At 55.0% G+C, this 45,277-nt stretch carries 45 protein-coding genes and 1 pseudogene (1 of these 46 running past the window's edge); 20 read left to right on the plus strand and 26 right to left on the minus strand.

All coding sequences use genetic code 11. The annotated features are described in order from the left end of the window. Positions 1-836: the 5' portion of a DMT family transporter gene (locus tag UF64_RS15600; protein ID WP_044829512.1), read on the minus strand. It extends 64 nt beyond the left edge of the window; the window shows 836 of its 900 coding nt (coding positions 1-836); the start codon lies at positions 834-836; the stop codon falls past the left edge of the window. Positions 837-992: 156 nt separating this feature from the next. Beyond that, complete coding sequence (locus UF64_RS15605) at positions 993-1,679, minus strand: hypothetical protein (RefSeq protein ID WP_044829513.1); 687 nt, start codon at positions 1,677-1,679, stop codon at positions 993-995. 81 nt (positions 1,680-1,760) lie between these two features. On the opposite strand from UF64_RS15605, the gene UF64_RS15610 reads away from it, so the two are divergent. Further along, positions 1,761-2,042 carry a hypothetical protein gene (locus tag UF64_RS15610; protein ID WP_044829514.1) on the plus strand — a complete coding sequence of 94 codons (282 nt, stop codon included), beginning with the start codon at positions 1,761-1,763 and terminating at the stop codon, positions 2,040-2,042. Between the two features lie 6 nt (positions 2,043-2,048). On the opposite strand, the gene UF64_RS15615 is transcribed toward UF64_RS15610, so the two are convergent. From UF64_RS15615 to UF64_RS15630, 3 genes are all read right to left on the minus strand, one after another. Continuing rightward, a complete protein-coding gene (locus tag UF64_RS15615) occupies positions 2,049-2,768 on the minus strand; it encodes a hypothetical protein (RefSeq protein ID WP_044829515.1) in 720 nt (239 codons plus the stop codon). A 200-nt stretch (positions 2,769-2,968) separates the two neighbouring features. Then, a complete protein-coding gene (locus UF64_RS15620; protein WP_161794630.1) occupies positions 2,969-3,631 on the minus strand; it encodes an ABC transporter substrate-binding protein in 663 nt (220 codons plus the stop codon). Between the two features lie 255 nt (positions 3,632-3,886). Next, positions 3,887-4,591, minus strand: a complete 705-nt coding sequence (locus tag UF64_RS15630; protein ID WP_044829518.1) for a hypothetical protein — start codon at positions 4,589-4,591, stop codon at positions 3,887-3,889. 320 nt (positions 4,592-4,911) lie between these two features. Between UF64_RS15630 and UF64_RS15635 the strand changes: the two genes are divergently transcribed. Both UF64_RS15635 and UF64_RS15640 read left to right on the plus strand, forming a co-directional pair. After that, complete coding sequence (locus UF64_RS15635) at positions 4,912-5,811, plus strand: DMT family transporter (RefSeq protein WP_044829519.1); 900 nt, start codon at positions 4,912-4,914, stop codon at positions 5,809-5,811. Positions 5,812-5,910: 99 nt separating this feature from the next. After that, a complete protein-coding gene (locus UF64_RS15640; protein WP_044829520.1) occupies positions 5,911-6,948 on the plus strand; it encodes a sodium:calcium antiporter in 1,038 nt (345 codons plus the stop codon). 16 nt (positions 6,949-6,964) lie between these two features. On the opposite strand, the gene UF64_RS15645 is transcribed toward UF64_RS15640, so the two are convergent. The 8 genes from UF64_RS15645 to flgB form a co-directional block, all read right to left on the minus strand. Beyond that, the gene (locus UF64_RS15645; protein WP_044829521.1) at positions 6,965-9,571 is read right to left on the minus strand and encodes a PAS domain-containing sensor histidine kinase; all 2,607 of its coding nucleotides are present in this window, start codon (positions 9,569-9,571) and stop codon (positions 6,965-6,967) included. Positions 9,572-9,797: 226 nt separating this feature from the next. Next, positions 9,798-11,801 carry a methyl-accepting chemotaxis protein gene (locus UF64_RS15650; RefSeq protein WP_161794631.1) on the minus strand — a complete coding sequence of 668 codons (2,004 nt, stop codon included), beginning with the start codon at positions 11,799-11,801 and terminating at the stop codon, positions 9,798-9,800. Positions 11,802-12,014: 213 nt separating this feature from the next. Then, positions 12,015-13,085, minus strand: coding sequence for a flagellar biosynthesis protein FlhB (gene flhB, locus UF64_RS15655; RefSeq protein WP_044829522.1), 1,071 nt, complete (start codon positions 13,083-13,085; stop codon positions 12,015-12,017). A 50-nt stretch (positions 13,086-13,135) separates the two neighbouring features. Further along, positions 13,136-13,900: a flagellar biosynthetic protein FliR gene (fliR, locus tag UF64_RS15660; RefSeq protein WP_044829523.1), complete on the minus strand. Its 765-nt coding sequence runs from the start codon at positions 13,898-13,900 to the stop codon at positions 13,136-13,138. Between the two features lie 65 nt (positions 13,901-13,965). Beyond that, complete coding sequence (gene fliQ, locus UF64_RS15665; protein WP_008890379.1) at positions 13,966-14,235, minus strand: flagellar biosynthesis protein FliQ; 270 nt, start codon at positions 14,233-14,235, stop codon at positions 13,966-13,968. Between the two features lie 183 nt (positions 14,236-14,418). Continuing rightward, a complete protein-coding gene (fliE, locus tag UF64_RS15670) occupies positions 14,419-14,742 on the minus strand; it encodes a flagellar hook-basal body complex protein FliE (protein WP_044829524.1) in 324 nt (107 codons plus the stop codon). A 45-nt stretch (positions 14,743-14,787) separates the two neighbouring features. Next, entirely contained in the window at positions 14,788-15,195 is a 408-nt protein-coding gene (flgC, locus tag UF64_RS15675; protein ID WP_044829525.1) for a flagellar basal body rod protein FlgC, read from the minus strand. 23 nt (positions 15,196-15,218) lie between these two features. After that, positions 15,219-15,617 (minus strand): flagellar basal body rod protein FlgB, encoded by a 399-nt coding sequence (gene flgB / locus UF64_RS15680; protein WP_044829526.1) that lies wholly within the window; start codon positions 15,615-15,617, stop codon positions 15,219-15,221. Positions 15,618-15,899: 282 nt separating this feature from the next. On the opposite strand from flgB, the gene csrA reads away from it, so the two are divergent. The 5 genes from csrA to fliP all read left to right on the plus strand — a co-directional run bounded on the left by csrA (position 15,900) and on the right by fliP (position 18,515). Next, complete coding sequence (csrA, locus tag UF64_RS15685) at positions 15,900-16,166, plus strand: carbon storage regulator CsrA (protein WP_044829527.1); 267 nt, start codon at positions 15,900-15,902, stop codon at positions 16,164-16,166. Positions 16,167-16,395: 229 nt separating this feature from the next. Then, the gene (locus UF64_RS15690; RefSeq protein ID WP_044829528.1) at positions 16,396-16,812 is read left to right on the plus strand and encodes an EscU/YscU/HrcU family type III secretion system export apparatus switch protein; all 417 of its coding nucleotides are present in this window, start codon (positions 16,396-16,398) and stop codon (positions 16,810-16,812) included. Continuing rightward, positions 16,809-17,144, plus strand: a complete 336-nt coding sequence (locus UF64_RS15695) for a hypothetical protein (protein WP_044829529.1) — start codon at positions 16,809-16,811, stop codon at positions 17,142-17,144. The genes UF64_RS15690 and UF64_RS15695 overlap by 4 nt, the downstream gene beginning before the upstream one ends. Positions 17,145-17,313: 169 nt before the next feature. Next, entirely contained in the window at positions 17,314-17,700 is a 387-nt protein-coding gene (locus UF64_RS15700) for a flagellar biosynthetic protein FliO (RefSeq protein WP_044829530.1), read from the plus strand. After that, positions 17,697-18,515 (plus strand): flagellar type III secretion system pore protein FliP, encoded by an 819-nt coding sequence (gene fliP, locus UF64_RS15705; protein ID WP_200892687.1) that lies wholly within the window; start codon positions 17,697-17,699, stop codon positions 18,513-18,515. Before UF64_RS15700 ends, fliP begins: the two co-directional genes overlap by 4 nt. 318 nt (positions 18,516-18,833) lie before the next feature. Here the strand turns inward: fliP and UF64_RS15710 are convergent, their stop codons facing one another. From UF64_RS15710 to UF64_RS15760, 11 genes are all read right to left on the minus strand, one after another. Continuing rightward, positions 18,834-20,102, minus strand: coding sequence for an FAD-binding oxidoreductase (locus tag UF64_RS15710; RefSeq protein ID WP_044829531.1), 1,269 nt, complete (start codon positions 20,100-20,102; stop codon positions 18,834-18,836). 241 nt (positions 20,103-20,343) lie between these two features. Then, positions 20,344-21,663, minus strand: a complete 1,320-nt coding sequence (locus UF64_RS15715; protein ID WP_044829532.1) for an SEL1-like repeat protein — start codon at positions 21,661-21,663, stop codon at positions 20,344-20,346. Between the two features lie 99 nt (positions 21,664-21,762). Further along, positions 21,763-25,257: a tetratricopeptide repeat protein gene (locus UF64_RS15720; RefSeq protein ID WP_044829533.1), complete on the minus strand. Its 3,495-nt coding sequence runs from the start codon at positions 25,255-25,257 to the stop codon at positions 21,763-21,765. A gap of 2 nt (positions 25,258-25,259) precedes the next feature. Beyond that, positions 25,260-25,985, minus strand: a complete 726-nt coding sequence (locus tag UF64_RS15725; RefSeq protein WP_044829534.1) for a flagellar motor protein MotB — start codon at positions 25,983-25,985, stop codon at positions 25,260-25,262. Next, positions 25,982-26,788 carry a hypothetical protein gene (locus UF64_RS15730; protein ID WP_235285099.1) on the minus strand — a complete coding sequence of 269 codons (807 nt, stop codon included), beginning with the start codon at positions 26,786-26,788 and terminating at the stop codon, positions 25,982-25,984. Before UF64_RS15730 ends, UF64_RS15725 begins: the two co-directional genes overlap by 4 nt. A gap of 68 nt (positions 26,789-26,856) precedes the next feature. Further along, positions 26,857-27,462 (minus strand): protein phosphatase CheZ, encoded by a 606-nt coding sequence (locus UF64_RS15735; protein ID WP_235285100.1) that lies wholly within the window; start codon positions 27,460-27,462, stop codon positions 26,857-26,859. A 71-nt stretch (positions 27,463-27,533) separates the two neighbouring features. Next, positions 27,534-27,920, minus strand: a complete 387-nt coding sequence (locus UF64_RS15740) for a response regulator (protein ID WP_008890394.1) — start codon at positions 27,918-27,920, stop codon at positions 27,534-27,536. A 220-nt stretch (positions 27,921-28,140) separates the two neighbouring features. Continuing rightward, on the minus strand, positions 28,141-28,869 hold the full coding sequence (locus UF64_RS15745; RefSeq protein ID WP_044829536.1) for a MotE family protein: 729 nt from the start codon (positions 28,867-28,869) through the stop codon (positions 28,141-28,143). 152 nt (positions 28,870-29,021) lie between these two features. Then, positions 29,022-29,720 carry a DUF6468 domain-containing protein gene (locus UF64_RS15750; RefSeq protein ID WP_044829537.1) on the minus strand — a complete coding sequence of 233 codons (699 nt, stop codon included), beginning with the start codon at positions 29,718-29,720 and terminating at the stop codon, positions 29,022-29,024. Next, a complete protein-coding gene (gene fliM / locus UF64_RS15755; RefSeq protein WP_044829538.1) occupies positions 29,720-30,871 on the minus strand; it encodes a flagellar motor switch protein FliM in 1,152 nt (383 codons plus the stop codon). The genes UF64_RS15750 and fliM overlap by 1 nt, the downstream gene beginning before the upstream one ends. A gap of 42 nt (positions 30,872-30,913) precedes the next feature. Then, complete coding sequence (locus UF64_RS15760) at positions 30,914-31,453, minus strand: flagellar basal body-associated FliL family protein (RefSeq protein WP_052657665.1); 540 nt, start codon at positions 31,451-31,453, stop codon at positions 30,914-30,916. A 496-nt stretch (positions 31,454-31,949) separates the two neighbouring features. Between UF64_RS15760 and flgF the strand changes: the two genes are divergently transcribed. The 4 genes from flgF (at position 31,950) to flgH (ending at position 35,555) form a co-directional block, all read left to right on the plus strand. Next, positions 31,950-32,708, plus strand: coding sequence for a flagellar basal-body rod protein FlgF (gene flgF, locus UF64_RS15765; protein ID WP_044829539.1), 759 nt, complete (start codon positions 31,950-31,952; stop codon positions 32,706-32,708). Positions 32,709-32,774: 66 nt separating this feature from the next. Continuing rightward, the gene (gene flgG / locus UF64_RS15770; protein ID WP_044829540.1) at positions 32,775-33,560 is read left to right on the plus strand and encodes a flagellar basal-body rod protein FlgG; all 786 of its coding nucleotides are present in this window, start codon (positions 32,775-32,777) and stop codon (positions 33,558-33,560) included. A gap of 108 nt (positions 33,561-33,668) precedes the next feature. Further along, positions 33,669-34,676: a flagellar basal body P-ring formation chaperone FlgA gene (gene flgA, locus UF64_RS15775; RefSeq protein WP_235285101.1), complete on the plus strand. Its 1,008-nt coding sequence runs from the start codon at positions 33,669-33,671 to the stop codon at positions 34,674-34,676. Positions 34,677-34,781: 105 nt separating this feature from the next. Beyond that, positions 34,782-35,555, plus strand: a complete 774-nt coding sequence (gene flgH, locus UF64_RS15780; protein WP_044829541.1) for a flagellar basal body L-ring protein FlgH — start codon at positions 34,782-34,784, stop codon at positions 35,553-35,555. Positions 35,556-35,804: 249 nt separating this feature from the next. Here the strand turns inward: flgH and dksA are convergent, their stop codons facing one another. Next, positions 35,805-36,221 (minus strand): RNA polymerase-binding protein DksA, encoded by a 417-nt coding sequence (gene dksA / locus UF64_RS15785; protein WP_008890403.1) that lies wholly within the window; start codon positions 36,219-36,221, stop codon positions 35,805-35,807. Positions 36,222-36,371: 150 nt separating this feature from the next. Next, the gene (locus UF64_RS15790) at positions 36,372-36,815 is read right to left on the minus strand and encodes a flagellar assembly protein FliX (RefSeq protein WP_044829542.1); all 444 of its coding nucleotides are present in this window, start codon (positions 36,813-36,815) and stop codon (positions 36,372-36,374) included. A gap of 369 nt (positions 36,816-37,184) precedes the next feature. Between UF64_RS15790 and UF64_RS15795 the strand changes: the two genes are divergently transcribed. The 8 genes and pseudogenes from UF64_RS15795 to UF64_RS21095 all read left to right on the plus strand — a co-directional run. Next, a complete protein-coding gene (locus UF64_RS15795; RefSeq protein WP_044829543.1) occupies positions 37,185-38,327 on the plus strand; it encodes a flagellar basal body P-ring protein FlgI in 1,143 nt (380 codons plus the stop codon). Positions 38,328-38,329: 2 nt separating this feature from the next. Next, positions 38,330-38,674 (plus strand): rod-binding protein, encoded by a 345-nt coding sequence (locus tag UF64_RS15800; protein ID WP_235285102.1) that lies wholly within the window; start codon positions 38,330-38,332, stop codon positions 38,672-38,674. A 2-nt stretch (positions 38,675-38,676) separates the two neighbouring features. Further along, positions 38,677-39,138: a hypothetical protein gene (locus UF64_RS15805; protein ID WP_152630717.1), complete on the plus strand. Its 462-nt coding sequence runs from the start codon at positions 38,677-38,679 to the stop codon at positions 39,136-39,138. Between the two features lie 17 nt (positions 39,139-39,155). Further along, the gene (gene flgK / locus UF64_RS15810) at positions 39,156-41,567 is read left to right on the plus strand and encodes a flagellar hook-associated protein FlgK (RefSeq protein WP_044829545.1); all 2,412 of its coding nucleotides are present in this window, start codon (positions 39,156-39,158) and stop codon (positions 41,565-41,567) included. A gap of 28 nt (positions 41,568-41,595) precedes the next feature. Next, on the plus strand, positions 41,596-42,825 hold the full coding sequence (locus UF64_RS15815) for a flagellin (RefSeq protein ID WP_082049822.1): 1,230 nt from the start codon (positions 41,596-41,598) through the stop codon (positions 42,823-42,825). Between the two features lie 99 nt (positions 42,826-42,924). Then, positions 42,925-43,395: a flagellar assembly protein FliW gene (gene fliW / locus UF64_RS15820; protein ID WP_044829547.1), complete on the plus strand. Its 471-nt coding sequence runs from the start codon at positions 42,925-42,927 to the stop codon at positions 43,393-43,395. A 110-nt stretch (positions 43,396-43,505) separates the two neighbouring features. Then, positions 43,506-44,849, plus strand: coding sequence for a flagellin (locus UF64_RS15825; RefSeq protein WP_044829548.1), 1,344 nt, complete (start codon positions 43,506-43,508; stop codon positions 44,847-44,849). Between the two features lie 253 nt (positions 44,850-45,102). Further along, positions 45,103-45,277 (plus strand): annotated as a pseudogene (locus tag UF64_RS21095) (flagellin); the annotation flags it as partial.

Genomic DNA, 45,277 nt, shown 5'->3' on the forward strand with positions numbered 1-45,277 from the left:
CCAACGGAACGGCGCAGGATCAGTCCTTCATAGACAATCAGCAAAACCGGCGGCAGTGCCATCAGGGTCGAGGCGATCCCGACATTGGCATTTTGAACTGCGAGCATCGACAACCACACCCCAACAGCCGGTCCAATGAACGCCCCAAGCAACAGCCGCTTGCCAACATCCGGCGCGATACAGGCCGTGACCGTGCGGCGAACACGGCCCAGGATGACGGCAAGCCCCCACATGGCAATCACCGCGACCAGGGTTCTGATCCAGCTTGCCGAAAGTGCCGAATATCCATCAATCAGGGCGTATTTGGCGGTAATCAGATTGGCGACCTGCCCAATCGCACCGCCCAGCCCGAACAAAATACCCCGGAGATAATCCCGCCCGACAAGCCCGACCGGCCGCCCCTTTTTGCCAAGAATGACAATCAGGATGCCACCAACACCACAGGCTATACCGGCAATTTCAATCGGACGGAGGGTTTCATCAAACAGAAGCCAAGCCAGGAGCGTCCCCATGATCGGAACGGTCGACATCAATAACATCGACAGTCGCGCACCAATGGTGACAAAGGCCTGAAACAGCATGGCATCGCCAATCACCAGCCCCAGCACGGACGACAGCGATAGCCAGCCAAGTTGTTCCCATGTCACAGCATTCGGCCAAGGTTGACCTTCAAGGATCCAGTGCAGAACAGTCAGACAAAAGATCGAGCAGGCCAAACGTCCGCGATTGACCGTCTGCGCCCCTGCCTTGCCGCCGACATTGGAAAAGATCATGCTTGAGGTCGCCCAACAGAGCGCAGCAGTGAAGGCAGCGGCCTCGCCAAACAGGGGAATCATGGGGCGCGTTTCCGAAAATGTTTGTTTACCCGGCCTAGTGACCGGTTGAGCTAGCGGGTCATGGTGGGGCGACCCTGCCTGTCATAAGCAGCAAATTTTCGGTGGTTTGCAATTGCTTTTATTGCATGACGACCCCGGCAATCGGGCGATTTCGGATCAGGATTTGCTTTCCGGGTTGGTCATATCAAGTGCCGCACGAAAGATATCCGTGCCGCGATTGAACTGCGGCAACAGCGCCTCGTACTCCTTGCGAAGCCAGCTATAGCTGGTGCGGGTTTCAAGCTCGATCGCGCGGTAGCCTTCCGGCACACCTTCGGTCTGATTAAGCGAGAAATCATCGATCAGCAGACCATCAAGACGCCCATGGCGCAGCATGCGCAACATCATGCCAGCCCCGCCAGGTACGGTGATGATATCGGCAAGGCCCACCAGTTCCTGCTTGCCGCGATCATCGCCAAGCCAGACACCAATATCCTTGTCCTTGAGATCAGTGAGCGCATGAACGGTGGCGTCTGCGGTGATCAGAAGGCTTTTGGGGCGACCGACAACCACACCACCGGCAACCAGCGGCACGCCGGCCGATTGTTGAATGGTTTCACCGCTGGCAAACACACCATCAATCTCACCACGTTTTAGGGAAACCGCCGTACGCTTATTGGGCAACCAAACCGGCTGGACACACAATCCGGCCTCGGCCATTGCCGCGCGATAGCGTTCGGCAGATTGATCACGATCGGCCATTTCAGGCAAAGCAATCTTGAGACAGACTTCTTCGTCTGCCTTTGCCGAAGGCAGCAGTTCAAAGGACAGGAAAAGTGCTGTCAGTAAAATGACAGCAAACATACACGACCGAATGATCGCATTTGGCTTGCGAAGCGCCATAGTCTCACCCCCAAGGCAACCTTGGTCCCGACGTTGCGAGACATGTTGCAAACCTACCTGATTGCCCGCCGTCATTTTTATGCGGTCGGGTCATTTTCATTGGTATTTGGTTTCGGCTTTTGCCGTTATGGAAAAAACTATAAGCGCAATCAGAGCGTCTTGCCAAGCGCCCGCAAGCCGATTTACCTGCGCAAAAGTATAGGTTGCCGCGCAACATTATTTCGCGCCGGAAGCGGCAAGTTTTTGATATTCAATCACCGCTTGCAAGCCCGCATTGTAGCAATCGCCACCAAAAGCGGATCAACGGTTTCGCCTAAAGTTTGATGTCGCTCAGGACGCCTGACCGTACACGGCCAGGATTTTCTCAAGATACCGGGCGGTTCCAACATCAAACTTCTCGATCTCGCTGGCATACTCTGCGCGCAGCCAGCTATAGACAGCAAGCTTGGTCACCGGGATTTGCACGAAGCCATCGGGCACACCGCCCTGAACACCGAGCGAAAAGGCGTTCAGCAGCATGCCATCCAGACGGCCTTTCACCAGCATTTCGCGCATCATTGCCGGACCACCCGGCACACGCACCACATGGTCATAAGTACCAAGCAGCTTTTCCGACCACGACGCGCCGAGCCAGACGCCGATATCTTCACTGGTTAGCTCCGCAACGCTGCGTGCGCCACCCTTTTTGACGACCAGAATGCCATCCGGATTGCACACCAGGATATTGCCACGAATGACGGGTGTTCCGACGCTGCTTTCAAATTCCTCAAGCATGGCAAATACACCATCAACCTGATGATGACGCATGGCCATGAAAGCGCGTGCATTGGGCATCGGCATGGGATCAACGCACAATCCGGCATCGCGCATCACCGCACGATAGACATCCGGACCGAGCGGACCACTCGCAGACTCTGGCAAGGCAATGCGAAGACAGGTCTGCTTTGCCTCGACACTTGGCAACAGGGCAAAGGAAAGAACAAGGGCAACGATGGAAATCGTTGCCAGAACACAGGTTCGAACGAACCTGTGCAATTGAAAGCGCACCATTTTCAGGCTCCCACGGCACCAACGAATTGTTGAATGACCGTATCCCGGGAAAGTCGGCTTGCGATTGGGCCGCAAGTCCTTTTGTTCGGATCTTTATGACCCGTTGCTTGAGACGTTATCGCCAAGCACATCAATTGGCTAGAGCCAATTGCCCGCTTTGCGTGAGTCCAGAGGATTTTTGCGCCGAAAAATGGAACAGGTCAGCGATTAACCAAAGCCATATAGGCACTGGTTCCTTGATCAAATTTTGGCCGCAGGTCGGCAAACTCTACCTTAAGCCAGCTATGCACATCGAAATGATCGACCTGAATGGCCTTATAACCATCTGCTACACCACCGGTTAGGCCAAGTGAATAGGCATCGGCCAACATGGCATCAATCCGCCCTTCGGCAAGCATTTCTTGTAACATGGCCGTGCCACGCGGCACTTTAACAATATTGGTGTAACCTTCAACAATTCCGACGCACCATGTCGCTCCAAGCGGCACACCCAGAACCTCGGTACTGAGGTCAGAAATACTTTCGATTGGACCGTCCCGCACCACCAAATAACCAGCAATGGAACCAAGCAGAACTTCACCAGAGACCATGGCAACCTTTGCCATGTCCGGCAGATCGTTCTTGGCAGCAAAAACACCATCGATCCGACCTGAACGCAGGGCGGCAATCGCACGAATTTGCGGCAAGGCCATCGCATGGACACACAACCCGGCATCCTTCATGACCTGCTGATAAAGGTCGAGTTTTTGCTGATCGCTGTAGATTTCCGGCATGGCAATGCGAAGGCATTTTTCATCTGCACTGGCGGATGGCAACAGCCGGAAAGACAGCAACAGGGCGACAAAACAAATCGTCGCAAACACACAGGTTCTGGCAAACCTGTACCTTGAAAAGCGCGCCATACACACCCCCACGGTATTTGGCATATTTTTATTCTTTGCCACCGAGACCAGGCAATTTTCCCGCGTCGCGAAAGCATTATTGGGGCCTTTTGACCCGTTGGGCGAAACGATACGTCGGAACACGCAGATTGACCAGCGCGAAATGCCCGCGCTCTCAAACATCGCCGGATGTGTGTAGTTTAATGAATACTAGCGGCAAGGAAGACCGGATGGGGACTAATAACCCGCCTGGCTCAGATAGGATTTCGTGCCCTCATCAAATTGCGGCACCAGATCAGCAAATTCGGCACGCAACCAGCTTCGGATCAACAACTGATCAACCGGGATCGCCTTGTAACCGTTAGGTACGCCACCTGCCAGATTGGCAAGCGAGTAGGCATCAATCAGCATCGTCTTGATCCGCCCTTCAAGCAGCATGCTGTGCATTGTTTCCACCGCCTGCGGGATCGTCATCAGATCAGGATAGCGGGCCATAAGTTTTTGCGGCCAGACAGCGCCAAGCGGCAGGCCAAGAACCTCACCCGTCAGATCATCCATGCCAGTAATCGGACCTTCGGGCACAATCAACATGGCCGGCAAGGTCATCAACACAACATTGCCCGGCACCACCGGCACGCCGACAATAGCGGGGAAGTCTTCGCGTGCGGCAAGGATACCGTCGGCCTCCCCCTTGCTGATGGCATCAAAGGCACGGATTTGCGGTACCGAGATCGTGTGAACACAAAGCCCGGCATCCTTCATGACAGCCCGATACGTCGCGGCCGTTTGTTCATTTGTGTGCAGTTCGGGAAGGGCAATACGCAGGCATCTTTCCTCTGCAATCGCCGTGGACACCCCAACCACTGCCAACATCACAGCAATCAAGGATAGCGCGGCGAAACCAAGAGTCTTACGGATCGCAAAGCTCGGGATTGAACCCATGCAAACGCCCATGGCGCTTCCTTCTGATGATGTGACGAACGACCATTGAATAAAGTGTGTGCAACGCTGTCAGAATGCAAGATGCCAAGCCTCTGATAACGCTTTAAAAGCCCAGTTTGCATTTCACATAACTTCCGATGTTAATCTATCGGCAAGACTACGTATTTCGGGCTTGACGGCACCCCGTTTGGCGCGCACCATCCGCGTGCTGACGTTCCGGAAAACGGAAACATCGCGCCACCAAACCACCACCGTCATTTTAACCGCGCCGCCCTGCATCCTGTATGGATGCACCACGCCCCATATTCCGGACGCCCTTTATGAAACCAGGGGATATTGCCCGCTACCTGTTCCTCGCCATCGTGTGGGGACTGTCGTTACTTGTTGTTGTCAAAATTGTCGAGGCCTTTGGCTGGGTCGGTGCGGTCACGTTTCGCGCCCTGATTGCTGCCGGATCGCTTTATCTTCTGGCCCGCCTGTTTCGCCGCAAGCTTGATTTCGCCGCTGGCTGGCGCCCGTTCGCCATTGTTGGCGCCACAACAGTCGCCGGGCAATTGATCGGGCTCTCCTATGCCGCACCCCGTATCGGCACCGCGATGGCGGCGATCTTTGTTGCGGCCATTCCACTGTTTTCCATGATCATCAGCCAGCTCTGGGGGCTTGAGCGCGCCACGCGACAGGGGTTTGCCGGTCTGATACTGGGTATCGGCGGCATTGTCTTGCTGGTGGGCTTCCCTGCCGTACCTGTGACATTCGAATTTGCACTGGGTTGCGTGGCATCGATCCTTGCCGCCCTTTGCGCAGCCTTTGGCAGCAACTATGCCAGCCGTCACCTGCGCAACAGCGGCAATTGGGAAACCACCATTGGGGCATTTCTTTTTGGCGGGCTGATGACATCGCCGCTGATCTTTGCCGTGCCGCTTGAACGCACACCGGTTGCGATGGATTACCTGTATCTGATCATTGCGGCGGTTCTGATGAGCGTCTGCACCTATATCGCCTATTTCCGACTGGTGGCCTCTATCGGACCTACCCGTGCGATCAGTGTCGAATTTCTGGTCACAGTGATCGCCGTCTTTATCGGTGCAACCGTGTTGGGCGAAAAGCTTTCTGCCATGCAATTTGTCGGTGGGATCACCATCATGGTTGGCTGTGCGCTGGTTTTGAACCTTGTGCCAGCATGGATGCGCCCGCGGCCGAGTGTTCCTGAAATCCCGTAAACCGCGCGCATCCCAACCCCCAAGGAACAAGCTGGCCTGAGGGAAGTTACACATTGTAGTCTTCGACAAGTCGTCTTCTCTGATCCGGGAAAGCAGTGCATGCCCTTTGACTTTGGCCAACAATCGCTGAGCGTTATTGTGGTGACCTTTGTGGTCTGCACATTGATCATTTGTTTTGCCGGAACCCGACTTGCCGGGGTTGCCGTCAAACTGGCCGAGCGTACCGGCATGGGACAGATCATCGCCGGGGCCCTTTTTGTTGGCATGTCGACCAGCCTGCCGGGCAGTGTGCTTTCGGTGACGACCGCCTGGCAGGGGCACACCGATCTTGCGATTGGCAATGCGCTTGGCGGGATTGCCGCCCAGACGACGTTTTTGGCCATTGCCGATCTGTTTTATCGCAAGGGCAATCTTGAGCATGCAGCAGCCAGTGCGACGGGCCTTGCCCAAACCACCCTACTTCTTAGCATGCTTTCGGTGCCGCTTCTGGCCTATGCCGGGCCGGAATGGATGATTTTCCATATTCATCCGGCGTCGATCCTGCTGTTTATCATTTATGCCTTTGGCCTGAATCTTCTGTCGGAAATACGCGACGAGCCGATGTGGTTGCCCAAGGAAACCGATATCACCGAGGAAGACGCCAAACATGAAGAAGCCGACACCAACCCGGAAAGCAGTGCGCGCCTGTGGACCGAATTTCTTGCCTTTGCGCTTCTGACTGCCATTGCCGGTCACGTTATTGGGCAGGCAGGTCTTGCCATCGTTGCCGTTACCGGGATCAGCGAAACCGCCGTGGGTACCTTCCTGACCGCGATATCCACATCCTTTCCGGAATTTGTATCAGCCATAGCAGCGGTGCGCATGGGGGCAGTCAATCTGGCGGTCGGGGACATCATTGGCGGCAATGCCTTTGACGTACTGTTTCTGGCCGCATCGGATTTCGCCTATCGCGACGGATCGATCTATGCCGCCTTCATCGATCAGCACATCTTTACCATAGCACTGGTCATCCTGATGAGCGGGGTATTGCTGCTTGGCATGCTGAACCGCGAACGCCGCGGCATTGGCAATATCGGCTGGGAAAGTGTCGCGATGCTTGGCCTTTATGGGGCATCGGTGTTCTATCTGGCGGGCTGATCTTAGGTGATAAAACCTAGAGGACTTCCTTGACCTTGGTCGCGAGGTCCTTAAGCGAGAACGGCTTGGGCAGGAAGTGCACGCCGTTTTCTTCATCAAGTTCGTCGCGATAGGTATCTTCGGCGTAGCCCGAGATGAAGATGACTTTGAGCTCCGGCTTTTTCTCGCGCAGCATGCGGACAAGGGTCGGGCCATCAATGCCCGGCATCACAACGTCCGAGATCACCAGATCAATTGTCTTGTCGGTGTTATTCAGCACCTCAAGCGCATTGTCGCCGTTATTGGCCTCAAGCACATCATAGCCCTTGCTGCGCAATGCGCGCGCACCGAATGTCCGCACGGCATCTTCGTCCTCGACCAGCAGGATCGCACCGGTGCCGGTCAGATCGCGTGACGGGGTTTCTTCGATCACGGCCTGGGTTTCGGCAAGCTCTTCTTCGGATGCCTCGTAGCGCGGCAGATAGATGGTAAAGGTCGTGCCCTTGCCTTCTTCGCTGTTGACCGCGATGAAACCACCGGTCTGCTTGACGATGCCATAAACCGTTGAAAGGCCAAGGCCCGTTCCCTCGCCGCGTTGCTTGGTCGAGAAGAAGGGTTCGAAAATTCGGGTCAGGTTTTCCTTGGGAATGCCAATACCGGTATCGGTCACCTTGATGCCGATATAGTCGCCCGGCGGGATGACTTCGGTGCCGGTGGCGGTCGGCTCATCAATGATCTCGGTGCTGGTCTGAACCGTAAGGGTTCCGCCCTCGCCCGCCATGGCATCACGTGCGTTGACGACAAGGTTAATGATCACCTGATCAAGCTGGCCCGGATCAACCTTGACCAGACCGATATCGCGACCATGACTGACTTTAAGGTCAATCTTCTCGCCGATCAGGCGGCGTAGAAGGTTGGACATTTCTGCCAATGCGTCGGTGATATTGATGATCTTGGGCTGCAAGGTTTGACGACGTGAGAACGCCAAAAGCTGGCGGACAAGATTGGCCGCACGGTTGGCATTCTGTTTGATCTGCATGATGTCGGCAAAGCTCGGATCACCCGGCCCATGGCGCGACAACAGAAGATCACAGAAACCGATCATCGCGGTCAGAAGGTTGTTGAAGTCATGTGCCACCCCACCGGCAAGCTGACCAACAGCCTGCATTTTCTGGGACTGGGCAAACTGTTCCTCAAGGTTCTTCTGTTCGGTCGTATCAAGGAAGTTCAGAAGCAACGCACCGGCTTCACCCGAACGACCCGCGACACGTTGCAGATAAATCTGGGCCGCTACACCGCGTGCACCGGCAAGGCGGGCTTCGATCTGCCCCCCCTTGCCCATGCCCATCACGGCCTTGGACAGATAACGCGCCACTTCGTCGCGATCTTCGGGCAGGATCAATTCAAGGATCGAACGACCAACGACCTTGTCATGGGTCTGACCGGCCGTAACGATGAAGGCGCGGTTGGCATCCGTCACCGTGCCCGACATATCAGCCAGAACAATCGAAAGCGGGCTTTCATCAAAGAACCAGCGCACCCGACGTTCGGTTTCCGCCAGTGCATGTTCCCATTCATGGGCTGGCATCGGATCGGGGAAGATCACGGCCTGACTGCGCACAGGACCGGTGCCCGGCGCATTGATCGAATGGGTCACAAAGCAGCGAATGGGTTCGCCACCGACAACCTTGAATTTGACCTCGCCATTGATGCCGTCACCGACAATCAGATCGGCGAGCTCGACCGTGCCATTGTTGAAATCTTCGGGCTCCCCGCCAAGCCAGCTTGCCAGACGACGGTTGAGGTAAAGAATGCGGCCTTCTTCATCCAATCCGCACACGCCGACCGGCAGACGTTCGATCATCTGATCGGCATGCTCGAACCCGCTATGAGCTTCCGTCACCGGGAGGTTGGCAACCATTTCGCTGGTCTGCGGACCGGCAAGTGCAAAACGTTCCTCAGCCTGCCCGGCAGGCAGCAACAATGAAGAACCGCTATCAGCCATGACAGCGCTATCAACGCCATCAACAGTCCAGAGCATCTTGCCCGCACGGGCATCTGCAGCCGTTACCGAGATGCGCAGGCATGCGGCGCTCGCAGGCTTATCTGCCTCCGGCGCCGTTTCGCCGTTTTCACCTTCGGCCGCTTTTTCCGAACCTTCGTCACCGGACGCGGCAGCGTCGGCTTCAAACTTTTCAGAGCGCGACAGATCGACAAACATCTGCCCGCCTTCGCCGCGCATCGCACGGGTGCGCAATTCAGCAAGCTCTTCACTGCCAATGCCGAGGAAGGACAGGCGCGCTTCCAGCGCAGACAGCATGTCCGATCCAGCTTCGATACCAAGTTTGGATGAAAAGGCGGGGTTGGCATAGATCGTCCGGCCATAAGCATCAATCAGCGCAACCCCAATATCGGAATTGGCGAAACCGGAAATCAGCGGGCCAAGGCCATCATGCCCGCCATTACGAAGCTTTGCCGAAAGCGTAAGGGATGCAACGGCGACCACGGCCACACCAGTGACCATGGCCCCGATGATCCACATCAGGCGCGCATCAAGCCCTGCCTTTGCCAACACGTCCATCAGGACGAAGACAAACGCAACGAATGCGACACTTACAGCAAGGATGAGCCCCCGAAACAGCACGCGACCGCCTTTAACGACAATAACTTAACAAAATAGTCTATACTTTTAGCTGCTTATCGCCTGACTGGCTACCGGCAAGTTTATCGTCCTTCATGCCGCCCGGCAATCGCGGCAAAACAGCTCGCAATTCCCGCCAGATACGCGAAAGGCAGGAACCGGAATTGGCCCTGCCTTTCACAACGTAAATCCCGGCGCATTTATCGGGCACCAGTCAATTGAAGCCGGCTTAACGGCTAAGACGTTTGACCTGTGCTTCGTCAAGCTTGGTGCCATCGAACTCGACACTGATGCCTTCTTCGCTGACATTGCGGACAATTGCGCGCACAGGGCTATTGATGCCGGGTAGTTCAAGCTCGATCTTGGTTCCCGAAGCAATGCTGTCATTGCACACAAGCATCGCACCGCGTTCCGAGATGTTTTCAAGACGCGCTTTTGACGCCTTGCCACCGAACCGGATTGCAACTTCCTGCGAAGACGGATGACGTTTTGAGCTACGACGATCAACATCAGCGGTCGAAGTCCTGACAACTTCAACCAGCACATTGCGCAAATCACGGACTGCAACAGCAACCTGTTCGGAAAGCGTACCGACTTCAGAAGCCAGGCGACCGGTTCCAGACGCCTCTTCGGACACCTCGTTAATCCGGCTGGAAACTTCACGGGATGCAGCTGCCGTTTCGTTCACATTACGCGCGATTTCAGAGGTCGCGGCACTCTGTTCTTCGACAGCTGCGGCAATCGCGGTCGAGACTTCATCCATCTCGTGGATTTTCTCGGCAATGGTTGCCACCGCGGTCACAGCAGAATCCGTCACCGCCTGAATTTCAGCAATCTGGCGGGTGATTTCATCGGTCGAACGGCTGGTCTGGGTCGCGAGGTTTTTGACTTCCTGCGCCACAACCGCAAAGCCCTTACCAGCGTCACCAGCACGGGCGGCCTCGATGGTTGCGTTAAGGGCAAGCAGGTTGGTCTGCTCGGCAATGCCGGAAATCAGTTCTACCACTTCCCCGATACCACGTACGCTATCGGCCAGTTGCGAAACCGTCGTTTCCGTCGAACGGCTGGCCTCAACGGCATCTTCGCTGACGCGGTTGGCACGCGTGATCTGATTATTGATTTCACCAAGTGAAGAATTCAGCTCTTCACCTGCACCAGCAACCGCCTCAACCGTTGCCAATGCCTGCTCGGAAGCCGCAGCCACGGTCTGGGAGTTACCCTGAACAAGGTCAGCAGAGCTCGACATCCGCTGGGCGGCTTCGGCGAGTTCGCCAGTCTGACCCGAAATGGTATCAACAACGCGACGGGTTTCACTTTCAACCCGCTCCGCCATTTCGCGCAGCGATTTACGCCGCTGTTCTTCGGATTCCAGTCGGTCAGCTTCCTGCTGTTCGCGCATTTTCAGGTTATTCAAGCCTGTCTCGCGGAAGACATGCATGACACGCACCAGATCGCCGACTTCGTCATTGCGCTTGGTTTCGGTTAGTTTGACGTCATATTTGCCATCGGCCAATTGCGCCAGTGTCGTGACGCTTTCGGCAACCGGTGCAGAGATGCGACGATGCATGACCCATGCAATCAAGGCGCAAACAATGATCGACGCAATCGTCACCGCGGTGGTCAGCATGAAGACCGACTCAACATTGGCCTCAAGCCCCTTGAGCTTGTCGACCAACGCATGCTCAATCGACAAGCTATAGGTGTCGGTAAGCTCAACAGCCACTTCAAGTGCCGCGGCAAGATTGGCGGCGGCATCATCGAAACCACCCATCATCTTGTTGCCGACTTCCGGACCACCGTCGATATAACCCTGCGCCATCTTCTTGCCCGCGGCATAGTAAGCCGGGAATGCAGCCTCAACCTTTTCAAGCGAGGCGAGCAGTTCAGTCTGACCAAGCTTTTCTGCCAAGGCCTTTGCCGTTGCCAGGTTCTCTGCCAGCCCCTGTGCGGCGGCTTCTGCCTCGTCAAAACCGTCATTCAGACCATCAAGACCACGGGTCGCGGAAATATCGGTCAACCATTGCTGGACCTGAATAACGTTATAACGTGCGCCCTCAATCGCCTTGATCAAGCTCGGAACGTCTATACTAACGACGACACCGATTTCTGCGGCCTCGTGAGTCGCCTGGCGGCTTTGGCTATTTACGACACCTATACCAACAGCGACAGCGATCAGCATGACGACGATGATCGCGTTTGAGAGGGCTATCTGCCCGGAAATCCTCAAGTTCATCAAGGTATTCCTGTTTGAAATGGCAGACATTTTTGCCATCTGGTTGAGCCTAAGTTGCCATACGTATAGCTTCCGAAACACGTAATGGGAACCTTTAATTCACTCTTACTACCAAAGCGGCAGTTGTTTATTGATCCAGATCGTTGCAATCAAAAATTATTAAAAGGTTTCAATGGGGAGTTTTGCAGGATTTTATTCGGCTAGATAAGCCGATTATCCAAGCTTTTTGCCGCGCTGACGGAATACGAAGGAGATGATCTCGGCAACGGCTTTGTAATGTTCCGGCGGGATTTCCTGATCAATCTCGACGGTTGCAAAAAGCGCACGGGCTACCGGCGGGTTTTCCATGATCGTGATGTCGTGTTCTTCGGCGACCTCACGAATTTTAAGCGCGACATTATCCTGCCCCTTGGCGATGCACATCGGTGCACCCATGGTATCGATGTCATATTGCAGGGCGACGGCAAAGTGCGTCGGGTTGGTGATAACCACGTCGGCCTTAGGCACGTTTGACATCATGCGCTGCTGGGCGCGCTCCATCCTGATCTGGCGGACCTTCGCCTTGATCTCGGGGCTACCTTCGGTCTGCTTGTATTCGTCCTTGATCTCCTGCTTGGACATCTTCATCTGCTGATTGAACTCGTACTTCTGATAGGCAAAGTCGAGCCCGGCAATCACGGCAGTCAAAGAAATCGTCGCGATCAGCAGGATAATGATCATGTCGTAAAGACGTTCAAGCGTCAGGCCGAGCGATTGCTGTGGGTACAGCTCCACGTCAACCAGTTCCGGAACAATCACCAGCCCCAGCACCACACCCACAAGAACAATCTTGCTGACGTTTTTGACAAACTCGACCAGACTTTTCATCGAAAAGAGGTTCTTGAGCCCCTTTAGCGGATTGAGTTTTTCAGGCTTGGGCTCAATGCGTTCGGCGGCAACGACGACACCGTTCTGAATGACGTGACCGGCAGCAGCAAAAAACATCAAAAGGACGAACGGGATCCCCAACACCCACAGCATGCCAAGGATAACGTCTTCAAACAGGCCGGGAATGCCTGCTTGTGTGACGTCAAACATGTGGGGGTGCTCAAGAAAACCGACAGCAAGATCGCGCACACCCGCCGCCATGGTCGGGCCAAGCATGATCATGACAAGACCACCGCCGAACAGGAGCATGAAGTTTCCGACTTCCTTGGAAACCGCGACCTGACCTTTTTTTCGCGCGTCCTCAAGCTTTTTACTTGTGGGGTCTTCTGTCTTTTGGCTGTCGTCTTCTTCTGCCATTGGCAAACCCATGCTGGGCAATTGGGGGCCAAATGCACCCCGTCACTGCCTTACGGATTGAGAAACGCCTCAAGCCCGTTCTCGAAATATGCAAGATAAACCATCATCATGGATGGCAGGGCCAAGGTCAACAAAAGCAATGCAATCGCGATCTGTATCGGCATCGCGACAAAGAACACCGGCAATTGCGGCATCAGCTTATTTAGAAGGCCAAGCGCAATCTGCAAGCAGATCGCCACCACCAGAAACGGTGCGGACATCTGGGCGGCTATGATGAAGCTGTTATTAAGTGCATTGGCGAAAAACTCGCTCATATCGCCAACCGGCAAAACACCGCCCGGCGGGAACAGGGTATAGCTTTCAAACACCGCCTGGATCATCAAATGATCCATCCCGGTCGCGAACAACAAAACAAGCGCGACCTGCATAAGAAAATTGCCCGTCACCGCACTTTGCGCACCCGACAAAGGGTCGGCGGTAAAGGCGTTTGCCATAGAGGACAGATAGGCAATGATTGATCCGGCAGTCTGAATCCCGGCCATCATAACCTGGGCAAACAAGGCAAAGAAAAGCCCGACAGTAACCTCATAGCCGATCCCGACCAAAAGTGACGCGGCATCGGCAGGTTGTGGCGGGAAAAGTGGCCCGGCCAGTGGCGAGATCACAACCGCCACCCAAAAGGCAAAGAAAAGCCGCGCGCGCGCCGGCACTGCACGCGACCCGATACCGGGCATAAAGGCAAAGGCCGCCCCCACCCTGGCGAAAGTCATCAGGACGACGTAAACATTCAGCGTAAGAAGTTCTTGAAGATCCATGTCGTCTTCGACTGCCTTACATATTCACGCGGGCAAATTCACGCTGGCGTGCGCCGGGGTTAACGCTAATTGGGCAACCCGATAAAGTGGTCGACCATCCGGCCCATGAATTCGATCAGCTCTGTCATCATCCAGGGCAGCAAAACCAGAAGGGCGATGAAGATCACCAGAATTTTGGGCACGAAGGTCAGGGTCATTTCCTGAATCTGCGTCAGGGCCTGAAACAGGGCGACGATCAAACCAACCCCGAGCGCGATCAGCATCAGCGGCGTGGTGACTTTCAGCAGTGTCCACACCGCGTCATAGGCCACGTCCATGATTTCAGCTTGATCCATCGGGTCTTCCTGTTTCGCCATCTTGTCATGCGGGCCGCACCGGGCCTTTATCCTTCATACAGGATTTATCACGGGGTTTGCCATGATTTCCTGACTTATCAAACGCTTCCTTGTGCATTTCCCGGAAACACAAAAACCGCACGACGGATCGCGCGGTTTTCAAAAAACGTCTGCAAATATCGATCAGACCGGCATGTTGAGAATGCTCTGATAAGCTTCCACAGCCTTGTCACGGACTGAGACCACGGTACGCAGGGTTACTTCGGCGGCAGAAACCGCCGTTACAACTTCATGCAGTTCGGCATCGCCGGTAATGGCTTTCTGGGTCATTTCTTCGCTAAAAGTCATGGTGTCGCGGGCATCATGTGCCGCCCCCTTGACCATGTCGGCAAAACTTTCCCCCGGGTTCACGGACTGACCCGTACCGGCTACGGTTTCCGTAACGGTGTTGGTCTTGCCTGCGGCCGCATTGCGGTAGGCAGAAATGGCATCGTTGAATCCGACCATGGGTCTCAATCCTTAAACGTGTTCTTGCCCGGGTATATCGTCTGCTTACTGCAGGATATCAAGGGTCTTGAGCAACATGCTGCGCGAAGACTGGATCACATTGAGGTTGGCCTCATAGGAACGCTGTGCTTCGCGCATATCCATCATCTCAACCAGCGTCTCAACGTTCGGGGTCTGAACATAGCCCTGATCGTTTGCCGCCGGATGGCTTGGTTCGTATTTCATACCAAAATCAGAGCGATCCGGCATCACCTTATTGACCTTGACCATCTCGACACCGACTTCGCGGTCCATGACGTTCTTGAAAGTCAGAAGCTTGCGGCGATACGGATCCTGGCCAGGTGCTGTTGGCAGGCTGTCTGCGTTGGCAACGTTTTCTGCTGCGATCCGAAGACGCGTACCCTGTGCACGCATACCAGCAGCAGAGATTTTAAAAGCCTTGTAAAGTTCCATGGTTCTTACTCTCTACCTACCGGTTAGCGACCAAGGGCCGAAATGAACATTGTTTTCTGTTTGGCATACAAACGGGTCATGGTCTGATAATCGACCTGGTTTTCGTTCATCTTGACCATCTGTTCTTCAAGGATGACGGCGTTCTTGCCCGGCGCGACTTCATAGTTTTTGCGCACTTCCTCGTCCTTGAAGTTCTGCGGTTTGTTAAGACCCTGACTATGGCCCGGCGTGGTCGCCTGCATCGCAAGGATGAACTGGCGGTCGCGGCCGATATTCTTCGGGTCAAATTCCTTGAGATCGTTGGCGCGGTAGTTTGGCGTATCGGAGTTGGCAATATTCTGCGCGATGACTTCCTGACGCTGTGTCAGCCAGTCCATCTTTTCCTTGAGGTTGGCGAACATGCCAAGTTTGCCGATATCCATTTCCTGCTCCTTGTCTGCGCATTGACGAGTATTAGGTGCGCGGGTAAAGCCGAAGTTAACGTTGCGCCCTGATCGGGGCTGGAATTTCCGAAGGGCCGTTTTTGCCGCCCCGCTTATTCCTGCCAACACAAATGCACGTAGCGTGCCAAACATAAAAACAACGTTGAAAACGCCCGTAATTCGTTCTAATCATTGCGGGCACTAGACCCCGCCTATGAAACCGGGCATATTGGGCGCCTCTGATGAATAATTGTCATCAATCTATAAAAACCGGGAACTTGCATGCTCTATCTCACACGAAAAGTCGGCGACTCCGTTGTCATTGATGACAATATTGAAGTCACTGTCGTTGAGGTGCGCGGCAAGACTGTGAAGCTTGGCTTTACCTTCCCCGAGGATGTACAGGTCCTGCGCCGCGAACTTTATGATCGCATTCAGGAAGAAAACCGTTCGGCAGCCGTCAGCGAAGACCTTATTCGCCATCTCGGCACCGTCGGATCATCCGATAAGGTCGCGCCCGAGAAAAAGAGCGATTCCAACGAAGACTAGGCATTCCGACCAGCTTCGCCCCTGCATCCTTTCGACGGCCCCCTATCTTTTCCAAACCATCCCTGCCGCATATCCGTGATGTCCGCGGGGTTTTTGCCGATCTCAACGCATTGATGAAATGGCGTTATGGGCGACAACGATTTGTTGACCATCTTGGGTCTATGGTCGACGCTATTGAGGTCAGACACCTTGGACAGACAAGGCAAGCTGTCCTGAACAGAAGGACCGAATGGACGGGAAAAAGCCCACCTATGACATTACCGACAGCCCGGCAAGCAAGACGGAAAATCTTGCCGCACCGGGCGCGCATGACCAAAAGGCCGTCGCGCTTCGGTATCGGCATGGGCGGGATAACGCCCCGACACTAAGTGCGAAGGGCGAAGGCAGCGTCGCGGAACAGATATTGCAAGTCGCCTTTGCCAACGGCATCAAGGTCCGAAAAGACAGTGATCTCGCCGAGATTTTGATGGCAGTAGATGTTGAAAGCGAGATCCCGCTGGAAGCCTTTGCCGCCGTCGCCGAGATTTTGAACTATATATACCGGATCAATCGCATTTATGGCGGTCCGTCGCGCAGCCAGTCCGATCCCGAAGATCAGATCATGGCCACACCAAAAGATGACGTAAACGGGGAAGGCCTATCATGAGCCCAGAACAGTACAAGCCCGATCAGTTCAAGAACGACCTGAAACGCGTCCTGTCCTTGATCCGTACCGGACAGCGATATCTGGAAGACGGCAAGGTGGTCGAACTGTCCGCCCTTGAAAGCCGTATTTCAGCTCTGTGCGAACAGGCCCGCACCCTTGCCCCGGAACAGCGCAAGGCAGTCGCCCCCCTGCTCGCATCCCTCATTGAGGAGCTCGGCCAGTTTGAAAGCCAGATGCAGCAGGAATATAGCGATATCCAGCGTCAGCTTCGCGGCATCAGCAACACCGCACAGGCAACAAATGCCTATGCCCAGGCAGCACGCACCAAGTAGGAAATTCATCCAAGACGCTGAATTGAAACGGCCCATGGGGACGGGCCATCGGGATGCTACCTTGCCTGACCTTCCCGGGCACGGTAAACAGAAACACCAAGACAGGTGATCATTGCGGTGCTCAACCTGCCACCAAGCGACACGGGTTGTAGACGGGGAAAACTGCCTGATGGAACTAAGCGCCTATTTCCGGTTTGTTGCCGCCCTGCTTTTTGTGCTGGGGATCATTGGCGTCTTTGCCCTTCTGGCACGGCGGTTTGTGCCCGGTGCACGCAATATCAACCGGCGCGGCACCAAAAGACGCCTGTCCGTCGTTGAAGTCGTCCCGGTCGATACCAAGCGCCGTCTGGTTTTGCTCAAGCGTGACGATACCGAACATCTTGTGATGCTGGGCCCGAATGGTGACACCGTAGTCGAACGCAATATCGGCACCCATTTCAGCGAAATCCTTGGTGATCAGAACCGATCAGACGAAACCCTGCCGCCTGAGAGCACCGAAATTGCCATCGACGCCACCAAAGACGTCGCCCCGACTGACAGGAATGCGCCTGCATGAACCATGATATCCCATCAGCCCGCACCAAGGATGTGAAACCGGCAAAGGCCGGATGGCGTGCGCCGCGCTGGCTGACACTCTGTGCGATCTGGTCGCTGATCCCGTTGATCGCGATCCTGGCGGGTGGCGACACTGTTCAGGCCCAGACATTCAACTTTGATCTTGGCGACGGGCCGGGCGTGACATCATCGGGTCGCCTTATCCAGTTGATCGGTCTGATCACGGTTCTGAGCATTGCGCCCGCCATCCTGATGATGGTGACGTCCTTTACCCGTATCATCGTGGTGCTGAGCCTGCTTCGAACCGCACTTGGCATTCAGCAATCACCGCCAAACCAAGTTCTGATCAGCCTGGCGATGTTCCTGACCCTGTTCATCATGATGCCGACATTGGAGCGCGTCTGGGACGAGGGCCTGCAGCCGATGATCAATGGCAACATTGATGAATTCGAAGGGTTCGAGCAGTCCGTCAAACCGGTGCATGACTTCATGATGACCCAAGTGCGCGAACGCGATCTTCAGCTGTTCGTCAATCTTGCAGGGATCGAGGAAATCACATCGCCTGACGACATTCCGCTGCGCTCCCTGATCCCGGCTTTCATGATCAGTGAGTTGCGCCGTGCGTTTGAAATCGGCTTCCTGCTGTTTATTCCGTTCCTGATCATCGACATGGTGGTTGCCAGTATCCTGATGTCGATGGGTATGATGATGCTGCCGCCGGTGATTATTTCCCTGCCATTCAAACTGATCTTCTTTGTCATGGTCGATGGCTGGTATCTGATCGCCGGATCACTGGTCGAGAGTTTCGGCGGTTAGAGCCTATCCCCTCTCGGTTTCTTGATTTTGCCGGAGGACTTTTTCTGTCCAGTTAGGAAAGGATCGCAGAACGTAGCGGTGCTACATTCAAGATCGTTGACGCGGCTGGACAGAAAAAGCTCCCGGCCCTCCGGGTTCTTGTTTGGCGACGTTTCGCTGCGTTACACCGCTTGTACGATGCGCCGCATCGTCCGGTGCGCTGTGCCTTGCCAAACGCTACGCCAAACAAAAACAAAATCTGAGAAACCGAGAGGGGATAGGCTCTGTGCCGGCGGGCCCAAAACGCCAAACACCACCGAACACGAAAGAAGGCTGACCTCAGCTTTCGAGATGATCGCGCAGGCGGTAGTACCAGATCGCAATCGTCGCATAAGCACGGTGCAGATCATGCGCATATAGCGGCTTGATATCGCGGAACCGCAGAGGCAACGGCGTATCAGTCGCCAGAAGGTTAGCGGCAATCGCCTTACCCAGCGAAGTCGATAGCGCCACCCCGCGCCCGTTATATCCCACCGCCATCGTCATGTTTTCAACCGGTCGATGGATATGCGGAAAATGGTCATAGGTCATGGCTAGGCGCCCTGACCAGTAAAATTCAAGGGGCACCGACTTCACCCACGGATAATAGGTGTGGAGTTCTGATATGATTTCCCTGAACCCGCTCCGATCCTTGGGATCTTCAAACGTACCGCGCCCACCCAGCATCAGTCGTCCGCCCGGACCGATACGGAAATAGTTGCCAATACGGCGGGTATCAGAGACCGGTGTTTTAGTCGGCAAGGTCGTTGCCAACTGCTCTTCGCTGAGCGGGGCTGTCGCCACCTGAAAACTGTTTACCGGGATCAGGCTTTTGCGAAGCTTCGGGAACAAATCCCCGGAATAGGCATTTGTCGCCACCACCAGATGATCGCTTTTGATCGTGGCGACGCCAGCGCCGATCTCGGCATGCCATTTCCCGGAAATGTTTTTAACCCGCTTTACCGGTGCCGGGGCAAAGACCTGACAGCCCGCCGACTGTGCGGCACGGGTTAGCCCGCGGATATATTTCAACGGGTGCAACTGCCCCGCCCGGTTATCAAGCCAACCACCAACAAGGCGTTCACTGCCAGTCATTGCCTGAACTTCTGCCGTATCAAGCATTTTGACATCCGCCCCGCGCGATTGCCATTCGCGCATGCGGGTTTCAAGCCAGCCCAGATGATCACGTTTGACCGATCCCTGTATCCAGCCACTTGGCGTGGGATCACAGTCAATGTCGTGTTCCTTGATCAGGTTAAAGGTCGTCTCGGCGGTTTTGCCAGCGAACTCGGTCGAGTATTCACCATAAAGCTTATCGATCTTGTCGGGGTCGTGCTTAAGCCCCGGAATGACTTGCCCGCCATTCCTGCCCGATGCCCCAAACCCGGGACGTACTGCATCAACCAGAATGACCGATGCGCCGCCCTTGGCCAGTTGAAGCGCACAGGACATGCCGGTAAACCCGCCACCGATAATCATCACATCGCAAACATGGTCGCCTTCTGGCTGCGCTGTTTCAGGGGCGTCACTGGCTGTCGCTTCCCACAGCGATGTCAGATCATCTTTCATGTAGACCTCGGTGGCATGGCCTTATGGCCGGTGGCAGGAGATGCGCGGCACTAACAGTCTGATTTTAAAACCTTAACTCAAATTCCAGCTACATCAATACATTCCTGTAAACTGATAAGCAGGACACATGGAAATCAGTGACGCCCAAACCCGGCACAGCAAATAAAAAAGCCGCCTGCTGTGCAGAACGGCTTTTTGGTCTTCCCTAGACTTGGGCATTGGCGCCCAACGGTATCCGGTCCTAGCCCTTTTGGCGGCCGGATTTGAAAACATCCTGTTCAAGCGGCTTAAGGCCAAAGCTGCCCCGACGCGGCGCCGGATTTTCGGCCACGTATTTTTCGGCCACCTGACGTTCCCGCTCGCTCATACGGGCATGAATAGCGCCCATTTCGCGCTGTGCCTGACTGCCTTCGGTCGGTGCCGACATTTTCAGCCAGTAATAAGCCAGAACATTGTCCTGTTCGACGCCGCTGCCGATCGCGTAAAGACGCCCAAGGGCGGCCTGACCGTTCGCCGATCCCTTGCCAGCTGCACGCTCGTACCAGGTTGCGGCACGTACCATATCAACTGGCACGCCCAAGCCATGTTCATACATCACCCCGATCAGGTGATAGCCCCCCGGATGGCCAAGTTCGGCCAGGTCCATGGCAAGATCAAGCGCATTGGCGTAATCAGGTTCGCGATGCGGTACACCGAAAATCTGAATCTGGGTCATCTGGTATTTCGCAGACGCATCTCCCTGATCGACCGCATGGCTCAGCATTTTCCAGCCACGGTTAAACAGCTTCAGATCCGATGAATGGCAGAAATACATCGCAAGGTTTGCCTGCGCATAGGCATCGCCTTCGCTTGCGGCAAGTTCAAACCAGCTGATGCTTTCGGCAATATTGCGTTCTGCGCCAAGACCAACACCAAGGGCGTAGCCAAGGGCCGATGCAGCCTCGACACTGCCCGCACGGGCGGCGCGCATGTTGAATTCGAACGACTTCGACGGATCGCGACGAACCCCGCGCCCTTCGAGATAAAGATACGCCAGAACACTGGCCGCTGACGGGTCATTCAGCTCGCTCGCACGTTCGAAATAGCCAACGGCCTTTTCGTCGTCCTGCGGCACACCCCAGCCGTTCAGATAGCAAACACCAAGATTGTAAAGGGCTGCGACCGAGCCGAACTCGATGGCCTCTTCAAACCAGTGGGCGGCAGTTTCGGCATTTTCCTGAACACCAAGCCCCTTGGCATAGAGATATCCAAGGTTGTTGGCCGATACCGGGCCGCCAGCGGTGGCTTCTTCGTTAAACCAGTAGGCCGCTTCGCGATACCATTGCTGGCCTTCGCCAAGATCCTCGGCAACGCCGAGTCCCTTGCTGCGCATATAGCCGTAGCAAACAGCGGCAAACGCACGGCTTTGGCGGTGAATCTGGTCAAGGATACGGCGGGTCGCGGACTCATCACGCGGCATCCCGTCGCCCTGATAATGCTTCTGGGCAAGCGAAAGCTGGGCGAAAATGTCCTTTTCGACATTCGCCTCATCGTAATAGACCATTTTAAGTGCACGATCCATCACAGCACTACACTCATCACCGTTCCAAAAAAGACAACAGAATCATGGCACTGCCACCCATCACGGGCGAAATGCGTGCCACGATATATTTATCGAACGTTAATTTATAGCACTAAGCTGCGACTTTTCCAACTGGTCTCGATAGGTTGCAAGGAATCCCTTGAACTCCTCGACCTCATCGACCCGGTCGGCAAGGGTCCGATAGTCAATCAAGCCATGTGTCGGCGATGATGTAATCAGGCTGAATGCCTCGGCATAGGGGCTTTGCGCCATGACTTCGCCATAGCGGCGTTTAAGCATGTTAAGCGTGCGTTCCTGCCCGGCCATCGCAAGGTTGACCGCCCAGTTCAGCATAAAGCGCCCACGATCATCCGAGATTCCAGCCGGATCAAATGGCTCCTCGCCGACCAGACGCTGGAACGTTTCGGCCGCAGACATGTAATCCTGTGTCGCGCGGTAATGATCAATGCGCAGCAATTCGGCATTGCGCGAATAGTCGCCTTCAAGGGTTGCGACTGCCTCGGCCCCGCGATCGGTATCAAGAAGGGCGCGGGCACGAAGATGACGGCGCTGGGTCGCCAACTCATCGGAAATCCCGTCAGCTTCCGTTTCATCAATAGTTCGAATGGTTTCTTCGGGCTTGCTATCAAGAAGATAAACCAGCGCCAGGCGCGCCCCGACACGGGCCTCTTCAACGCCGCTCAGACGGAAGTTGACCTGGTGTTCAAGCAGTTCTTCGGCGCGCTCGAACAATTCGACATCGACCATCCGGTCTGCCAGACGACGGATAAGCTCATCGCCCTTCTCACCAGCCGGGGTCAGTTCGCGGAACTCGTCATAAAGTGCGACCGCCTTGATCGCCGAGATATTGTTGATCTCGTCCCCGAGATAGAGGTTCTCAAACGTCTTGTGCATCATGTCGGTTGCTTCGGTCGCCACCGGCATGTTCGGGAAGAAGATCGCGACCTGCCGCAGAGTATTGAGCCCGTCGCGGAAATCCTTGTTTTCGATCTGCAGTTCACCGATGCGCTTAAGCAACGCCATCTCGAACGCATCGCCGCGCCAGGCAAAGCGCAGTTTCTGAAGCTGTTCGATGGCATCTTCGACCGTCAGGCGTTCAAGGCGCATCAGAAGTTCGGTACGATCAAAGATCGCGTGCGCGCGTGCCTTGCGGTTTTCACCCTCTGCCACCTGATCCCAGGTCGATACGGCCTGTTCAAGTTCGCCCGCCTCTTCTTCAAAGATACCCTTGAGATACTGGATATCCATGATCTTGCTTTCGGAAAGACCCGGGGTGACCAGCATCTTTTCGATCATGTCCATGCCCGCTTCAGGGTTGCCGACGATCAATGCCTGCTCGGTCGCGATCGGCACGATGCGCGACAGCAATTCCGGCGGGTAATAATCAAGGATATGAACACTTTCGAGAAGATCACGTGCACCTTCATTCGGCCGTCCGCGCGCAGCCAAAGTCACCGCGCGCCACAACTGCATTTCGGGAATTTCGCGCAAGCGATCATCCTCCAGCAAGCGCTCGGCTTCTTCGTAATCGCGATCAAGGAATTTGACCGCGGCCTTAAGTGCACGGAACTGTAGGCGCTGCGCAATCAGCGGATCGTCATGTTCCATCGCCGAAATCACCGCATCGGCTTCCGGCCCCAAACCGTTGGCGAGATAATACTGCGCGAGATCTAGACGGGCATTGTTGCGGTGTTCATCGCCACTTTCGGCGATCTTGCCGCGCAGGCCCCTGATAACCTTGTTGTAGTTATCAAGCCCACCGCGGCGCCAGTCATCAAGTTCGAAAATAAGCCCCTCGCGCCCGTCCCCGGTCCGCGACCGCACCCCGGTTGCAGATGCCAGCAACCGTGCGCCTTCGGGTGAAATGTTAAGCCCGTCTTCGGCCGTAACAATCACCGCACGACCGTCATCGCGCCCGGCGACCTGCACACTGTCATTCATCGGCGCGACGACAACACCCTGCACCGACGGCAGAACTTCAAATTCCGGATAACGCAGCGCAACCTCGATGCCATAGCCGTTCTGGGTGGTTGTGGTCACGCGCAGCGTATCGCCTACTTCCGGGTCATCAATCGGAATAATCGGCCCGACATCATCCAACGGCACAATCAGGCGCGCGCGCGTCTGTTCATCAAGCTCGATCGACGGACCAAGCTTCTCAACCGGCTGCATAATGCCTTGTTGCATGGTCACACGCCAATCACCCGTTTCGCCAAGCGTCGTATAAAGACCAATTCCCTCCGGGATGGTCATGCGCACGATGGTGGCATAGGGGCTTTCGATCTGTTCGATCACGCCGATGATCTGGGCGGCTTCCTGACGCACGGTATCAAGATTGAGGTTGGCGCGTACATCAAAGGCCATCCACAGGAACCCGGCACGCGACCAGACTGCCGCCCCTCCCAGCTGCCCGAACGGGAAACCAAGCGAAAGCTCCGTTGCTGTCTGATCAACAGTGACAACGAGATCACCGATGCTTTCACGCTCTACCGGGGCTTGCCCGTTGGTGCGCACTGTACTTTCGGCATTCTGAGCCGCCTGTGCGAGGGCTTCGGGTGAGTTGGGATCTACTTCTGCACCCTCTGCCGCCGGGCTATCAGCATTTGCAGTCTCTGTGGCGCCATCTGCGGGCGCGTCTTCACCCGCAGCCGTTTGCGCGGGCGCTGTCGGTGCGGCAGGGGCCGGTGGTGCTGGTGCCGTTGCACCGCGATCTGGCGTCGGGGTTGACTGATTTTGCGCGGCGGTGGTTGCCGGGGCGCGCTGTACACCCATGATATCAACCACAACCTTGTTGCCTGACCGGAAATGGCGCAACTGGCGTGCCGGGGTTGTTTCAATCACCACATCAAGCGGATTGGTGCCGTCCTGACGGATCCGAACCCCTTCGGGCAAACGCCGCGAAACGTCGCCGGCATTGATCCGGGCCGGGGCATCAAAGGCGATGGTTTGTGATCCTTGCGCGCCCTCAAGCACGTAATCCGTACGGTTTGGCCAATCAAACACCAGACGATAGAAGGTCGGATGACGCCCGACGCGGACATCAAGCTCGGCAAGGTTTCCCGCGGTCTCATCGGCAACCCTTTCAACTGGGGTCGTCGGGGCTGGCGTAATCGCCGGGGTCTGTTCATCCTGGGCTGGGCGTGTCGGCGGGGTTGGGACGGCGGGCGGCTGTGCGTCGGGCTTATCAAGGATATCAAGCACGACATTGCTGCCGACATTAAACGCACGCACCTCGAAATCATCGCTCAGGACAAAGGCGACGGTGCGACCATCCGGGTCAAAAAACGCATCGGAGATGTAGCGTGAAACAGGCGCAAGGACACCGCGCAAAGAGGCGACCAACGGCTGATCGAAGCGCACAACCAACTGATCGCCGATGATTTCGGCGCTATAGTCGACCGGCTCGTTCCATTGCAGAACAATTCGTCCATAACCGTTATGTACCCCGGAGCGGATAATGACAGGGTCCGCTACCTGGGCTATTGCAGGACGCATTCCGCTGATGGGCAAAAACATTGCCGTGGTGGTCGCAATCACGACCGCCAGCAGGATGCGCACGGCAAGTTTCGCCATACTTACGTGCCTCCGATCCCGCTTCCCCCATGAGGCTCGATTACAATGTCGACCCGACGCGCCATCGCAAATCGCGCCTCCTCATCCAACAATTGAGGAAGCTGGTCGTACCTTGATGCCGCAAATCCGTAAATATTTATGTAATCTGTGTAACCGGATTGCTTTAACTCGTTGGCAACAGCCCCGGCACGGGCCAGCGAAAGTTCCCAGTTCGATGCATATTGCCCACGACCACTGAGCGGTCGCGGATCCGTATGGCCCTGCACGCCAATACGGTTACCGATATTTCGCAGCACACCACCCAGGACAAACAGGGCCTGCTGCGCCTTGGGCGTCATATCGGAACTGCCCGCAACGAACAAAATATCGCCCGGAAGCGAAATCACCAGCTTGTCGGCTTCGCGCGACATGCGCGCATCGCCCAGAACCGGGTTGTCATCAATCGCGTCGTCGATCACCGCACTCAGGTAATCAAGGTTCATCGCCGGTTTGCGATAGACGCGCGGGATATTCATGTTGGCCATTGGCTCGTCAGTATCTTCGACCGGCGACGGCTGGATCGATTGCGACAAAGCGTCAACCACCTCGTCCCAGCGGTCGATCTTGACCTTGGACATGGCAAACAGCATCACAAAGAATGTCAGCAGAAGCGAAATCAGATCTGCCAGACTGAGCATCCAGGGCGGCGGCCCCTTGTGTTCTTCCTTGCGTGGTGCGTCGTCGCTCATCCGCCACCTCCCGATGCTTGCGGTCCAAGCGGGATCGGCTGGGAAATGGACGGCTGTGCGCCCCCATTTGCCGGCGGGATCAGGAATTGCTGGGGTGCGACGGCACCCGCCTGACCGTTACCGCCACCATTGGTCGGGGTCGACGCCGGGATGGGTGATGGCGTTTCGGTTGCGCCGCGTTCAATCGGCTCTGGCGGCTCTTTCGGGCCAAAGTTCCAGAAGAAGCGGAATGTCACGATGAACGGGTCAGCCCCGGGGTCAACACCCACAAAGAAATGATCTTCGGGCGCGCCAACATCAATCAGTTCGCGAGCAAAGGATCCGGCCTGGGCGATCTGCAGATTGTTTTCGATCTGGATCGTGCCTTTGTCTTCGATCTGACTGCCCATGACCATTTCCATCTCGTAAGACGCATAGCCGTCCTCGTCGGCCAGCACTTCGGCCAGCTGACGCATGAAATCGGCCTGTCTTTCGCGGATCAGGATGGAGTTGTTATCAAACAGCTGATCGACATGCATGATAACTTCCATCAGCTTGCCCGGCTGAATGACTTCGACCCGCACGACCTTGATGGCAGTTTCGAAAAGATGTCCGAGCTTGTCCTGGGTTTCCTGGGCGGAAACCGTCGGCCCCTCGATCGAGGTCACGGTTTGCAGACTGGTTGTCGGCGGAAGAATGGCAGCAAAGGCAGAGGAAAGGCTTTCCTGCACTTCGCGGGTTTTGACCTCTTCAAAGGTCGAAATGGTATTGAGAAGAATGAAGAAGGCAAGCAGCAGAAGATAGAGCGCCAGAAACAACGCCACCGCCCCGTTCGCAGGGGGGGATGGTGGTGTCGGTCCGTCGTCCTCTATCTCCGCCATGATAACGCCACTTAGTTAAACATCGCGTCGATGTCTGCCTGCGTTACGCCTTTTCCTTCAAGCTGCGGGCCGTTCAGCAAAGCTTCTTCGCCTTCGGCTTCCTTTTTCTGCCTCGGGTTGGCAGCAGCATATTTGGCAATCTCGTCGCCAAACGCGGTCACAAGCCCTTCGACACGCTCTTCGATGGATTTCAGGGCCTTGATCACCTTGGTTGTGCGCTGGCCGGTGATATCCTGGAAGTTACAGGCTTCGTAAACGCGCATGGTTGCGCCGGTTACGATTTCGGCTTGCTCGGGCGGCAAGGTGGATGCGAATTCCTCAAGCGCGTCCATGGCGTCAAGGATTTCGTGGGTTGCCCCGGCCGTCGCATCAACAATCGCATCGAGTTCGTCGGTTGCGTTGGGAATGTATTCGGCCTTGATATCGTCCGGGCGAAGAGATGCGATTTCCGATTTCATCTTGCGGATGATGCCGGAAAGTTCATCAAGTTCGCCAAACAGGCGTTGCTGATCGTCGGACGGCTTGTCACCCATGAAGCGCGACAGCTGGTCCATCAGCTCGGACAATTGTTCAACCTTCAGGTCATCGCCATCAAGGCGGGCCCGAAGGTCGTTCAACAATTGACGAAGTTCGTCTTTGGACGATTTAGACATAGCGGTATCGCGGGACGTGTGCCCCGCGCTCCTGATCAGAAATCACCAATGACAGTCTTCATCTTGCCTTTCAACGTCTCTGCGTTGAACGGCTTCACGATGTAGTTGGAAACGCCTGCCTTTTTCGCCATGACAACGTTTTCGGTCTTGGCTTCAGCGGTGATCATAATGAAGGGCATATCCTTCAATTTTGCGTCTGCGCGAACTTCTTTCAGAAGCTGGAGACCGGTCATCGGTTCCATATTCCAGTCAGAAATCACGAGGCTGAACGGAGCCTCACGCAGTTTGCGAAGCGCCATGCTACCATCGGTCGCTTCTTCGATATTCGTAAAGTTGAGCTGCCGCAGAAGGTTACGGATGATACGCAACATGGTTTTGTAATCATCCACAATCAGGATCGGCATATTCGGATCGACGGCCATTCACAACTCCATCAGCTATCTGATCTCCCACGCCTGCCTACCATACTTCCGCATAGCGACAAGGCCCCTAATAATCGTGATGTACATATTTAAGTTTGGTTAATCAAGATGTTTAACCCACGATTAAATTCGCCACCACGTTGTCTTCTCTCAAAATTTGTCCCCCACAGGCCACTCTTTCCCATTCGAGCCGTGCGGTCAATCTTTTGCAACAGTGCCGCTATTGCAGCGGCAGCATGTTGATATCCTGTTTGTAGGCCAGTTCAGACGTCAGCGCGCGTGCACGATCCGGCGTCATTTCCGACAGAACGGCAGCCGTATTGGCCTCGCGCATACCAAGAGCGACCTGAAGCAGGATATCCATATCAAGATCGTTCCAGATGCGCGCAGCATCTTTCGGCTTCATTTTTTCATAAACGCTGATCAGCTTCTTGATGCGATCGTCTTCCTGCGCTTCCTTGGTCTCGACCAGACCTTCGATGGCCGATTTCAGGGATTTCATTTCCTCGATCTTGGCATCAATACGGGCTTCGGCAGCAGCAATCAGGCTTTCGCGTTCGTCAAGGCGCTGTTCCTTGCGATCAAGCTCGCCACGACGGACCGACAGGTTCTGCAGCAGGTCAATTTCTTCCTGGGTGAACAGGGTCGGATCACCGCCCAGCATCGGTGGCACATCGGTATCACCGGTCACGCCATCAATCGGCTCCCCTTCCATGGTAAGCCCTTCAGGGCTATCAAGGCCGGGATCTCCGTTTTCCGGGGTGGCTGCCTGTTCGGCTGCGGGATCAGGTGCAGGTGCCTGCGCCTGGGCCATCTGCACCATGCTCACACCTGATTTCTCTGCGGACTCAGTGGTCGCAGAGTCAGACGAAAACAGGTTGACCACCCGCATCGACAGCACCATCACGCCGACCAGTACGACCAACGGCAGAATACGCACACCTGACATTCACACACCCAAGCATGTCGGCACAAAGTGCCCATGCTCCTTCTCACTTGAATTCTTTCCATTCCGACAGAACGGGGTCCTGCCCTTTAGATAAAAAGAAAACTCATAATCTCAAGGTCGCAAACCCCGCAAAACGCGTTGTTTGCGACTTCTTATCGAACCGACCGCAGCGCGGCCAGCAATTCACGTTCCGCTTCCGAGCGACCGGCATCTTCATCCTGATCATAGGGATCAGACACGTCAGCCCGGCTCCCGCCATATGATCCACCAGAACGTGCTGGCTCTTCACGGTCATAACCATCATCGGCCGGGCCGTTTGATCCGCGCTCGATCTCGCCCACCATACGGGCGGCAAGTTCTTCAGCGCGGGTTTCAACCCCGACACGATCACGGTCATCAATTACATCGTTACGGTCCTTGGCACCCATCATGCGGCCCAGACCAGCATTGGCAGAACCACCGGATCTAGGCGCATCAGCAGCCCCGGATTGAACGCCCTCGCCAGCGCCACCAGAAGTCCGGCGCCCGGAATTAACGTCTCGCGCAGCCTTTTCAAGGCGGTTGGCGATGCTTTCACCGCGATCAACCATGAAGCTCAGATCTTCATTCAGCGCTTCTGCCTTTTCGATGTCTTCGCGCAGCTTTTCACCGGAATGCTCCGCCATTTCCTTGAGTGCGGTGATCGACGTTTCCGCGCGCTCGTTGGCTGCATTGAACGCCGTCAGGAAGTTCTGCATGTCTTCGCGGCTGCGCCGAAAGGCCGCAAGCTTGCGGTTCAGAATAATCGCGTACACGATCGTCGCCACCAGCAGAACGATCATCACGAGATCCAGATAGAACGCGAAGTCCATCACTTGTCTTCCTCGTTTAAGCGCGCACGATCACGAACCTGAATGGCAATCCTGTCACCCTTGCGCCCCATCAACCCCTTGAACAGGGGAACATCCCCGCATCGCACCTCGACCGGCGAGGTCGGACTGGTATTAAGAACCAGTCGGTTACCAACTTCAAGGTTGATCACATCGCCCAGCGCCATGATCTGCTCGTCAAGGACGGCCAATAGATTAACATGGGTCTGCCAAAGCTCATTTGCGAGGTGGTTTTCCCAAATGGAGTCACGACCGAACTTCTCACCCATGAACATCTGAAGCAGAAGTTCACGAACCGGCTCCAGCGTCGCATAGGGGATCAGCAGCTCAAGCCGGCCACCACGGTCTTCCATGTCGATGCGAAGTTTTGCCACGATGGCAGCGTTGGCATGACGGGCAATGGTGGCAAAACGCGGGTTGGTTTCAAGGCGCTCGAACCGGAAGGTCACCGGGCTCAGCGGGTCAAAGGCCGCCGACAAATCACCCAGAACCACATGGATCATACGTTCGACAAGGTTACGTTCAATCGTGGTGTAGGGACGTCCTTCAATACGCATCGCCGCCGTACCGCGACGACCGCCCAAAAGAACGTCCACGATCGAATAGATCAGTGCCGAGTCAACCGTCAGCAGCCCATAGTTATCCCATTCCTCGGCCTTGAACACGCCAAGCATGGCCGGCAGCGGGATCGAGTTCAGATAATCACCGAAACGCAAAGACAGAATGTTATCGAGCGAGACTTCAACGTTGTCCGAGGTAAAGTTACGAAGCGAAGTCGACATCATACGCACAAGGCGGTCAAACACGACTTCAAGCATCGGAAGTCGTTCATAGGCCACCATCGACGAGTTGATGATTGCCTGAATGCCTGACTGGTCGCCGGCACCCGAGCCGTCATCAAAGCCAAGAAGACTGTCAATTTCGTCCTGGTTCAGAACGCGCGCAGATGTGCCACCGCCCATGGCTTCGGCCATATCATCGCCGCCGTCACCATCGTCGCCGTCATCATCGCCGAGCATGGATTCCCATTCGGCGGCCATGTCCTCGCCGCCGTCGTCTCCACCCTCGTCATCGCCGCCTGCCATGGCTTCCCATTCAGCGGCGAGAGCATCATCATCTTCTTCATCAGCCATCAGCGATTGCTTCCTGAATTTGGCATTCGGGCCGCTACAAGATTATTGTACCAGCATTTCCTTGAACAAAACGTCGTTAATCTTCGCGGGCTTGGCCGCAGCACTCACCCGGATCAGCAGCTCTTCGCGCAGCCTGAACATGCCTTCGGACCCGGATAGATCCTCTGGACGCAGTTCGCGAAGGTAAACCTGAAAGTTGTCAACAATGCGCGGCATCATCTGTTCGACCTGCGGCAGCATTCCCTGATCGGAAACTTCCAGACTGACGCGGATCTTGAGGTAACTCTGCTTTCCGCCACTGGTATTCAAATTGACGAGAATCTCCGGCAGATCGACGAAACCGACATTTTCCGGAACACCCGGGGCTTCTTCGATTGAGTCTTCGGTAATGACTTCCTCGGTCTGCTCGCCACCGCCACCGGTCAGCATGTCGATCACTGGCTGCAACAGGCCCGTGAAATACGCCGCCGCAGCACCGCCAAGCAACAGCAGCACAAGCAGAATGACCACGACCAGCATCTTCTTGCTGCGACCACCGCCACCACCATCGTCCATTTCTATTTCGTCGACGTCGTCACCCATCGCTTCGCGAATTCCTGCCTGTGAAGTTCTGTCTTTTGTATCCAGCAAACACTGTGCCGGATTAAAAGCCATAACGCTATCACGTTAAAAATCTGTTGCGTTTCCGTCCACTGGCTATTTGCCAACCCCGGAAATTTTCGCCTTTCCCCGCCATATGTTCAGCCCCGCCCGCCAAAACAATAGCCAGCCCATACCCGTCGGAAGAAATTGCCGGATAACGTCCGTGCACCGCAGAGCCCCGACGAGGCGGGCTTGCGGTGGAAGGCCTTAACCCCCCAAAAGCACCCTATCATCGTGCCTTTTACAGTAAACCCGGCAATCCTTTGCCAGCACCAGACAGTGGCTTCGGCACTTTCTGCCAAATCATGGCAGAAACACGCCCGGCAACAAATGCCGAATTCAACATTTATATCTTTAAATCAATAACTTAATCAAATTGGCACGCGGCTCGCATTCCTGATGGACAAGATTTCGGTCCTGAAAGGGAAACTCGACCATGGAAAACGTTTCATATATTGCACTGTCCCGTCAGAAGACGCTGCGCAGCATGATGAACAACCTGTCGCAGAACATGGCAAACATGAACACGACCGGTTACAAAGAGCAGCGCATGATGTTCACTGACTGGATCGCAAAGAACAAGGATGCACCGTTCCGTGGCGAACGCGAAATTTCTTTGGTTCAGGACATCTCGCAATATCGCAACACCACCGTTGGTACCATTGAACATACTGACCGTCCGCTGGATGTGGCACTTAGCCAGCCGGACATGTTCTTTGCCGTCGAAACGCCCACCGGTGTGCAATATACCCGTTCAGGCAACTTTTCGCTGGATCCAGGTGGTCAGCTGATCACCAATGACGGCTATCCGGTTTTGAGTGATGCCGGTCAGCCGATGTTCTTTAACGAGGCCGATGGCCGGATCGAGATCAAGGGCGATGGCACCATTTCCACTGATATCGGTCAGATCGGCAAATTACAGGTCGTGACCGTCGACAACGTTCAGGAAATGACCGTTACCGGTAACACCCTGTATCGCGCACCGGAAGGTGACGACAACCAGGACGCGGTTGAGGTTGTCGAAAACCCCGGCATCGTTCAGGGGGCATTGGAAAAATCCAACGTCAATCCGATCAGCGCCATGACGCAGATGATTGACGTGCTTCGTACCTACCAATCGGTCAGCCGCTCTCTTGAAAGCGAGAACGAGCGCCAGCGCAATATGATCAACAAACTCGGGGATGTCCGCGCCTGATAGGCCGCAGGAACCCAACCATTAAGAATTCAAGCGCAGATCCTGCGCAATCGAAGGAGAAGACAGATGCGGTCACTTGATATCGGCGCCCTGGGCATGCAGGCACAGTCCACCAACGTGGATGTGACCTCGCACAACATCGCCAACATGACCACCACCGGCTATAAGCGCCAGCGCGCAGAATTCCAGGACCTGCTTTATCAGGACCTGCGCCGCGCAGGCTCGCCATCATCTGATACCGGAACCATCGTTCCGACCGGTGTTCAGGTTGGTCTTGGTGTCAAAACCGCTGCAATCGGCCGTTACATGGGTCAGGGTTCTTTGACCATGACCGAGAACGAGCTTGATATCGCCATTCAGGGTCGCGGTTATCTTCAGATCGACTTGCCGAGCGGCGAGACGGCCTATAGCCGTGATGGTACGCTGAAACTTGATGCCAATGGTGCGTTGGTAACCAAGGACGGCTTTGCGGTTCAGCCGGGCATCACGGTTCCGGCCAATGCCCGTTCGGTGACAATCAACTCCAGCGGTGAAGTTTTTGCCGAGATCGATGGTCAGGTCGCGCTTCAGAACCTTGGCCAGATCCAGCTTGCCACCTTTATCAACCCGCCGGGCCTGAACGCACTTGGCGATAACCTCTTCCTTGAAACGGAAGCATCTGGCCAGGCAAATGTCGGTGCGCCGGGTGATGTTGGTTTCGGTACGGTTCAACAGGGTTATCTTGAATCATCGAACGTTAACGTGGTTCAGGAAATCACCAACCTGATCAAGGCACAGCGTGCCTATGAGATGAACTCCAAATCCATTTCGACCACCGACGAGATGATGAGCGCAGTCAGCAACCTGCGTTAATTTCTGGCTTAAGAAGCTTTTGGTTTGCGCAAGTCGCTGTCATTTGATTGGCGAACTTGCGCAAACTGTATTTACGCGATGTATACCGTTCCGTGGTATAGTAGGCGGATGAAGATAAAGAACATTATTCTCGCGCTCGCGATTTTGCCCGCACTTGCGTCTCTGAGCTTTCTGACAGAGGGCGCATACGCACAATCATCGCAAGGCAGCAATCTGCGCAACAATCAGCAGAACGCTTCTTCTATCTTCCTCAAACCCGATGCGCTTGTCGAAGGCGAATACGTCACCCTTGGCGATCTGTTTTCCGGGATAGATCCACAACAACAGGACATCGCTGTTGCCCATGCGCCACAACCAGGCAAGCAGACCATTCTGGACTACCGCTGGCTATATGGTATTGCGCAGCGCCATAATGTTGAATGGCGCCCCCGTACAACTGCCGATCAGGTCCTGATTACCCGCGCAAGTCAGGTTATCACGATTGATGAAATTCGTGATTCGGTTGAAGTAGCGCTGGTTGATCATGGCATCCAACGCCCGTTCATTGTCGACCTTTCAAGTGACAATTTCCAACTTCACCTGCCGGTTGATGCAAAGGCCCTTGTTGAGATCACTGCGCTTGAAATCAATTCACGCACGCAGCGCTTTGTCGCCAGTGTTACCACCGGCGCCCAGACAGCCCAACAACGCACATATCGCATCAGCGGCAAATATTACCCGCTTACCAGTGTGCCGGTTCTGGTCGAACCGGTTTCGCGCGGCTCTGTCATTCGGGCCGATCAGGTGGAGTATCGCGATTTCCGCTCCGAACGCGTTCCGGCCGGTGCCATTCGCGACATCAATGACGTGATTGGCAAGGAAGTCACACGCCCCTCCAACCCCAATGAACCGCTGATGTTCCGGGATTTGAGCAACCCTATTCTGGTTCGGCGCGGCGCGCTTGTGATCATTCGCCTTGTAACAGCCAATATGGCCCTGACCGCACGCGGTAAAGCGATGGAAAACGGATCACTCGGTGATGTCATTCGGGTCGTCAACCAGTCGAGCAACAAGACCATTCAGGTCGAAGTCGTTGCTGAAAATGAAGTGCGCGCCCTACCCGCCATGTCGCAGTAATCTGCACGACTTCGCACGTTTTCACCCGGCAAGCTTTTCCCCTTCTTCCGCCCAATAATTGGCACGGTAATTGCGTTAACAAATGCAGGAACCCAGGAGGAATTCATGCCCGGTAAAAATGTACAGATTTCATGGCGGCGTTTCGCCCTTGTCAGTACCCTGATCGGTGCCACCGCACTGCTGTCAGGCTGTAACGCGATGAAACGACTTTCCGAAGTCGGCGAGCCGCCCAAATTGTCATCGATTGACAACCCGACCCAGTCAGAAGCCTATCGTCCGGTCAGCTTGCCGATGCCAGCCCCGCAGGTTGCAGAGCGCAACCCGAACTCATTGTGGCGGGCCGGTGCACGGTCCTTCTTCAAGGATCAGCGTGCCAATCAGGTTGGTGATATCCTGACCGTGGTTGTTGAAATGGAAGACCGTGCGGCCCTTGCCAACACGACCGTGCGATCGCGCACCAATTCCGAAGACCTCGCGGTGCCGAACCTGTTCGGGCTTGAGGCGGAAATGACCAAAGTGCTGCCGGAAACCATTGACCCGACCTCAATGCTTGATTTCGACAGCAACACTTCGAACCGCGGCGCCGGCACCCTTGATCGTAACGAAGCAATTGATCTGCGCGTTGCCGCCATCGTCATTCAGGTTCTACCCAACGGCAACTATGTCATTCACGGGCGTCAGGAAATTCGCGTGAACAGTGAAATCCGCGAAGTTCAGATTGCTGGCGTGATCCGGGCTGCGGATATCAGCTCTGCCAACGAAGTGAATTACGACAAGATCGCCGAAGCACGAATTTCCTACGGTGGCCGCGGAACCATCTCCGATGTTCAGCAGCCACGCTATGGCAGTGAAGTTCTCGACATCATCCTGCCGTTCTAACACGCAGGAACACATGTGGCTCAATCCCATTTTCCGGGTTCCGGTTGACCACATGAAAAGAAAGTCAAAGGTCACCTTCGGGTGGCCTTTGACATATGCGGCACAGCCCGCAAAAGGAAAAAGCCCGGCCAGAAGGCCGGGCTTTTGATTTTGGTTATCCCTAACCAGTAATCTCCCACCGTGTCATGTCGTTGCATGACCGGGATCGGCGAAGCCGGATCCATCGTATTTTTTTGTCACCCGGCGCGATCAATCGTCGCGACGTGTGCGCTCCATCCGTTCGTGGCGTTCCTGGGCTTCAATGCTCAGGGTCGCAATCGGACGAGCTTCAAGTCTTTTCAAGCTGATCGGCTCGTCGGTTTCTTCGCAGTAACCATAAGATCCGTCTTCAATTCGACGCAAAGCAGCATCAATTTTTGAAATAAGCTTGCGCGCCCTGTCACGAGTACGAAGTTCAAGTGCCCGGTCTGTTTCAGCCGACGCACGGTCGGTGAGATCCGGTTCCTGAAGCCCGCCATCTTGCAGGTTCGCTAATGTTTCTGAAGATTCATGCAGAAGTTCCGCCCGCCAGGTCAAAAGTTTCTGGCGGAAATATTCCCGCTGACGCGGGTTCATGAACTCTTCGTCCTCAGCAGGACGATAGTCAGGTGGTAAAGTGATAGTCATGTATGCCCTCTATACAGGACTCATCGATCGCGCGGCAATATAGAGGCCACACGCCAACGGTGCAAGCCGATTGAACAAATAAATGTCAATCACCCCTCAAAGGCGCAGATTTCTGCGATTTTCAAGTGGGAAATACCGTGAATTAAACAGTCAGATCAAGCCGGAAACTTCCAGTTTCGCAAGCTCTACCCGGGCGCGCAGGTCAATCTCGTCCAGAACGGCTGAAAGCTCCGGATCGTCAATTGTTTCGCGTTGTTGATCCATCAAACCGACCAGTTGCTGCAGACGCGCTACCGACAATTGGCCACTGAGCAATCCATCACGCACAGCTTCAAGCTGCTCAAGCATGCTTTTAGCGCGCAACATTGCGGCCTTTTTCGGCGAATCCAGTGCATCGCCGCTTTGCTGAAGTGCCAGCAGCGCATCAAGGGCACTTACAGCGCCTGCACTGTGAACACCGGCAGCACCCGATGCACCCCCAGATGAGTCGAGCGAACGCATGGCATCGGCAAAGCCGCTGCCACCGGATGCGCCAGTTGATTTCTTGCGCGATGAAGTGCTCGTACCAGACGCCTTGGAACCGCTAACCTTCATGATCCGTGTCCGCTTAGTTGTTGTTGATCTGCTCAATGAACATATGCAGTGCACGGGAAGCGTATCCGGATAGCCAATCGGTTACCGCCGATACCCAAACACCACCGTGCGCAAGTATGAGTCTCCCCTAATCGCGCCAGCTGCGCAACGGGAAAAAAATGCCGGGTTGGCGCAACAACATAGGACGGACCGCGACAAATGCACGTTTCACCGGGCGTTTGTCGCGGAATCCCTGTCTGACGCACCGGGCAGCGGCAGAATGCCTCGGTTGGCACGTTTTTCGCAAATAGGTTTGCAAACGCGGTTTACCCGATCAATCGCCTCATTTGCCGGATGCGCTGCATCCCACGTAAAAGCGGAATTAAGAGTATGATCACAGGTCTCGGCAAAATAGCACGCAATGGGCTCGCAACGCTCGCGGTGGGGATGCTTGTCCTCACACAGCTTGGCCCTGCTCATGCACAGTCACGTATCAAGGATATCGCTGATTTCGAAGGCGTACGTGACAACATGTTGGTCGGTTATGGCCTTGTGGTTGGCTTGAATGGCACCGGCGATGATCTGGGCGATGCAGAATTTACCCGTCAAAGCATGGTTGCGATGCTTGAACGTCTGGGGATTAACGTCCGCGATCAGATCGAAGACCTTGAATCCGATAACATCGCGGCTGTCATGGCAACCGCGACCCTGCCGCCATTTTCGCGTCAGGGTTCGCGCATTGATGTTAATATCAGCGCGATCGGCACAGCCGAAAGCCTTCAGGGCGGAACCCTGCTGGTCACCCCGATGGTCGGTGCGGACGGCGAAGTTTATGCCGTCGCCCAAGGCAACCTGGCGGTTGGCGGCTTTTCCGCTGGCGGCAATGCTGAAACCATCGTCAAAGGTGTTCCGACTTCTGCACGCATTGCCAATGGTGGCATTGTTGAACGCGAAATCGATTTCAACCTGAATTCCATGCAGGACATGTCAGTTGTACTGCGTAACCCAGACTTCACCACCGCGCGTCGCGTATCCGAAGCAATTAATGCCTATCTCGGCGAAGTTGCTGCACGCGCCAGCGACCCGGGCACTGTGCGCCTGAACGTTCCGGAACGCTATAACCAGAATATTGTCGCCCTTCTGACCGATATCGAACAGCTGCGTGTTGAACCCGATCAGATTGCCCGTGTCGTGATTGATGAAAACACCGGCACCATCGTGATGGGTGAGAACGTTCGGATCAACCGTGTCGCTATTGCCCAGGGCAACCTGACAATCCGGGTGACCGAAACCCCGCAGGTTTCCCAACCCTCGCCCTTCTCCCAGACCGGTACCACCGAAGTCGTCGACCGTACCAATGTCGAGGTCGATGAAGGCGAAGATAACCAACTTGGCATCATGGATGGCGGCGTGAGCCTGCAGGAACTGGTCAATGGCCTTAACAGCCTTGGCGTTGGTCCGCGCGACATGATCACCATTCTTCAGGCCATCAAAACGTCTGGCGCGCTTCAGGCTGAAATCGAGGTGATGTGATGATGACCGATGGCACCACCGCCCTGATGGCGCAGGCACAGGCCAACGCACAGTACGGCAAGCAAAACAACATCGCCGCCCGGATGAACTCCCTGACCGACGGGCACATCAAAACCGAGGCAGAGGCCCGCAAGGCCGGCGAGGAATTTGAATCCATGTTCCTTGGCCAGATGCTGAGCCACATGTTCGCCGGCATCGAAACCAACGAGATGTTTGGTGGCGGACACGGCGAGACCATGATGCGCTCCATGCTGGTTGATGAATACGCCAAAGAAATGTCCCGTGCCGGTGGCATCGGAATTGCAGATGCCGTTACACGCGAAATCCTCAAAGTCCAGGAGGGATGAAAATGACCACCGAAGAGCTGGTTACCGAGCTTAAAAGCGTCACTTATGACCTTATGTCCCTATTGGAACGTGAGTCCAACGAGCTGCGCAGCCTGTCATCGAGCGAATATGAGCAATTCCTGTCGGAAAAATCTGCCCTGTCGATGCAGTATGAACAGCTGGTTGTCAAACTGCGTAGCCGCGGTGAGGAACTTCGTGCCCTTTCAGAAGAGGAACGCGAAGAACTGCGCGAACTGCAGGCCGAATTCCAGGAAGCTGCACGCCGCAACATGATCACGCTTCAGTCCGCCAAGGAAACCAACGAACGTGTGGTTCAGGCGATCGTGCGCGCGGTCAATGAAAAGTCCAAGGAAGAGTGCACCACCTATAACCGCTCCGCCACGACCAGCAAGGCGTCGTTGGGCGGTTACGGTCGTACGATGAATAAATCCGGTGGCTCCTACAGCGTTAACGAAACGCTTTAAGGGTAAAGGCAAGCATCATGTCACTTACTCAGGCACTTAATACAGCGATCTCCGGCCTTAACACGGCCCAAGCCCGTATTGCGATCACGTCTTCGAACATCTCGAACGTGAACACCGAGGGCTATTCCAAAAAGATCGCCGGTCAGGAAACCCTGACGCTTGATGGTATCGGTGCCGGTTCGCAGGTTGCCGACATCTATCGTAACGTCAATGAAGGCCTGGTTCGTGAGATGCGTGGCGAGCTGGGTAAAGCCGGCCGCGAAGAAGCACGCTATGAATTCTTCATGCGTATCCAGACCCTGTTTGGTACCACCCAGTCTGATGCCGCCATCAGCCAGCGCATCAACGATATGGCTGATGCGTTTGAACAGCTTGGCGTGACACCGGACCAGAACTCCCCGCGCATCGAAGCCATCGAAAGCGCCATTCAGGTCATGGAATCGTTCGAGAAGCTTTCAAGCCAGCTTCAGGACCTGCGCGATGACATTGATGACCAGATAACCGATGAAGTGAACACAGCCAATACGCTGCTGACCCAGATCTCGGAACTTAATACCGGCATCATTCGCCTTAAAAACCTTGAACAACCTACGACCGAGCTTCAGGACCAGCGCGATCAGAAACTGAACCAGCTTTCCAAGATCATCGATATCACGACGTTCAGCCGCAGTGATGGATCGATCGTTGTTTATTCGGCAAATGGCTCCAACACGCTTCTTGATCGCTCGCCGAACTCGCTTTCCTTCACCCAGACTGCCGGCTTTGAGCCGGGCACGGGTGGGTCGGGCATTACGCTTGATGGCGAAGACATCACCGACACGCTGCGCACCGGGACCCTGAAGGGCCTGTTTGAAATGCGCGATTCCGAGATCCCGGCACTCAATGACCAGATCAACGAGCTGGCGGGTGAACTGCGTGATGCAATCAACGAAGAACACAACAAGGGCACCTCGTTCCCGCCGCCGGCCAACCTTTCAGGTACGCGTACCGTTGCGGGCAGCGACCCGTTGACGGCAACCGGCGCATTTCGCGTTGCAGCCCTTGATATCGATGGCAATCTTGTTGCGACCGATAGCTGGGCTGATATCAGCCTGCCGACGACGCCTGCGACCGTTCAGGGCATCGTTGATGCCATCAATGCGTCAGATGCAAGCTCCTATCTGACCGCATCGCTGGTCGACAATCGTCTGGTGATCGAAGGTCAGGACGGCAACCGTGTTGCCATCAACGAAATGGACAGCGAGATCACGCTGAGTGATGGTCGCAAGCAGGGCGCATCACACTATTTCGGCCTGAATGACTTCGTGGCGACCACCAAACGCTCCGATATCATGACCTCAGCACCACAAAGCAGCTCAACAGACGCCCTTGGCGTTACGGCAAGCTCCTTTACCATCACAGCGGGCACTGGTGTACTTGCGGGCGCAGGTATCACGGTCAACTACACTGCAACAGATTCACTTGAAGACGTGCGCGACAGCATTCGTACCGCTCTTCAGGGTGCTGGTATGACGGTTGCGGCCTCGGAAGAGGCTGCCTTCCTTGTCGAGGATGGCGACCGCTTTCGTCTGGTGGTCGAATATAACGCCAACCTGACGATCACTGATTCTGGCACCATGTCGACGAAGATCGGGTTCACCGAAGATCGGCCGAATTTGTCGGGCAATATGGATGTTGCGCCATCAATCAAGAATGACCCGTCACGCATTGTTCGTGGTCAGTTGAATGCCGACACCTACAACACCTCGACCGCTGTTGTTGATCCGGATGCCGCGATCCCGAACCTCGGTCCGCTTGTTCCGCCACCGACCAACTATACGCTGACTGTGAGTGGTGATTTCACCGATGTTGATATCGATTATGACAGCACAACTTCGCTGCAAGATATCGCTGATGCGATCAACAACAGTGCGACTTTGACCGACAATAACATCACGGCTGAAGTCAAATTTGACAGTCAGCTTGGTGGCTACAAACTGCATGTGATCGATGCCGATGGCGACCCATTCTACTTCTCGGATGATGGTCTGCCCAATGCGGATGCGTTGACGACGGTTCTGGGCCTTGGCATCAATTTTGGTGTTCACGAAGGTGACAACTCTGCCGCCAACGCGATCAGTAACGCGTTTGAACGCACCGATATCGATTTTGAAGCGACCGACGGGCTTTCTGGCGAACGGACTTCGCTGACGGACTATGCCGCTGGTATTGTAGCAACTGCTGCAACCAAGGCGAGCGTTGCTGAAAGCTCGTTTGATTTCCAGGACAACCTGGTGATTGACCTTAGCACCCGCATCCAGAACGAAGCGGGCGTTAACCTCGATGAAGAAATGTCCGATCTGGTTATTTTCCAGCGCGCCTACACCGCAACCGCGCAGGTGATTTCAACCGTTGATGAAATGTTTGATGCATTGCTCAATGCAGTTTAAACTGCTGGGCTTGTAAAGTGAGGCTGTCATGGTAACTCGTGTCGCAACATATACTAACCACACATTGCTTTCGGATCTCGCACTCCGGAACGCTTCACGTGTGACCGACCTTCAGAATCAGGCGTCAAGCGGCTACAAGTCGCGGAACTATGCAGGTATTGCTGACAGTGCGCAGCGTCTTCTCAATCTTGAGGGCGAATATAGCCGTACCGAACAATATCTTCGCAACACCACGCAGGGAAAACTGCGCCTGCAAAGCATGGAAACAGCTGTGGACAGCATGCTGACCATTGCCACCGAGATGAAGACGTTACTGATTCAGGCCAGCTCTGCACAACAGGCAGATGACGTCAATATCCGTGAGGAAGCTGATCAGGCGTTGCAACAGATCGCCAACTTGCTCAACACCAATCTTGACGGGCGCTACCTGTTCGCCGGCGGACGCTCGGAAGAACCGGCTGTTGATATCGAAAAGATCGGCGCACCGGACAACTATCTCAGTGAGCTTGGCACATCCGTGACCTCAACCACCACGCTAACCTCTCTTGGCGTGACGTCAGGTCAAATTCAGATTGTAAGCACTGATATCGACGGTAACAGTTCGACCTCGACGATCAACTACAACGCGGCCACTGATGACATTGGCGATATCATGGACGCGATCAATAGCAATACCACGAACCGTGCCATTGCCTCACTGCGCGGCCTTGGTGGCGAGGGTTCACCGCTTCTCAATATTGAAAATGTCGGCAATGGGTCGATCACGATTACTGAAACTGGTGCCGGAGATTTGCTCTCCACGCTTGGCATGGAAAAAATCGGCAACCCGCGCCCTGATGCCGACTATTACAATGGTGATCATCAGATCATGGAGTTGCGCGTCGACGAACAATATAACGTGTCCTACGGCATCCTAGGTGACAACCCGGCCTTCCAGAAGCTGGTCCAGGGCCTCGGCATTGCGGCCAGCACAGAAGACGAAACGGCACTGACGACGGCGCTTGGCTTTATCAATGACGCGATTAATGATCTCCCGAATGTTCAAGGGCAAATTGGTCTCGATATTGCCAACGTCGAGCGCTTCGAAGAACGCCATCAGGACTTCAAGGTTTTTGCATCCCAGGCCATCACCGATATTGAAACCGTTGACGTGCCCCTGACACTTGCGGAACTGAGCCAATACGAGACGGCCTTGCAGGCAAGCTTTATTTCCATCTCGCGCGCCGCAGATTTATCTTTGGCTAACTATTTGCGTTGATTGTGATATAAATCGTATTGCCTCATTAACTGTTTTGTCAGAATGATACTTTAAGTAGTATCAGCGACAGAACCTTTCGACCGTCGGAGAATTGCGGGAATGGAAACCGAAAACGTCGCCGAGAATGAAACACCTGAATCCGTTGTCGTGGAAACACGCTTCGGCGACATTGAGTTCAGCTGGGACAAAGGCATTTACATGCCGGTCGGCCTTCTCGGCTTTCCAGAGCACCATGTCTTCGGACTGGCAAATATTCCCAACACCTCGCTTGATCAGTTCAAGCTTTATCAAAGCCTGACCGATGCAAGCCTGTCCTTTATCGTCGCCCCTTATAATATGGAAAGCGGCGTTTATGCGGACAAAGATCTGATGACGGCCCAGAAGAGCCTTGCGATTGAAAGCGCAGATATGGCGATCCTGATGGTTGTCACCATTCGGAGCGCGCCAGGCGGTCAGGGCATCACCATGTCGACCAACCTTCGGGCGCCCATTCTCATCGATACGGCACGCCAGGTGGCCTGGCAGCATATTTTGCCGAATGAAAACTACTCTGTGCAGCATGACCTGTAATTTTTGCCTAGCATACTGGCACGCACATTGCTTTGATGTCTCACAAGGCAATGTCGCCGAAGAATTGAATGGCCTGAGCCATTCATTCTTATCCGTGTAGGAGGAATAAAATGGCTCTTAATATTATTTCCAACTATGCAGCGAACGTCGCCCATCGAAACCTGACTGCTTCGGACACGATGGCGACGCGATCGCTTGCAAAACTTTCGTCTGGTACCCGCGTTGTTTCGGCACGTGATGATGCTGCATCCATGGCCATCGGTGCACGTCTGAACGCGACGACGGAATCCCTTAAAACGGCAACGGTTAACGTTAACCAGGCCAACTCGATGCTCCAGATCGCCGACGGCGGCATGGCCACCATCGATAATATCCTGGTGCGCATGAAGACACTTGCTGTTCAGGCATCCTCGGGCAACTTGTCCAACACCGAACGCGGGTTCCTCAATGACGAATTCGTTCAGCTGCGCGAAGAAATCGACCGCATTGCTTCATCGACCAACTTCAACGGCATTCAGCTGTTGGGTGACGGTGGCGACGTTGCGATCAACTTCGACGATCTTGCAGCCGGCGGAAGCGGTGCGGCCCTGACCCCGGTCAACGGCTTCGACAACTTTTCCATCACCGATAACAACTACTGGGCGACCGATACCGATAGCGACATCACCGATAACAACTTTGAAGTTGATATCGATTACGCTGCCGGTGGCCAGGTCATCATGACGGTGAATGCCACTGTTGATGGCGACAACCGTTCGCAGTCAATCGACGTAACGGACTATGCTTCGGGCGGCACCACCGCAATTGGGGCAGGTGAAAATGCGACCCTGAACTTCGATGAGCTTGGCCTGAGCTTCACGGTGAACACCAACTTCTCGGCATCTGTATCGTCAATTGCCGCAGACAACACTGGTGCGTCAAACTTTGGCTCTGACACCACGTTCAACGGCGTTGCCGGTAACGATTCTTCGGCGAACGTGATCAATATGGCTGCTGACAACGGCCAGGGTCTCCAGCAGACTGTTGACTTCCAAGTCGGAGCAGGAAACACCGCAAATGATCGTCTAGAGATTGAGTTTACCGCAGTTGACTCTGAAACTCTGGGCAGTGGTGCAGCTGGTACAGCAGACTCCATTTCTGACCTTGGTGCCAATGCGATTGATACAGCTGCCGGCGCACAGGAAGCTGTGGAGGTTGTCAGCCGCGCAATTGATGACCTGCAGCGCGCTCGTGCCAATATCGGCACCTATCAAAACCGCTTGGATTTCGCGGCACAGAACTTGGCCTCAACGCAGGAAAATACAGAGTCTGCGCGCTCGACCCTCCTTGATCTTGATGTTGCCGCCGAAATGACCAACTTTACGTCAAAGCAAATCCTTGTGCAGTCTGGCGTGGCAATGCTCGCACAGGCCAACCAAATGCCGCAGAACCTTCTGCGCCTGTTGCAGGGCTAACGTAACACAACTCGATAGAAGCAACACGAACGCCGGCAAAATGATTTTGCCGGCGTTTTCTTTTTGCCTACTACGTCAATTCACTAATGCTTGGTTAATATTCTGATAGACTCAGGCGATACAAACGTATAAGTTTGATGCGTTAAAGTGTAGCTTTGTAATTTCAATGCATGAAAAACACAAAGCGATCCGGCATGTAGTCGGAATTTCGTGACGGGCCTCCGTCAGAGCTATCCATGTAGGAGATACCAAAATGGCTCTCAATATTATTTCCAACTATGCAGCAAACGTTGCGCACCGCAACTTGTCTGCTTCTGATGAGATGGCGACCCGTTCGCTGTCCAAACTTTCGTCTGGTACCCGTGTTGTTTCTGCACGTGACGATGCCGCTTCCATGGCCATCGGCGCGCGTTTGAATGCAACCACTC

The sequence above is a fragment of the Thalassospira sp. HJ genome, from assembly GCF_000948415.1.
Taxonomy (GTDB): Bacteria; Pseudomonadota; Alphaproteobacteria; order Rhodospirillales; family Thalassospiraceae; genus Thalassospira.

Bases quoted from the DNA above. Each gene is read 5' to 3' on its own strand.
- UF64_RS15800 (WP_235285102.1), top strand. From the start codon at position 38,330: ATGACCGATGGCACCACCGCCCTGATGGCGCAGGCACAGGCCAACGCA.
- UF64_RS15695 (WP_044829529.1), top strand. From the start codon at position 16,809: ATGAGCCCAGAACAGTACAAGCCCGATCAGTTCAAGAACGACCTGAAA.
- fliR (WP_044829523.1), bottom strand. From the start codon at position 13,900: ATGGATCTTCAAGAACTTCTTACGCTGAATGTTTACGTCGTCCTGATG.
- flgH (WP_044829541.1), top strand. From the start codon at position 34,782: ATGCCCGGTAAAAATGTACAGATTTCATGGCGGCGTTTCGCCCTTGTC.
- UF64_RS15650 (WP_161794631.1), bottom strand. From the start codon at position 11,801: ATGAACTTGAGGATTTCCGGGCAGATAGCCCTCTCAAACGCGATCATC.
- UF64_RS15805 (WP_152630717.1), top strand. From the start codon at position 38,677: ATGACCACCGAAGAGCTGGTTACCGAGCTTAAAAGCGTCACTTATGAC.
- flgF (WP_044829539.1), top strand. From the start codon at position 31,950: ATGGAAAACGTTTCATATATTGCACTGTCCCGTCAGAAGACGCTGCGC.
- flgA (WP_235285101.1), top strand. From the start codon at position 33,669: ATGAAGATAAAGAACATTATTCTCGCGCTCGCGATTTTGCCCGCACTT.
- flhB (WP_044829522.1), bottom strand. From the start codon at position 13,085: ATGGCAGAAGAAGACGACAGCCAAAAGACAGAAGACCCCACAAGTAAA.
- flgB (WP_044829526.1), bottom strand. From the start codon at position 15,617: ATGGATATCGGCAAACTTGGCATGTTCGCCAACCTCAAGGAAAAGATG.
- UF64_RS15750 (WP_044829537.1), bottom strand. From the start codon at position 29,720: ATGGACTTCGCGTTCTATCTGGATCTCGTGATGATCGTTCTGCTGGTG.
- fliM (WP_044829538.1), bottom strand. From the start codon at position 30,871: ATGGCTGATGAAGAAGATGATGATGCTCTCGCCGCTGAATGGGAAGCC.
- fliE (WP_044829524.1), bottom strand. From the start codon at position 14,742: ATGGTCGGATTCAACGATGCCATTTCTGCCTACCGCAATGCGGCCGCA.
- fliW (WP_044829547.1), top strand. From the start codon at position 42,925: ATGGAAACCGAAAACGTCGCCGAGAATGAAACACCTGAATCCGTTGTC.
- UF64_RS15720 (WP_044829533.1), bottom strand. From the start codon at position 25,257: ATGGCGAAACTTGCCGTGCGCATCCTGCTGGCGGTCGTGATTGCGACC.
- UF64_RS15630 (WP_044829518.1), bottom strand. From the start codon at position 4,591: ATGGGTTCAATCCCGAGCTTTGCGATCCGTAAGACTCTTGGTTTCGCC.
- UF64_RS15760 (WP_052657665.1), bottom strand. From the start codon at position 31,453: ATGGGTGACGACGTCGACGAAATAGAAATGGACGATGGTGGTGGCGGT.
- UF64_RS15640 (WP_044829520.1), top strand. From the start codon at position 5,911: ATGCCCTTTGACTTTGGCCAACAATCGCTGAGCGTTATTGTGGTGACC.
- fliP (WP_200892687.1), top strand. From the start codon at position 17,697: ATGAACCATGATATCCCATCAGCCCGCACCAAGGATGTGAAACCGGCA.
- UF64_RS15790 (WP_044829542.1), bottom strand. From the start codon at position 36,815: ATGAAGGTTAGCGGTTCCAAGGCGTCTGGTACGAGCACTTCATCGCGC.
- UF64_RS15795 (WP_044829543.1), top strand. From the start codon at position 37,185: ATGATCACAGGTCTCGGCAAAATAGCACGCAATGGGCTCGCAACGCTC.
- UF64_RS15745 (WP_044829536.1), bottom strand. From the start codon at position 28,869: ATGTCAGGTGTGCGTATTCTGCCGTTGGTCGTACTGGTCGGCGTGATG.
- dksA (WP_008890403.1), bottom strand. From the start codon at position 36,221: ATGACTATCACTTTACCACCTGACTATCGTCCTGCTGAGGACGAAGAG.
- UF64_RS15815 (WP_082049822.1), top strand. From the start codon at position 41,596: ATGGTAACTCGTGTCGCAACATATACTAACCACACATTGCTTTCGGAT.
- csrA (WP_044829527.1), top strand. From the start codon at position 15,900: ATGCTCTATCTCACACGAAAAGTCGGCGACTCCGTTGTCATTGATGAC.
- UF64_RS15690 (WP_044829528.1), top strand. From the start codon at position 16,396: ATGGACGGGAAAAAGCCCACCTATGACATTACCGACAGCCCGGCAAGC.
- UF64_RS15725 (WP_044829534.1), bottom strand. From the start codon at position 25,985: ATGAGCGACGACGCACCACGCAAGGAAGAACACAAGGGGCCGCCGCCC.
- UF64_RS15740 (WP_008890394.1), bottom strand. From the start codon at position 27,920: ATGGCCGTCGATCCGAATATGCCGATCCTGATTGTGGATGATTACAAA.
- UF64_RS15615 (WP_044829515.1), bottom strand. From the start codon at position 2,768: ATGGTGCGCTTTCAATTGCACAGGTTCGTTCGAACCTGTGTTCTGGCA.
- UF64_RS15700 (WP_044829530.1), top strand. From the start codon at position 17,314: ATGGAACTAAGCGCCTATTTCCGGTTTGTTGCCGCCCTGCTTTTTGTG.
- UF64_RS15610 (WP_044829514.1), top strand. From the start codon at position 1,761: ATGTTGCAAACCTACCTGATTGCCCGCCGTCATTTTTATGCGGTCGGG.
- UF64_RS15715 (WP_044829532.1), bottom strand. From the start codon at position 21,663: ATGGATCGTGCACTTAAAATGGTCTATTACGATGAGGCGAATGTCGAA.
- UF64_RS15710 (WP_044829531.1), bottom strand. From the start codon at position 20,102: ATGAAAGATGATCTGACATCGCTGTGGGAAGCGACAGCCAGTGACGCC.
- flgC (WP_044829525.1), bottom strand. From the start codon at position 15,195: ATGGAACTTTACAAGGCTTTTAAAATCTCTGCTGCTGGTATGCGTGCA.
- UF64_RS15635 (WP_044829519.1), top strand. From the start codon at position 4,912: ATGAAACCAGGGGATATTGCCCGCTACCTGTTCCTCGCCATCGTGTGG.
- UF64_RS15605 (WP_044829513.1), bottom strand. From the start codon at position 1,679: ATGTTTGCTGTCATTTTACTGACAGCACTTTTCCTGTCCTTTGAACTG.
- UF64_RS15825 (WP_044829548.1), top strand. From the start codon at position 43,506: ATGGCTCTTAATATTATTTCCAACTATGCAGCGAACGTCGCCCATCGA.
- fliQ (WP_008890379.1), bottom strand. From the start codon at position 14,235: ATGGATCAAGCTGAAATCATGGACGTGGCCTATGACGCGGTGTGGACA.
- flgK (WP_044829545.1), top strand. From the start codon at position 39,156: ATGTCACTTACTCAGGCACTTAATACAGCGATCTCCGGCCTTAACACG.
- flgG (WP_044829540.1), top strand. From the start codon at position 32,775: ATGCGGTCACTTGATATCGGCGCCCTGGGCATGCAGGCACAGTCCACC.